30 protein-coding genes and 2 pseudogenes are annotated in these 40,864 nt (G+C 42.8%); 22 read left to right on the forward strand and 10 right to left on the reverse strand.

Annotated features, from left to right (window positions below; all coding sequences use genetic code 11):
- Positions 1–47: 47 nt before the first annotated feature.
- A pseudogene (locus tag AB6F11_RS17030) lies at positions 48–236 on the forward strand (IS3 family transposase); the annotation flags it as partial.
- A gap of 317 nt (positions 237–553) precedes the next feature.
- Here the strand turns inward: AB6F11_RS17030 and AB6F11_RS17035 are convergent.
- The 4 genes from AB6F11_RS17035 to AB6F11_RS17050 all read right to left on the reverse strand — a co-directional run bounded on the left by AB6F11_RS17035 (position 554) and on the right by AB6F11_RS17050 (position 6,958).
- Positions 554–1,054, reverse strand: a complete 501-nt coding sequence (locus AB6F11_RS17035) for a hypothetical protein (RefSeq protein WP_102394395.1) — start codon at positions 1,052–1,054, stop codon at positions 554–556.
- 274 nt (positions 1,055–1,328) lie between these two features.
- Positions 1,329–2,096 (reverse strand): reverse transcriptase domain-containing protein, encoded by a 768-nt coding sequence (locus tag AB6F11_RS17040; protein WP_240698626.1) that lies wholly within the window; start codon positions 2,094–2,096, stop codon positions 1,329–1,331.
- A 345-nt stretch (positions 2,097–2,441) separates the two neighbouring features.
- Positions 2,442–5,237 carry an Ig-like domain-containing protein gene (locus AB6F11_RS17045; RefSeq protein WP_102394393.1) on the reverse strand — a complete coding sequence of 932 codons (2,796 nt, stop codon included), beginning with the start codon at positions 5,235–5,237 and terminating at the stop codon, positions 2,442–2,444.
- A gap of 959 nt (positions 5,238–6,196) precedes the next feature.
- Positions 6,197–6,958, reverse strand: coding sequence for a winged helix-turn-helix domain-containing protein (locus AB6F11_RS17050; protein WP_017071813.1), 762 nt, complete (start codon positions 6,956–6,958; stop codon positions 6,197–6,199).
- Between the two features lie 654 nt (positions 6,959–7,612).
- On the opposite strand from AB6F11_RS17050, the pseudogene AB6F11_RS17055 reads away from it, so the two are divergent.
- The 12 genes and pseudogenes from AB6F11_RS17055 (at position 7,613) to AB6F11_RS17110 (ending at position 21,397) form a co-directional block, all read left to right on the forward strand.
- Positions 7,613–8,701 (forward strand): annotated as a pseudogene (locus AB6F11_RS17055) (ISAs1 family transposase).
- Positions 8,702–9,164: 463 nt separating this feature from the next.
- Positions 9,165–9,662: a hypothetical protein gene (locus tag AB6F11_RS17060; RefSeq protein WP_017071812.1), complete on the forward strand. Its 498-nt coding sequence runs from the start codon at positions 9,165–9,167 to the stop codon at positions 9,660–9,662.
- A gap of 23 nt (positions 9,663–9,685) precedes the next feature.
- The gene (locus AB6F11_RS17065) at positions 9,686–12,376 is read left to right on the forward strand and encodes a TcfC E-set like domain-containing protein (protein WP_017071811.1); all 2,691 of its coding nucleotides are present in this window, start codon (positions 9,686–9,688) and stop codon (positions 12,374–12,376) included.
- Entirely contained in the window at positions 12,363–13,067 is a 705-nt protein-coding gene (locus tag AB6F11_RS17070) for a hypothetical protein (protein ID WP_017071810.1), read from the forward strand. The genes AB6F11_RS17065 and AB6F11_RS17070 overlap by 14 nt, the downstream gene beginning before the upstream one ends.
- Positions 13,051–14,079, forward strand: a complete 1,029-nt coding sequence (locus AB6F11_RS17075; protein ID WP_240698625.1) for a hypothetical protein — start codon at positions 13,051–13,053, stop codon at positions 14,077–14,079. Before AB6F11_RS17070 ends, AB6F11_RS17075 begins: the two co-directional genes overlap by 17 nt.
- Before the next feature lie 378 nt (positions 14,080–14,457).
- Entirely contained in the window at positions 14,458–15,909 is a 1,452-nt protein-coding gene (gene gbpA / locus AB6F11_RS17080) for an N-acetylglucosamine-binding protein GbpA (protein ID WP_102394391.1), read from the forward strand.
- A gap of 33 nt (positions 15,910–15,942) precedes the next feature.
- On the forward strand, positions 15,943–16,395 hold the full coding sequence (locus AB6F11_RS17085) for a TlpA disulfide reductase family protein (protein WP_017071807.1): 453 nt from the start codon (positions 15,943–15,945) through the stop codon (positions 16,393–16,395).
- 102 nt (positions 16,396–16,497) lie between these two features.
- Positions 16,498–17,613 (forward strand): hypothetical protein, encoded by a 1,116-nt coding sequence (locus AB6F11_RS17090; protein WP_017068475.1) that lies wholly within the window; start codon positions 16,498–16,500, stop codon positions 17,611–17,613.
- Entirely contained in the window at positions 17,610–17,939 is a 330-nt protein-coding gene (locus AB6F11_RS17095; protein WP_017068476.1) for a hypothetical protein, read from the forward strand. The genes AB6F11_RS17090 and AB6F11_RS17095 overlap by 4 nt, the downstream gene beginning before the upstream one ends.
- Positions 17,902–19,035, forward strand: a complete 1,134-nt coding sequence (locus AB6F11_RS17100; RefSeq protein WP_240698623.1) for a cytochrome-c peroxidase — start codon at positions 17,902–17,904, stop codon at positions 19,033–19,035. The genes AB6F11_RS17095 and AB6F11_RS17100 overlap by 38 nt, the downstream gene beginning before the upstream one ends.
- Positions 19,001–20,023: a hypothetical protein gene (locus AB6F11_RS17105; RefSeq protein WP_017068478.1), complete on the forward strand. Its 1,023-nt coding sequence runs from the start codon at positions 19,001–19,003 to the stop codon at positions 20,021–20,023. Before AB6F11_RS17100 ends, AB6F11_RS17105 begins: the two co-directional genes overlap by 35 nt.
- Positions 20,024–20,620: 597 nt before the next feature.
- On the forward strand, positions 20,621–21,397 hold the full coding sequence (locus AB6F11_RS17110; protein WP_240698622.1) for a substrate-binding domain-containing protein: 777 nt from the start codon (positions 20,621–20,623) through the stop codon (positions 21,395–21,397).
- A gap of 63 nt (positions 21,398–21,460) precedes the next feature.
- Here the strand turns inward: AB6F11_RS17110 and AB6F11_RS17115 are convergent, their stop codons facing one another.
- From AB6F11_RS17115 to hemC, 5 genes are all read right to left on the reverse strand, one after another.
- Complete coding sequence (locus AB6F11_RS17115; protein ID WP_102394389.1) at positions 21,461–22,372, reverse strand: ketopantoate reductase family protein; 912 nt, start codon at positions 22,370–22,372, stop codon at positions 21,461–21,463.
- Positions 22,373–23,249: 877 nt separating this feature from the next.
- Entirely contained in the window at positions 23,250–24,431 is a 1,182-nt protein-coding gene (locus AB6F11_RS17120) for a heme biosynthesis protein HemY (RefSeq protein ID WP_017063752.1), read from the reverse strand.
- Positions 24,431–25,657 carry a uroporphyrinogen-III C-methyltransferase gene (locus AB6F11_RS17125; protein ID WP_017061006.1) on the reverse strand — a complete coding sequence of 409 codons (1,227 nt, stop codon included), beginning with the start codon at positions 25,655–25,657 and terminating at the stop codon, positions 24,431–24,433. The genes AB6F11_RS17120 and AB6F11_RS17125 overlap by 1 nt, the downstream gene beginning before the upstream one ends.
- A 19-nt stretch (positions 25,658–25,676) precedes the next feature.
- A complete protein-coding gene (locus AB6F11_RS17130) occupies positions 25,677–26,405 on the reverse strand; it encodes a uroporphyrinogen-III synthase (RefSeq protein ID WP_017061007.1) in 729 nt (242 codons plus the stop codon).
- Between the two features lie 2 nt (positions 26,406–26,407).
- A complete protein-coding gene (gene hemC / locus AB6F11_RS17135) occupies positions 26,408–27,346 on the reverse strand; it encodes a hydroxymethylbilane synthase (protein WP_017061008.1) in 939 nt (312 codons plus the stop codon).
- A 344-nt stretch (positions 27,347–27,690) separates the two neighbouring features.
- On the opposite strand from hemC, the gene AB6F11_RS17140 reads away from it, so the two are divergent.
- On the forward strand, positions 27,691–30,219 hold the full coding sequence (locus tag AB6F11_RS17140; protein WP_017066755.1) for a class I adenylate cyclase: 2,529 nt from the start codon (positions 27,691–27,693) through the stop codon (positions 30,217–30,219).
- 71 nt (positions 30,220–30,290) lie between these two features.
- On the opposite strand, the gene cyaY is transcribed toward AB6F11_RS17140, so the two are convergent.
- A complete protein-coding gene (gene cyaY / locus AB6F11_RS17145) occupies positions 30,291–30,605 on the reverse strand; it encodes an iron donor protein CyaY (protein WP_017061010.1) in 315 nt (104 codons plus the stop codon).
- Between the two features lie 75 nt (positions 30,606–30,680).
- Here cyaY and lptM point away from each other — a divergent pair, with 75 nt between their 5' ends.
- The 8 genes from lptM (at position 30,681) to AB6F11_RS17185 (ending at position 40,651) form a co-directional block, all read left to right on the forward strand.
- Positions 30,681–30,797: an LPS translocon maturation chaperone LptM gene (gene lptM, locus AB6F11_RS21700; protein WP_017068592.1), complete on the forward strand. Its 117-nt coding sequence runs from the start codon at positions 30,681–30,683 to the stop codon at positions 30,795–30,797.
- A 42-nt stretch (positions 30,798–30,839) separates the two neighbouring features.
- Positions 30,840–32,093 carry a diaminopimelate decarboxylase gene (gene lysA / locus AB6F11_RS17155; RefSeq protein ID WP_017066756.1) on the forward strand — a complete coding sequence of 418 codons (1,254 nt, stop codon included), beginning with the start codon at positions 30,840–30,842 and terminating at the stop codon, positions 32,091–32,093.
- Between the two features lie 11 nt (positions 32,094–32,104).
- Entirely contained in the window at positions 32,105–32,935 is an 831-nt protein-coding gene (gene dapF, locus AB6F11_RS17160; RefSeq protein WP_017061013.1) for a diaminopimelate epimerase, read from the forward strand.
- Between the two features lie 44 nt (positions 32,936–32,979).
- A complete protein-coding gene (locus AB6F11_RS17165) occupies positions 32,980–33,678 on the forward strand; it encodes a DUF484 family protein (RefSeq protein ID WP_017061014.1) in 699 nt (232 codons plus the stop codon).
- Positions 33,647–34,579: a tyrosine recombinase XerC gene (xerC, locus tag AB6F11_RS17170; protein WP_017061015.1), complete on the forward strand. Its 933-nt coding sequence runs from the start codon at positions 33,647–33,649 to the stop codon at positions 34,577–34,579. The genes AB6F11_RS17165 and xerC overlap by 32 nt, the downstream gene beginning before the upstream one ends.
- Positions 34,580–34,594: 15 nt before the next feature.
- Positions 34,595–35,311 carry a 5-amino-6-(5-phospho-D-ribitylamino)uracil phosphatase YigB gene (gene yigB, locus AB6F11_RS17175; protein ID WP_102394388.1) on the forward strand — a complete coding sequence of 239 codons (717 nt, stop codon included), beginning with the start codon at positions 34,595–34,597 and terminating at the stop codon, positions 35,309–35,311.
- 168 nt (positions 35,312–35,479) lie between these two features.
- A complete protein-coding gene (locus AB6F11_RS17180) occupies positions 35,480–37,978 on the forward strand; it encodes an EAL domain-containing protein (protein ID WP_102394387.1) in 2,499 nt (832 codons plus the stop codon).
- Between the two features lie 192 nt (positions 37,979–38,170).
- On the forward strand, positions 38,171–40,651 hold the full coding sequence (locus tag AB6F11_RS17185; protein ID WP_102394386.1) for an EAL domain-containing protein: 2,481 nt from the start codon (positions 38,171–38,173) through the stop codon (positions 40,649–40,651).
- Positions 40,652–40,864: the final 213 nt, after the last annotated feature.

Here is a 40,864-nt window from a genome sequence, read left to right on the forward strand (position 1 = left end):
GCGTCACAAAAATGTGTACAAGAGATTGGATTGACCTGATCAGTTAATTTTCCGGATTGGTATTAAATGAGTTCTACCAAGTGACATTCAGAAAGAAACTGTATGGTTCAATGGAAGAGTTACAGAAAGATCTGGACGAATGGATGGACTACTACAACAATCATCGTACTCATCAAGGAAAAGTGTGCTGTGGCCGAACGCCAATAGAGACATTAGTGGATGGGAAATCAATCTGAGCTGAAAAGAACCTAACCCAGATATAATCTGACAGACACCGAGTCTAAAAGTGGGTAACTGTCAGATCAGGTCTGAATTAGTACACGTTAGCCTAAGCTAGAGAACATGTTTAAATAAAAAAGTCATACAGTATATATACCGTATGACTTCTTATTGTAAAAGATGCTAGGTTAAGCTTACTGGCTCAGCTCTTTGCATATTTTACTTAATGTCTTTCGGCTTTATGAGCGACAGCATAGTGCTGGAAAGGCTGAGATAAGCGAGGGCAACTTATGAGTACTGTTTTTTGCCTTTTGCTTTTCTTACATTTTGTAGACTACGCTGCGTCCACTGTAAAAGTCAACTCGACTTGCCCTGCCAGTTGCTCTGTTACGCTTAATGGTGTTGTTACTTGCCATTCCGGACTAACGTTCAAAGTTTGTGCTGCGTCCATCACTGCGTCGAAACTGACTTTTGAGCCTACGCTTACATCACTATGTGTTGTCATCCCCATCACCAAATCAACGGTTGCCGTTGCTGTTAGATCATCTGTATTATCTACTGATATATCCGCTCTCGTTATTTCCACATTGATTTTGGTCGTATCCGTTTTGCTACTCTCCAGATCCACCGAACCTATCCTATCTGTCTCTACTAGATTCGTTGTAGCCTCGCCTGTAATAGTGCCATTGATGGAGTTTGTGACATTTAGGTCTGCCCCACTACCTCCGCCGAACACGAAACCTGAGAAAGACAGTAGTGCGTTTCCGTCTTGTGCATATGCATTGACACTTAATACCGCAATCGCTGCGGCAATGACGTTAGCTTTTTTGAACATATCGATATCCTTTTTTTTTAGTTTACTCTTACTTTACAAATAACTTCGGTTCCCCCGTTAGACATATTACTTCCTCAGGGGTACCTCTGTGATTTCATGACGCTGCTATAATATTGTTAAATTTCGTTTTTTCACCTCATTAAACTTTACTAACATTATTTTGTTTCTCGCTTACTTCCTGTATCCGTGCTTGCTCATATTACGTATCGTTATCTTGTTTTATCCGATGCAGTGTCGGTAATTTGTTAACGTCTTTATGCGTTTCAGTAGTTTTTTATCTATTTAATTTACTTACCCATTTCACCCATCTGGCTCTGCCCTGCTTGAATTTCTTGACCCTTTCCGAATCCACTCCATAAACACTGCTCAACAACCGCAGTTTTTCGTTTGATTTATCCAAGCTACGCTTACTTGGCCCAGACCATTGGTTGCCATCAAATTTAACACCCAGCCAGTCAAAGCCTTTATCTACCCTCCCAATGGCTGTTTTGTCTGGATGCAAAGTGAGTTCCCATCTAGCCATCTCAATTTTCAGCAATTTTATAGCCTTCTTTAACTTCCAACGACTCTCAGCCAAGATAAGAAAATCATCCATATAACGATAGTAAATAACGCCGGCTAGTCTGTTTAACGACTCGTCTAGTTCATAAAAGATAGCGGCAAGGATATAGCTTGATAAACCGCAAGACCTGGGGATTCCTCTTGGGTCGTTGATGTAAATTCCCCCGCTCTCGACTTGGTAGAACAAGAACTGAGTAATTAAACGTTTTATAGACTTAGTCAAGTCTTGCTTATGTAGCCATTCAACCAATTTAAATTTATTAAGATTCTGGTAACAACCTTGAATATCCGTTCGACAGAAAAAACTATGTTGCTGAGCTTGAGTTCCTATTTGTTCCATAACGTTCGTTAACCCTGTTGCTCCAAGTGGTAGGTGAATAACACTCTCGCTTATTGGTAAGAAGTTATGTGCCTTGAGCGCTTCCGTTAAAGCCCGCAGGACCCATGCATCCCGCGCACCCCAAACTGCAACATCACCCAACTTTGTCCGGCGCACTTGCATTGAACACAATGAGAATCTGCCACTAGTGAATATGTGGAGGAAATTTTGTTTGTTTTCATCATATCGATGAAGAAATGCCCATACATCTGAGTTGGCTGGATGGTGTTTGCGCGACGTTGCTAACCATTGCCTTGCCCTGTCTAGGTTGTTATCACTAAGGAAATACCGGACTACATTGTTCTCGTTCAATTGAGTTAAGCCATTTGATTAGGTTTAATGATTTCACAAAAAAGCCGGGCTTGGTAAGGTGACCAAACTCGGCTTTATGAGCAGCATATGTTTTTATGTGAGTACCTAAAAATATGACGTTTAGGTTTATGGGTTCTATTTCTTCAGGTCGATTGAGTGTCTTTTCTCTATCCTGTCCGCTGCGTAATTACCACGTATCCAGTCTTGCCACTTCTTCCCTGTTGCTTGTTGGTATATTCCTGTATTTGATTCGTTATAGATGTTGTAAAAATAAAATCCGTCGTAACTTTTGTGGTGTAAATCATCCACGTATAGATTACTGGCATTTGCATCTACTGGGCCGTATACACACAAGCTCGCGCTGCAATTCCATTTCGTATCATCAGGTTTTACCACGAGTTTCGTAAAGCTATGATATATGTATCCGCTGTTGTACCTTTTGGCTTTAGGTTCTATGAGTATGTTAGCCAGCTCTCCGTTGCTCCATCTCGTTTTCCATTCGTTGTATTCTTCGTCGTTCATAACTAGACGTACTGACACGTCAGTTTCTTCTTGGCCATATCCGGAATGGTATCCGAAAGCAGCTCTTACTCCATTAGAATTATAGTCCGCAACCCATGCCGTACCTTCCATGCTGACGGAGACGTCTATCTTAGTGTCTGGGTATGGCGCGACGTTTACGATGGTTGTTTCGCTTTGCTGCAATCCGGTCCATGTGACTGTATGTTGTCCTGTTGCGTTGTACGTGATTGTGTTGCCACTTACTACGCAAGTAGGAGTACAACTAAGCGTTCCTTTGTTCGTTACGTCGTACGTGAACCCGTCTTCGCCTATGGCTGTAACGCTAACGCTTTCCGGTATGCCGGGTGTTGCCTGTGCGTTTGTTGCAACGTCTATTATCCAATCATGCGTACCATTACATGTGACTGTGCTATAATTATCTCCATTTGTTTGGTCGTCGGAGTCTTTTCTCATTTCATGCGGGTATGCGTTACCATTCCACAAGAAGGTATGAAGGCTCATTCCGTATGTACCCAGTGTGTGTTGGGTTTTCTGTTTCCAACTCTCATAACTTGTGAGGTCGAGAATAGAAAGTCCAAGGCTGTTACAATACTTTTTCGCATCGGTGTCGGATAGTATTGCGTATTCGACACCGTTATCTGCTGTCTGCTTTCCGTTAGTTGCGTATCCTTTTTCTAATGCTTCATATGCGGTTAGCGTCGGGTGCAGGTATATATCTGTTGGAAATGCGTAGTCGTCTGGTCGGGTCAACGTGACGTCTTGCGTTACCCATGACGTATTATCGGCTTCGTCCGCCACTAGTATCATTATCTCATGATCGCCTGCTTCGTAACCTACTACGCCACTTACATCGTTACCAGACAATGCGCCTTCCTGGAACGACTTCGGGTATATAGCATCCACTACTTTCGAGGTTTGCCCGTTGTCGTTGTCTACGGTCAGTGAAATGTCGAACGGCTTGTAGATGTCTTCCGTTATTCTACTTGGTGTTGTGATATCTGGAGGTAAGTCGACATATCTCTTTACGCATAATGCTGGCCTGGGATTATAGTTGCTTGTTGTGGTGCTATCTGATACGTTCAAGTACAATGGCTTGTTTGTGCTGGTCTTAGAAACAGCGGCATAACTATCGGCCCATTCCCAACCGAGATGCTCGTGATCAAGATGTGAGTTTTGTATCTGCTCTTGGACTAATGCCATGTCGCCGTTATCTGCCGTCAACATTGTAGTGCCGGGGTAAATGGCTTCACAATAGGCGTATGCTTCGTCGGGTGTATATTCCACAAACGCGCCAAATATATAGTTGTCGTCCCCTAGGGTTTTTTCATTGTTATTAAATCCTGCCTCTATGTGTTGCGAAAGTAAAGGAGGAGGCATCAATATATAGTCCACGCCATTCTTGCTGAAAGAATAAGGTTTAACTTTAGATTGTGGGGCGATCGTAAGCGTTGCTGTATCATATCCACCTTGTCCATCCGTAACTGTATAGGTTATAACACCATGACTCGTGGGGTGGGTAACCTTGTAACTTATCTCCTGCATAGCACTTACAGACACTTCGGTATAAGGGTCGCTATTGACTTCAGAAATATACCAACTATCTCCATCGATTTCTGTGACTGTCGGTTTGTAAGTAAACTCCTGATAAACCTCAGCACCTATAGAGTCATCGCTGGCTGTTGGGGGGTTATTACTTCCTACAGAGATGGCCACGCGTATTTCCCCTGATATAACGATTTCGTTGTTGTTCTGAGATGACCCTCTAAGACTATAATGAACGATACCGACGCCTGAACTTGTTCCGGGTACAATAGTAATTTCATTCTCATCAATTCCCACACTAGCAATAGTGTTATTTTGGGTTACATCGGAAGCCATCTCCAACGACAGTATGCTCCCAAAAGTTCCATGTTTGCCAATTTCCTCTTCCAAATTTATGGTTATATCTTGACCGCCCAGGCTGCCATTAACGTGAATCGTTTCGAAAAAAGGCGGAACCCCGGCTATGCTTGAGCTGGCGTTAACTTGAATTGTATTACTACTTGTAATTTCCCCACTACTCACTGTGTATGCGTAGCTGCACCCAATAGCTTGACTAAAATCTGTGTAGATCAACAGCCCGTCGTATGAAGAAACGGCGGTGGCGCATTCATCTAAGTCAGTGAGTGGAGCAACGTCTAGGATAGTCGTGGGAGCTGATGAATCGACATATGCTGTTAAGTCAATTTCTGACGACTCTCCAATAGGAGTGGATAGATACGCAGCACTGGCGTTAACGTAAGCCTGCTCTTCAGGGAGTTGTTCATTGTTAGTGCTTTGCTCTCCGTCCCCAGAATTACAACCACCTAGAATTAACAAAGCAGCGGAAAGGAGCGCCTTTGTCGATTTTGGGACTGTACTTTTAGTCATAAAACTGTTTGCCTCTTTTTGCTTAGTAACATTTTCTCGACGCTGGAAAATACAATACAATGGGCAATATTGTTATTAATTAAATAATTATTAAGATAGTAATAAAGATAAATATAACAAATACAGTCAGTTAAAAATGTAGCAACAAGAATAAGCAGAATTAGACATGAGTAAATTTGAGTCACGCGACAACAACTCAGGGCCTACCCTCGTAAATTACCATCTTCTAAAGAGGGCGGGGTGTACCCTAAATTCTGTGTAACTGTTTAGACTTAATCCTTAAAGATGACCGTATGGATAGAAAGCACTGAAGCTTTTGATAGTGAAGCTGCTAAGTCAATTAAAACAGTATCTGACCTTGATGACATCTGGAAAAATCAAAGATGCATTTAGCATGAGTAATTTTACAGGCGATGGCGAAGCGTATGATAACCACCTACTGAAGTAGGTGGTTTTGGGCTGAAAATCACAAAAGCTAGGATGAGCGCCAGCTTTACGTAATATACAGTCAGTCTACGCGCTCATATAGATACGCGGCCCGCTGAGTAAAAAGTAAAAAGCCTCCATTCGATCTTTCAAGCGGAATCACAGTCATATTTTCTCTCCCCATGACACCTGGCCCGATGACGACTTCTTCCCAAAAAGGTAACTCACGATCACTTGGCTTGGTTGAGTGATGCTCTTTCTCATAAAAAGACAACTTACTATCTTCGAACTTAAAATCGCCTTTAGTAAAAGAACCACTCTTACATCGAGTAAATACATTTAGTTCGTATGTATCATTACTATATAGTTCTAGCTCAGTCCTTAATTTCAGTAACAAGCACTCGCGATCATTATTAATTGCTATGTGCGACATAGTGTTTGACTTGTAGCTCCCATTGATTTGCTCAGACTTGAAAGTATGTATAAGCCACCCTGTTACTAATGTAGATATCGAAATAACGCACACAATTAATCTATTCACAGAACCTCCCAACAATCTCCGAAGGAAAGCTAACAGACTCAAGGTTATCATTTATTGCGATGGAAAGTCCTCCGGTACTGATAACATGGGCGGAGCCAAGGTCAATTCTTACATCGCCTTTCTTGGTTTTATATACACAAGAGTCATAGATTCGATAAGAGTAATCTTCTGCGTTTTTTGGCCCTCTATATGCTTTAGCAGCAGCACTACCATAGTAACCTAACAAAAAACACAATATTCCACTAAATGCATATTTCATTATCCATTGACCGCTGAACAACGAAGAGACATCAAAATATTTTGAGTTTGAAATGGTTTTCTCAGTGTTTTCTTCCCTCAAGGGTTCAGGTTTAATATCACTCTCGTCTTTCTGCTCAGTTTCTTCTTTTAGTGTCTGCTCAGTGGAATAAGCGTCAACCACAGCTACAAAGCGATAGCCCTTACCTCGCTCCGTTTTGATGACGTCACCGCTTTTATCACCGAACGCCTTACGGCAACAAGAGAGCGCGTTCATCAAACTGCTCTCTTCGACTACAACTCCTCTCTTAGTCCAAATATTATCTATAATTTGCTGCTTGGAAAGGAGTTCGTTAGGATGAGCCAGAAAGTAGTTGAGTAACTCCGTTTCATTCAAGCCAATACTTGACACATGATTAGTGTGCAGGTCTTTTACTAGACTTTTGTTTAAATCGACTACAAAGCAACGATTTATCAAGATCATTGTATCGTTCCTAGGTTGATCAATCTTTTTCATAAATACTCATTACTAAAACTATAGATATAAATTAGCATATTTAAACCTCAGATTAATCAACTACCGGCTTAATCAGCCCCACCATATACGCGAAATACGCGAATTTAAAAACTCATTTAAAAAACTCATAATAAAGGCAACTACATTAAAAACATAATTAATCAATATGCAACCCATTAGATAAGCATAAAAGTTGATTTGATTTATTCGACTTAACATACACTTACCCATTAAAAGGGCAATAGTTTCTTCATTTAATTCTAATCGAAAATGCTATTTCCGCAAGTTTCTACCACATACCCTATCAACATCAAACACTTAATATTTAATGATAATAAAAAAACATAAACAACTGATAAATAAAACCTTTATTCAATCAAGCCCACAAAAGTAATACAAGGAACAACCCCAGTAAACCGTTCACACAATTAGTAAAAATATAAAGGTAAACAAAAAAAATCAGAATTTTAACATTTGTATACACCACGGTATTCAACAAACGGCTAATAACGCTAGGTACGGTAAAACGGTCACTCAAAGCGCACCATAAAGAAGCTTTTATCACTCTCTAGAGTATTTCCTTTATCAGGGCGGGATCGCACTTTGTGAGCAACTATGATCTAATAGGCTCAAACCCACAAATCGGTATCAACTTTGAGCCTCATAGAACACCTTTCGATTGTCGAAGATACGCAGTCATCCATCAACCAAAAGCATGATTTAGTTGACATTATTTTCCTTGTCATTAGCGACATAACTGCTGGCAGCGAGGGCTGGCAAGATATTGAAAGATATGGTGAACATAAACTGGAATGGCTTAGAAAATATCGAACATTTGCTCACGGTACCCCTCGTCGGCACACAGTCGCAAGAATATTACGTTCCGTTGTCGCCGAGTCTTTACTCGAAGCTCTCGCATTGTGGATTAATGAGCAAAGAGAAAATCAGAGTAAACCCGTTATCACTTTCGATGGAAAAGTGCTTCGCTGCTCTTATCGCTCTAACCCCAAAACGGCACTATGCCTACGATACAGAGCGTGGTCTTGTTCTCAGCCAGAAACCGACAGAAACAAATAATGACGAAATTAATATTGTAAGGCAGATGCTTGATATTATTAACGTTAAGGGCAGCATTATCACCATTGATGCATTACATTGTCAGTGTAAGACATTAGAAAAAATAGCTGCGAAAAACGCCCATGTTGTTATCCAAGTAAAGAAGAACCAACCTAAGTTGAGAGATGTCGTTGTCTCCCAATTTCAAACCGTTTTTGACGCGAAGAAAGAAAAAGTGGTGACGGAAGTAACGCAAACTCTGCATGGGAGAAAAGAAGAACAAATTGTGTTTCAACTCAAAGCAAAGCTTCCCCAGGAACTCGCGGAAAAGTGGACAACAATACGCAGTATTATTGCCGTAGAAAGTCACCGTACAATCAATGGAAAAGGCACTGTAGATACCTCGTATTATATCAGATCTCTTTCACCCAATCACAAGCTACTTGGTCATTATATCCGTCAACACTGGCGAATCGAAAACAGCCAACACTATGCTTTAGATGTTGTTTTTAAAGAAGACAGTTCACGAATCTGTTTAGAGGGTGCGGTGGAAAATATTGCTTTATTTAGACGTTTTGTGATGAACACGCTCAAACAATGTGAGTGCGGCGCTCCGAGCTAAAGACAAAAACTAAAAAATCGGGTTGGTGTGACGCTTACAGAGCACAAGTATTCTTTGGGTTATAAATCAATAAATAAATCAATCAATAAATCAAAGTATGCTAGAACCTTTATAAGCTTAGAATGAATGGTTTACGACTCACTTCTTTCAAAAAACTCTAACCGAGAGTTGGTAGAAACCCCCTCACTTGGCTCCAATGACTTCTTAATCAATAGCAAAACTGTTGCTAATTTTCATTCAAAATACCAGTAGATGAATTTACTTTTAATATGTGATTGGGTGCTTTCTTTTAATAACTGGTTTTCGCAGTAATTGAGCTTTTTCTGAAGAAGATAATCCATTTCTGTTAAATAGGTAAAAATCAGTCACTTGCATTGTTTTATTAATCATTAAAGTTTAATTATTTTTTATGGGGCGACAATATCTATATATTGGCGTCGTTCTATAAAAGACTGAAGCTTATCCCGCTTTACATGCGAGTAAAGCTAAATAATAGCTACAGCAACACTCCGTTAAAGGTGATTACAAATGAATGTCGGTAAAGTGGCCCTCTTTATGATTGTTTCGGCTGCGTGCTGCGCAGCCACGATTAATGCGAAAGCCTCTTCCTTCAGCAGGAGTTCGGAGGGGTTTCAGGTACAGGTGTCTTCAACGGTTAAACCTTCAACTTTTCCACCCATTATTACAGGTGAAGATGGAGCTCCAATTCCGGATTCGATTGAGGTTAAAGGCGATGCAGGAACTAATCAGATTAGGACACTTGAGGCAGTAGTTTTAGAGTCAATATCATCGATAAATAGCAATGAAGTCTCATCAGATTGGGACGTTAAGGTAAGTAGCTATTTACTCGATAGTACTAATCTCGATCCCAGCCACATTGATATCTATATAGATGGCGTCAAGCAGGATTCTATCGATAATGTATCAAAATTGTCACTAAGCGTTGAAGCCGAAAATCAAGTTTTGCGGGCAGCTCAAGTTATCAACATTAAAGTTGAAGTTACCGCATCTATTTATATTCCCTGAGTGGATTGTTAGCGTAGTTAAATATGAAGTATATATATATTGCCTCAGCAGCAGGACTATTATTTTCGTTCTCATCGTTTGCTGTTATACCAGAAGGTTTTAAGTCTTTTTATATTGAGAAACAAGTCAATACGGCTGTCAATTTTAACGGCTCTGAGACGACTGTTTCTGCTTTGATGAGTTTTGAACGATATAAAGTATCTCAAAAGGGGACTGGTCAATTACGTAAATTTCTAGGTGGTAAGGTCAAGCCAGAATACATTGATAAGCTAGTTGCTTACCTCAATGATGGCGTAACATACAGTGAATATTGCGTAGGCAAAAGCTACGAGCAATGCGCGTTTATGCCAGAAGATATTGCGTTGGTGTTCGATTATCCGACTAAACAGGCAAAGGTATTTGTACACCCCGATGGTTTAATTAAGGAAGTAACCCAACAAGAATATGATGATGGTATTTTAGATAACAATGCGTTGATTAATTCAGTTAGTCTGGATGCGTCATATGATTCTGAAAGTAACACTGACTCTTCACTATATGGTGATGCCACGTTAGGAGTTCACTATGGCTACTTTAATGCAAAATACGAGATTTCAGAGCAGTCAGAGTTTTCCAACTTAACCTACACTTTAGATAGACCGGGTTATGCTTTCGTCGCTGACTACGCCAAAGATGGCGCAAGAACGTACTCCTCTTTTGGGCTATTCCCCTCAAGCAACCCAAACGGTGAAGTATACTCCCTTGGGGTAGTGACGTCTGAGAACCTGAACATTGATAAAGGTGATAATGGCCAGGTGCTTAATGTATTTTCCCCTGTGAATGGAGTTATGCGGATGTATAAAGGTGATCGTCTGATCGCTTCCAAAAATGTCAGTTCAGGATTTACTAAAGTCCCTTATTCAGGTTTACCCAATGGTATCTATGAAGTAACCATTGAGATTAGTGAACGAAATGAAGTGGTTTCAACGTACAATACTCAAATTTATAACTTAAATACGAGTAGAACGCATTCGAATTATAGTCTGAGATACTCATTTATAGATAGGCAGGATAGGGCTCTTCCTAGTTATCTTGACAATGTCGTGTCGCCTGAAACTTTATCAGATTTTCAACAAGATACTGGCATACTCGAGTCCGAGTTCGTTCTTCCAGTACTGGATAGTGCTAGGCTCGGCTTTTACGCGCTACTAGCCGATAACCTTGACTATGGGTTAGGAATAGGGGGCGAAGTCATTAACGACATATTTAACGTCGTTGGGTCTGTTAAAGTGTATGACGATATGGCCTATCAATTGTCTTCAGGTGTAAGTTTTGGGCCATTTAACTTGAGCTATAGTGATATTAATCACACTGATGGGTTTTCTGGTCACTATCCATTATCCAGATTAATGAATGGTAGCCAAAGCGAGAGTCTATTATCCTTAGGCTACTTCACTCAACTTGGCGAGAGAACAACGTTTAATCTTTCTATAAACGAGGCTCGTAGCACCGACTATGAAACATTCAGTGCAGATAGCGAAATTGGCTACCGCTTTACTAATGGTTGGGAGGTCAATTTGGGGGCAGGCTACGATAAACAAAGTGTGACGACTTCAAAAGAAGATGAATATTCAGCATCTATTAGGTTATCGATTCCTTTAAGTCGAAACATAGAGTTCTACTCTTATAACAGCGGTAAAGCGGCGGACTTTATCAGCCGAAATGAGATTCAATACTCCGGTGAATCTATTGATAGTGCAGGGGTTCGCACTACAATAGAAAAAGACGCTAAAACAGAGAGTGAGCTTTTTGTCGTAGACTCATATAAGAATGATGTCTTCGATATAGATTATCGAGGTGAACTTGATTCTGAGAGACTTAATGCAAGTACGTTCATTAACAATACGCAAGTAATATCTACAGAAGGTATCTTTTTTACGGCGGATAGCAATAAAAGTTACCTTATTGAGACGCCTAAAGTGGTCAGTAGTGAGGCCATGCTATCCAATGATGTTCTTGGAACGGCTAGGGTAAGTACAGAAGATCGAAGTAATAACTATATCCGAATCGGTCAAAATGATTTTTTAGTTGGGCTTGAATCCTACAAGGGTTATTCACATCAATTTATGCCAAACAATACTAGTTATATACTTGCAGAGGAATCATTGCTTATGACCGACCATTTTTCATTACCAGGATCAGTCGTTCACGTGCAGCCGCATTTAGTGAGCGTTTCAAGCAATATGGTTAGGTTGTCTATAGAAGGAAATGAGGTAGTGGAGTCTGCCCAATGCTTGACTGATTCATGCTATGACGCAAACGAAATAGCACCCGGAATCTATAACGTCAAGTACGCAGGCAAGCATACACTGTTAAGCAATAACCATGTGCTTTGTTCAGTAGAAACAGACCTGTCTTCTGCCGTTGCAAGTAGCTCGTGCTTTCCTGAAGTTGAGCCACTATCCGAATTTGTATTGGGTAAGGGTGAATATATTATGCTATCCGTCATATTCGAGGATAATGTGGAAATAAAACGTAATATGGAGCGTACTTTCGGCAAGCATGTTTTGTTCCACAAAATGGGTGATAATGTCGAAGTTGCATATATTCCTAAAAGTTTAGCAGATCGATACAAAATTTCTCAATTTACAAAAAATAATGAAGAAATGATTATTTCTTTGAGGAATGTTTATAAAAGAATTAATGAAAAGGATGAAATCTATGCTCAAAACTAATATTTTTCGACTTGGAATTTGTCGTTATTTTATTACTGCAATAGTCACTCTAGTTTATTCTAACCCGTCTCATTCACTAGATATTGAATCTTTAGTTGAATACTCTGATAGAGGAGAAAAAATCGACTATGTTTTAACTAACAATAAAGATGAAGATCTATTTATATCAACGAAAATATTTGAAATACATGTTGATAAAACTGGTGAGAAAGTAGAGAAAGAGTACTCTTCTGAAAATTTTGATGATTGGGATCTTACGCTATCGGAAGCTAAGTTTATTCTTAGGCCAGGTGAGGTTAGGACCGTAACGGCTTATCGTATCCATCCTGACCGTGAACTTGCATCAGATAAAGTGTTTAAAGTTCGATTTTCTCCTACTTCTGTAAATACTATCCAGAATACTGTAGCTATTAACTATGGTTACGGCATCCTTTCGATCTTTGAAACAAGCAACGAGCCGCAAGGGTACCCGGAAGTAAGCAAAGTAAAAGACAAGATTGAGATATCTAATAAATCAAATAAGTTCTTAGAGGCTAAAATTTGTTCTAGTAAGGATGACTGTGGTGGTGTGGACTATATTCTTCCAGGTAGAAAAACGAATATTTCACTTCCAGAAGAAATGGATATCAATAACGTATATGTTGAATTTTCAAGTAATGATGGGTCATTTGAATATGAAGCTGAGTTATAAGTCAATTTCGCAATTAGTTATCCTTAGCTCTGTTATTGCTTGCAATGCAACAGCTGATACTATGATCGCCGGAACTATTGAAGGAAAAACTATCAAATGGACCGATGGTGAAGAAAAGAACGATTACGTGATTTCGGAAGGGAATGAGCCTATGGGGCACATAGAGTATGCGACGGAGTGGAAGGCTGGTGTAAAATCCTATCCAAGTCAGATAATACTGAAGCACACTGGCACAAGCGACTCTGTGTATTTAACAATAGACAAAGTCGGAGGCTCATTTACTTATTCATATTCGCCTGCTAGCGTTCAAAACAACCCTGATGCTCGTTCGTGTGCTTATAGTGATTCTAATGGTTTGGCTTACGAGGTAATCTCCAGCAACGGTGTCTCTCGATGTTATGGTGAGGATAAAATATCTCTTTCTAGCTCTATGCAGCCATTCAGTTATATTAAGCCAATTGTTAGTTTTTCCAACATAATAGGTGCATTTAATGATAAACCAGCTGGTGTGTATGTTGGCTATATTCCGATTTCTTATACATACGGTTTTAATAACAACAGTGATCCTACCGGATACCGAGATATAGCTATAATGCAAAAAGTTGTTATTTCTAACATGCCTAACTTTATTCAGAGTATTGACCTATCTGCTGCTACTTTGGATCTCACCCCCCAAACTGATGGCTCAGGATCTATCTTTGCAGAAGAAACTTTAACGGTGACGGCCAATGGGAATATGGGACCGAAATTGAGTCTATATGTCCCTCAAGTTATGTTTAATTTGGTAAGTGGTAAAAATCTCATCCCTTTGGATGTTGAACTCTCAAGTAATAATAAGACTCAAATCATAGCTTCGGATGCAGCAAGGCAAGCAAGAACTTTTGATATTGAAACCCAAGTTAACCATTCCTCACATAGCTTTGATCTGATATTCAGCTACTCCGAAGATAGTATAGAGGATGGAGTGTATAGTAACAGCTTCTACTTCTTGGTAGAGATGCCATTACAGTAAAGGTTGATATTTATAATATTTATCAACCTTTAAATTTTAAACAATAAATAAATCAATTTTAAGGCTCTCTGCTTTATATCGGGCAGAGGGCCTTTTTATTTCCTATTTCTGCTGTTTGTTTCTCTAATTTTGTCTATTTTAATCCCATTCGATTCGAGTTTTAGGTTATTGTCTTATTTAACATTAGGTAATTGATGTTTTTATTAATTTTTAAATAGTGTTCATTCTTATCTTTCGAAGCAATAGTGACGTTGCAGTCTTTGTGCACTGAAGCTAAGCACTAGGATTTTCACGGTTATAGCGATAAAGGAATGTCTTATTGTAAAAACCATTTGTAGTGCTTAAAACTTAAAACTTAAAACTTAAAACTTAAAACTTATGAAATTGGAATTTAAAAAAAGCGTAATTGCAGTTATGTTGTCCACCCTTAGTGGAGGAGCATTGGCACACGGTTATGTATCACTTTCTGAAGATGGCCTTATTGGCCGAGCTGCTCTATGTGGCTCCTCTCAATCGGAGGGTCTAACGATCAACACGAACTGTGATGGTGTTGAATGGGAGCCGCAAAGTGTAGAAGGACCAGATGGTTTTCCTGAAGTTGGCCCTGCTGATGGAAAAATCGCCAATGCTGGTATGGCAAGGTTTTTAAACTTAAATGAACAGACGGCCCAACGTTGGGTTAAGCAACCCATTCAATCTGGCAGTCAACAGTTTGAGTGGACTTACACTGCGCCACACCCAGCGGCAAGCTGGAAGTACTACATCACTAAGCAAGATTGGGATGTTAATAGCCCGTTAACACGCGACTCGTTCGATCTTATTCCGTTCTGTGAAGTACAAGGTAATGGCGAACTCCCAGCAGCAGGTGCATCTACCGCACACGAATGTTCTGTTCCAGATAGAGATGGCTATCAGGTAATTCTTGCTGTTTGGGATGTATCAGATACGCCAGCTTCATTCTATAACGTGATGGATGTTGAGTTTGAAGACAACGGTCCACAGCTACCCGATTGGGAAAGGGCTGGTCAAATTATACCAACTATGGATCTTAACGTTGGAGACGCAGTTTATACACGAGTTTTTGAAACAAATGGTGAAAATCCAGCATTGAGCACGCGCATCGAAATTACTAGCGAGCAAAACGGCAAGAAAAGTAATTGGGCTCACGAACTTGCTAAGAAAGTGAACCAAGAGCAAGACGGCAGTAAGAGATACATTAAAGCGGGTGCTCTAGTTGAAGGAGAGCTTGTTCCAGCTTATGGCGCTAACCCAGTGTATGTAAATAAAGACCAAGGCTTAGTTAGTGTTGAAATTGGTTACGACATTGATGTCCCAGAATCCGAAATTAAGACTGAGGTTTCAGGACTGGATAATGAATATTTGATTGACGATACACCAACGGTTCTTGATTTGGCATTGGCTTCTCAGGGTGATGCACAAGTCGAGATTACGGCGTACAACCACAACCGTGATACTTTAGCCCATTGGGAAGATGCAGTGAAAGATGGGGAGTCTGTAAATCCTCAGCTTGAACTTTCTAAGTCTGAGCCAGGTCATCATATGTTGGTAGTAAAAACCAGAAACAGTGAGGGTAAGCTAGTCGGCCAAGAAACGCTGGACTTCAATTTGGTTGAACCCGCGGGAGATGTTAACTACGTATACCCAGATGGCTTTGGTCGCTATGTTGCTGGTGATGTCGTTAAGTTTGAGAATGAAGGTGTGTACGAATGTTTCGGTGCTTGGGCTGCGCATTGTAACACTGATGGATTCCAGCCAGGTGTTGCTGCGGATCCTGCTTGGGTCGCTCAGCAGTGGAAAAAATTAGACTGATTAGTCTATAGCCATCTAATAAAAGCGGCTTAAATGGCCGCTTTCTTTTCTTCGCATTTGAAACTCAAAATTATGAAATATGCCCAGTATCTAACTCTTTTTTTGGTGCTATCACCAGTTATGGTAAAAGCCTCGCCTTTTATTAATAGTGAACATGATAATGAAATTAACGTCGTTTCCTATTTCGCTGAGTGGTGTAAACCTTGCCGTAAAGAAGCAAAAATTCTAAACAAACTTAGTCAACAAGGTGTGAGTGTAGCAGGTATAAACTTTGACCAAGATAGCGATCAGTACACGCAAAAAGTCATCAAAAATCTGGGCATTGAGTACCCAGTGTACAAACAAGGTAAGCACGATACACGACTACCTCCTGTATTGCCAACCACATACATAATGTCTCAGGGACAAGTCGTTCAGGCCCTTTACGGTGCACAGAGTTATACCGATATTATGCACGCGCTAAAATTTCGCGATAAGAGGCTCTAGACTATGAAGAAATTTCTACTTAGCCTTGCCTGTATATTACCTAATACCAGCTTTGCCACAGAGGTTAGTCTAGTTGCTACGCCAGCTGAAGAGGGAGCGGCTATGTCTCGTCTATACTCGAACGGCCAACAAACTGTGTTGTCTTGGGTCGAGGTTGAAGGTTCTGTCGCGACTTTAAAATACTCTCTACTTGAAGGAAATGAATGGAATGTGCCGACAACGGTTTTGAGTGGCAGTAACTGGTTCAATAATTGGGCGGATTACCCAAGTGTACTTGTTGATGGGGATAAAGTTCGCGCTCACTGGTTGGAGAAAACCAACTCAGGTAAATACGATTATCGAGTTCGTGTCACTTATTCAGAAGATAGTGGGGAAAGCTGGGCCCAGCCTTTTACCCCGCACCGTGACGGTGTAGATGCCGAACATGGCTTCGTTTCTATGCAGCAAAGCGGCTTAGAGACGTTCATTACGTGGTTAGACGGTCGTAACACCAAATCACCAACTGAACATGGCGATGATCAGCGTAACCATCATGGACATAGCGGAGCAATGACACTGAGAGCTGCTATGTTCAAAGGTGGAAAAATAAACCAAGAATGGTTGGTGGATGAACGCGTTTGCGATTGTTGTACTACAGCTGCGGCGACAACGGAAGAAGGGATCATTGTCGCTTATCGAGATCGCAGTGATGACGAAATCCGAGATATCCGTGTTCAACGCCTAGTCGGCGGGAAGTGGTTGCACTCAGAAAGTGTCCCTAAAGATAGTTGGAGCATAGCCGGGTGTCCTGTCAATGGACCCTCGCTCGCAGCATCGGGCAAGAATGTAGCATTGGTGTGGTTTACTGCGCCTAATGAACAGCCGCAAGTTAAGCTCGCGGTGTCTCTGGACAATGGCAAAACGTTTGGAAAAAGTATCACAGTATCTGAACAAACGATTGGCCGTGTCGATACCGTACTACATGATGGTCATGTGATTGTTAGTTACTTAGCGGTAAACGGTGGTAAAGCTGAACTTAAAGTAGACCGATACCATTTGGATGGCAATCGCATAGATTCCGACACCCTTGATATACTCAGTCTAGATCGGAAAACAGGTTTTCCTAGCCTTGGTATTCACGATGGCCAAGTCATAGTGTCGTGGAACAAAGATACTGTCTATACCGCGCAATTGGATTACTCTCGCGGAGCTCAAAATAGGGTGAGACTGAAACCATGAATATGCTTGTTATCGTGCTGTCTATAGGGGCTATGTGCTTGTTTTACTCTTTTGACGTGTTTGCTAAAAACGAAGCACAAAGTATGGCTACCAATACTATATACGCCTTTAAATTTGAAAAGCCCGATACCGACTGTGAGAACCTAAAAGTTTCTGGTTATATGTTGGGTCACAATCACGGTCTACCCACTAACCCAGTGGTTAGTGGCACGGGCGAACAGCAATGTGTAGTGAAGGGTTTAATGTTTAATATGCCAGGGAAATGGAAAATACAGATTAGTCGAGACAATGAAACGGTTCGTATTCTGTCTTTTGATGTTCGTTAGTTCCGCACTTGTTATTGGTACATGGTTGAGCTCCTCTCCTGAAGTCATTTCAGAGCCTATTACACCCTACGAGGAAACGTTGCTAAAGCGAACGATGCTAGATGTTCATTATCGTGCCGAGAGGAAAGAGGGGCTTTCATTGCAAGCCAAACTTGGTGAACGGTTGTTTCATGACCTAGGTCTGAGCAGGGGTAAAGATATAAGTTGTGCATCTTGTCATGTGCCTGAACACAATTTTCAGGATGTGGATAACCTATCAGAACAAGTTAACGGGTCGCCAATCCGTGCATTGAGCCTTCGCGGAGTTGCTGAGCAAGACTGGTATTTTTGGGATGGAAGAGCTGATTCGTTATGGGCTCAGGCTTTAGAAGCAATAACAAAAGACCATGATTTATCCACTCTAGAGGCGGTTAAATATGTTTGTGATACATACGGGCAACAATACGCCTCAGTGCTAACTCAATGTGGGCAAAGTGAATACTCAGAGCAACAAGCAGTTGAAGTGGGGAAAGTAATTGAATCCTATGTCTCTACAATAAATCACTATTGGACTCGTTTTGATGAGTATGTTTATAGACATTTGATTAAGGTGGAACAAAATAGTGATGTGCTTACGAGTGACGAACTTGCTGGAATGCGCTTGTTTTTCGATTCTGAAAAAACGGGGTGTATTGACTGCCATAGCGGGCCGCGATTCACTAATGGAGGCTTTTTCGCCATCGGAACTGGGCGAGACGAACAACATGATCGCATTGCCGGTGGAAAGAAGTATCAGGATTCCATCTACCAGTGTCAAAATTGGCAGGATCCAGAACATTGTGGTCACGCTCAATACGCGAGGTTTGAAGGCTCAGATTTAAAAGGAGCATTTAAGGTTCCATCACTTCGAAATTTAGCAGGTAGTCCATCTTTTATGCACGATGGTCGATTCAAAAGTTTGGAAGAGGTTATCGATTTTTACATTAACCCTTACGAATATCCTTTAGTGCATACAGATGTGACGCCGCTGAGGCTATTGCCTCATCAAAGAAAACAATTAATTTTATTTTTGCAGGCCCTAAATGATGAATATATCCCCCCATCGAATCCCAAATAAATATAAATGGTTTACGTTACTACTTTTAATACTGCCTTCGACATCATTCGCGCATGTCCAATGGTTTGTTGCCCCTGAGGAGATGAAACAGGTCTCCTTTGCATGGGATTGGGTGTATTACAGTATTACTTTATTGGTGTGCAGTTGTGCATTACTTGGTGTTCTTGTCTCCCATAACAGTGACAGATTAGGTGCTGTTAACTGGCTTATTGCAAAACCAGTCAATGGCAGTAGAGCTCTATATTCAGGGGTATTCTCTGGCCTGACTGTGCTGTTTTTTTTATTACTGGTTATCAGAGGGGGCTTCATAGCACCTAATATTAATTTACCAAGTGAATGGATAACAGCTGGAGTGATTTTACAAGGTTTAATAGTGCTATCTGCTTGTATTAGTATTTCGCTTTCGGGATTTTTTATTCTCCTGACAACGGTTTTTATGGGTGTAAATATTCCCGCAGTTATTACTGTCAACTACCTGTTTGAGTTTATCGCTGTAGGTATGTTTATGTTGTTAACTGGACACTACATCTCGAAGAACGACCAAAGGCTGGTTGAAGCTTTGAATTTGGATAGTGAGAACATGTGGAAAATCGCACTGATCATACTACGAATTGGAATTGGTTTGCAGTTGGCTATTTTGGCATACACAGAGAAGCTAGCTTATCCAGGTTTGGCTCTTGTATTTATTGAAATGTTCCCATTTTATAATTTCTTCCCAAGCATTGGTTTGAGCGTGATTTCGGATCTCCACTTTGTGTACTTTATCGGTTTATGTGAGTTGCTGCTTGGGCTGCTGCTAGCTTTTGGCTTTGCTAACCGTCTCGTGATGGTGATGTTAGCGTTTGCATTCATAACTACATCATTTATCCATGGTGCCCATGAAATTGAAGGGCATTTACCCATTTTCGCTGCTGCATTTGTATTGCTGCTTGAGTTATACAACCGACCAAAAGCGTTAGTGGAAAAAGTAACGGTAAGTCATGCCTGACAGAATACTGAGCATGGATGCTTGGTGACTGCACCGTAATTTGATTCAATGTTCAAAAGAATTTCAAACTCATGCCTATAACCAAAGATACTAAAGAAAAGTTCATCCAGAAAGCTATTCAACGCTGGGGAGAACGCTATGATTACTCCTTGGTAGAATATGTGAACAGCAGGACAGCAGTAACCATTATTTGTCCTGTCCACCAGTACCGGTTTACCCAGACTCCTAAAGCTCATTTTGCAGCCAAGCATCATTGTTGTCCGATATGTTACAAGGAGGTTCGAGGAAGTTATCAGAACAGGTGGCGTTTATCCTCTGAATCAAAATCTCCTTTGCGCATGAAATTACCTAGTCAAATTAATCAAGTTTTTCGTTTTTAGCCTTTAACTTCTGGTTGGTGTGTTAAAGATTAATTAGTTTTAAAGACTGGTTAACTTATATGAAAAAATATACGGTATTCATAATTTAGAAGAACTTTTCACTCACTTTATTATGATAAAAAAATTAAAGCGAATTTTCAAAAGTAGTATTCCTCAACAAAAAGTAAACTTGTTAGTTCACTCGCCTTGGGTAGGAGATTCGTCTAAGGCAATACTTGTGAAAAAGCTAGCATTTTTATCCCAAGACTACGGTTGGAATATGAAAGTGACTCGACACCCCATAGAGTTTGGTGAACTCCTAATGTCAAAATTAATACCAACTGCGATTGTCGTCATGAATGACATTAGACCAATTGAAATATATTTGGATATGGCTAGTGACCAAGGCATTCCTATTATTGGTATGGACTCTATGGATTGTCCTTATCTTACTGCAAGCGTAAGTAGTAATAATGCATCAATGGCTCGAGAAAGTGCCGCTTATTTGGCAGCTGAAACTAAAGGTGAGATAGTAATAATAGGTTCGAATGCGCACCCTATGATTTACGAGCGTGAATTAGTAGCAAAATTTGAGTTTGCAACTCACAGTCACATCGAGGTGTCCCAGACACTAGATTATGATAGTAGTTTAGGCCATCAAATCTTAAAAAAGAAGTTAGCTGACGTTATAAAATCTGATAAAGGTGAACAGATCTCTGGTGTTTGGTCAGCTTGGGATAGACCTACTCTGGTTATCACTAAAATGATAGACAAGCTAGGCTATTCCGAAAGAATTAAAGTGGCCGGAGTCGATGGAACTAAAGGCACACTTGCATTACTAAAATCTTCACGCTCACTTATTGCTACATCAGCTCAAGATTTAGATGGCATCGCTCAGCGAGTTGCACATTTAGTTTCCATAAAAACTGAACGTTTATCTCCTGACTTACCTCACATTCAACTGCCAGCTAGATTACACACTAAATCAGATTTGCTTGAAGATCTCAGCATCTAGAGACCTCTTCAAAATGATCAATGTAAGCGCTACGCACCTATTGCGATAGCGATTCACGTCATTCTACTTTCTCAGCAAGTTCTCCAGCGTGTGACAAACTTGATTACCACGAGTGAACGGCACGTGGTGAAGGGCGGCTAAGCTTCGTGTAGCTTGGAAAATGGCTTCAAACTCAACTTGTTTTTCACTGTCGAAGTCCTCTTTCATACTAAAGTAAGCCCCTTCGTAACTTGGTGCGTCCAGTAAAGAGAGCAGCTCAGAAATGGTGAGTTTGGGATGCGGAATAGACAAAGCATCAAACAGAGCTAAGAACTCTTGTTCAATTTCTAGCATTAACTCGCGACACTTGGCGTTATTGGCTCGGTCATACATGTCTGAATCAAAGATAAACGACGCAGCGTTAGCAGCGAAGCTAATCATAAGTTTTGGCAGCCTCGCATGATAAGTGCTTGTTTCGCGTTTTACCTCATTAAAGGCGTGACTCAATATTGAGTCTAGATACGGGTTAGCGTGGCCTTGATGAACGGCGTAAACACAGTCCAGTAACTGATTGTGCAAAGTGACCTGATAAGGGGCGGTGGTGTAACTGGCTTTTAAATGAGTGATTGCGCTGATGATAGCGTTACTTGAATCGAGTGCTTGAGCGAGTTTTTCATCTTCCCCAATGCCATTTTGGAGTAAAACGATCGTTTTGTTTGTCCAGGCTTTGGCTTGCTCGAATAAGGCCCTGTTATCGTGCGCCTTGGTTGCGATAAACACGACATCACCTGTCACCTGTTCTAACCCGTAGCTGGTGGCGTGTGCTTGACCGATTAGTGGCTCATCGGTTTCCGGATAGGTGAGTAACACCTGTTCGTCTTGCCTGATGGAACTCTTTCTATAGACCCATTGGATTTGAATATCGGGAAAAGAAGACAGTTGAGCGGCGAGAAATCCTCCAAGACTGCCTAAACCAACAATACTCACTTTCATCATTCCACGCTCCTTGCTTGAATCGATAGCAGCATTCTACATTGCTTAAGAGTCTTTGCTAACAGCTTGGTTTTAATAAAGTAAGTATCAATAACCACATGAAATGATTACGTTCTTGGATGTTTTGTTCTCTTATATATTTGGCGTATTTTTCGATCAAATATTTTGGGTTTCTTTTATGAGATCTTAACTCGTTAATGAAGGCAAATTAACGTCTGATTGACAAATGTTAATAGGTGTTTCTTAAACTTGTGCGCCGCTGAATTTTAACAACACAATTAGGATACGTAATGCTAGTGGCTATTGGTTCGTTGATTAACTTTTCCTGAGCGTCTTGAGAGCTCTATCTCCTACTAATTTGAACTGGCTGATAAAGATGCCTCGTTTCTAATAACAAGGTTTTGTTGGTCGGTAACTCTTGCTATCTCCCTCTACTTAATAGATTAATCTACAGGCAGTTACGTGAACTCCCCGGTTATAACGGTTTATAGTTGGAACGTTGATGGCTATTTAATTGTTAATTCAGCGTGATTTAAAGTGGGTATCTGTCTGCGGGTAAATATCTTTAAACGCCTTCTTTCAAGGTGAGACTCATTTAATCTTGGGCTTAAAGGTGTCACTTTTCTCTATGACTTCTCTCGAACCTCTTATAAGGACTTGTTTATAAGAATGGTAAAACTACGTACAGACACAACTAAAGTCGTTCTCCGTGTGTTTGAGAAGCCCAGTTGAGCAATTTCATGGTTAGTTGGTTTGTTAGCATTGGGAAGGTAAGGGTTCGATGAGTTTGGTTTATAGCTATTGTAGAAGTTATCTATGGATAAGTAACAGATACAAAAAAGCCGATGCTAGGCATCGGCTTAGTTTGAGACACTTTAAATTAAGCTGGTTGAACTAGAGCGAGCGCTTTACGAGAAACCTCGTGAGCTGCTTTCGTTAAGTTTTGCTTTTCTAGTGCGTCAGATAGGTATCCGTAATCTGAAACATTTGAACGAAGTGCTAGGGCTTTCTCAAAGTGGCTTTGTGCTTCCGCCCACTTCTGTTCTCTTAGGTAGAACTGAGCCAGCGCGCTGTGTGCTTCGGCATTACCACTGTCTTTACTGATTGCACGTTCTAGCATGACCACTACTGGGTGGTGATCGGCTAGGTTCAGCTCTGGAAGCAACATGTAGAGCTCATTTGAACCACTCTTTGCAATGTTCTCTTTGATCACAGTGAAGGCTTCTGAGTCAGCTTTGCGAGCGATCAGTTGCTTCACAAAGCAGGATACAAGGTGCGAACTTTGTTTCTGTTTTCTTGAAAGCTTGTTCCAATGGCTGATTAAACCTTCGCTACCTTGCTGTTGTGCCACATCATGAAGTAGCCCACATTGTGCTTTCTGTTCTAATTCACGTTGCTCATCAGCTGTTAGAAGTTTGTTCTTAACTAATTTAGGAGTTAACTCTAGCAATGGCTGCCATAACTTCAGTTGCAAGTAAGTGGCTTTTAACAGGCCAAGTACAGCAGTGTTATTAGGGTATGTGCCTTTTAGGGTCGAAAGTGTATCGAATGCAGCTTCGTAGTTTGACTCGCTGATTTGCTGTTTAGCTTTAGTTAGCTCAACCGCCAGTAGAGAGTCGTCCTGTTGGCTAGCAAGCTCGATGTACTTATCTCGCTCACTTGTATTACCTTGTTCGTGTGCCGCTTGAGAAGCGACTAAATAACAAAGTAGAGGCATGTCGTGATGGTTAGCCCAACGAGTTACTTTCTTCTCAGCGCCTTTCCAGTCACCTTCAAGTAGCTTGATAATGCCTTCATTGGTATAACGACGAGAACGTTTCAGCTTACGAACACTGAACCAGTTCCAAGTTGTCGAGCTTGCGTACATAAGCTTTTTAAATAGGTACTCTAAGCCGAATAGAGCCGCTAGAAGAGCAATGACAAAGATAACCAGTGTTGTCACGCTCATCTCAATAGTCTTATTCGCAATTGAGATCAGAACGTAGCCTTGTTGACCAGAGAACTGAGTACCAACAATTAACCCAGCACCTAGAACGAGAAAAAGAAAAATCCAACGAATCATTATTTTTCCTCCGTGGTCATAACGGTGACTTCACGACGTAGGCGCTCACGTATCACATCTGACAACTCATTTTGAGATTCAAGCTTTACAGGGTATTTCACAGAGATGTTCTGTTCACTTAGCTGTTTAATCGCTTTCTCAAATTCAATCACTGAGTTGTTATCTTGGTTTAGATACGCTTTCGACCACTCGCTAGCGGTATTAAGAGCTGCGCTATAGAGTTCACCTTGTTCTTTGTAGACGGCGCGAATCGCGGTTTCTAATTTACCTTTGATGTTTTCACGCAGGTAGAAGTGTTGTTCAGGAGAGAGTAGAGGGATAACTTCGCCATCACGACTACGGAAGGTAATGAAGTTTTCTGAGAAGTCTTTCATCGACGTCATCAGGTTGTTCTGCCAATCATTAATATCTTGCGATACCGCTTTTTTCTCAACAACCGCAGCTTCCGGAAGAATCGCATTGGCAAGCGGCAGTGTATCGACTTGCTGTTGCAAGCTTGTGATACGCAGAACTAAGCCGTCACGGTCGATCAGAGGAATAGTGCGAAGCTTGGTAATGTCATTGGTCATTGATTGACGCAGTGACACTAAGCTCGGGTCATTCAGTGCTGCGATACGTTGATCGGCGCTTTCCATTAACTTGGTTGCGCTAACGGCATCATGCTCGAGGAACAGTTTACGTCCTGCTAGTTTCACAAGGTAATCGGCTTCGGCAAGTAACCAGTCATTCGGGCGGCGACCTTTCACGTCAGCCACTGCTAACTGCAGGCTTTGAATGCTCTTCTGCTGTTGAGATTGCACGACCTGAGTTTTCTCCACCGCGTGTGAGGCTTCTTGGATAGTCTCTTGCTTGATGGTTTGTAGGTCTTTATTTACCGCAGATTGGGTATTTTGAAGTTGTGCTTGAAGAGCGGCTATTTGAGCCGAGTATTCAGCGCTCTTTTGCTGCATTTGAAATGCGATACCGCCACTGAAGATAATTGAAATAGCGATCGCAATAGCGCCTAGTTTGACACCGCGCTTACCTTGCTTTTCTGCTTTCTCTATTTGCTCTTTATGCTCAGCTTGAGGCTGCTCATTTTTAGCGGTATTTGAAGCAGAGGCATCAAGCTTCTGTTCAGGTTGTTTTGTCTCTGTAGAGTCAGCTTTTTCGTTTTCAACAACTACTGGCTGAGTATCTTGTTTCTTTTCAGGTTCAATATGCTCATTATTTTTTTTGCTTGTCATGCTTATTTCCTGTTTCTAGCTAGGGCCGGAGAGCAGCCAGTAATATTTGGTTCGTAGCACTGTGAGTATTGGTCACATTCGAGAAGCCGAGTTGTTGTGCTCGTTCTACAATGCGCTGGCTTGGGACAAATAGATGTCTTGTTGAAAGCCAAGCCAAATACTCATCAGGGGTAATTGAGCAGAGATACTCCAATTGTTCCTGACTAGTGATGACAACTTTGGACGTTTTTTTGTTTATCCATGTTTGATAGGTATTGTGGTCGCTAATAGGAATATATTCTCTACGGTAGGTCTCACAATAAGAGACTTGTGCACCTCGATTGAGTAGAGAATCTCTAATGAGCTCACGCCCACCATTACCACGTAGTATCAAAATGGACTTATTTTCTACGCCATTAAGTTCAGTAAGTTTAAGAAGATGTTCACTATCACTAACTTGAGGATAGTTTACTTTTTGTTTACAGACTTTGCTTAAAACGTGCGCAGTTTTTTGACCAACGCCAAGATAAAGCGGCGAAGTAGGCCAAATGGATGAGGTTTTTGAAAGGATGCTTTGGGCAGCCGCCACGGCGTGGTGACTGACTGCAATAATGATATCGCTGTTATTAAGCTGGGTGCTTAAATCCGCAGAGTTGGGATTATCCACGATACGAATCAGCGGATGATGGATTGCTTGAACCCCTTCATCCGCTAGTTGTTGGCAAAGCGATTGTCCCTCTGAACCGGGACGAGTCACCAACACTGTCATGATTATTCTTGGTCAACGTAGAGCTTGGTTAAGATCTCTCTCGCGCCATCATCCAGCAATTGATTTGCCAGAGTCACGCCAAGTGCTTCTGCATCTTTGCGAGGGCCAGAGATCTCACCACGAACCATCTTAGAACCGTCCGGTTCACCAACTAATGCACGTAGCCAGATGTTTTCGCCATCTAATAATGAGTAGCTGCCGATAGGAACCTGACAGCCACCTTCTAGGGTAAGGTTCATTGCACGTTCGCACAGTACACGATCAGCCGTGTCTTTATGATTCAGTGGTTCAAGGAGTTTAATCAGACGCTCGTCATCAAGGCGACACTCAATACCAACAGCGCCTTGGCCAACAGCAGGGAGAGACTGTTCTGGTTCGATGAAGCTACGAATACGCTCTTCTAGCTCTAGACGTTTAAGACCTGCAGCAGCCAGTACGATCGCATCGTATTGACCATCATCGAGTTTACCTAGACGAGTTCCAACGTTGCCGCGTAGCTCTTTGATGATGAGGTCAGGGCGGTATTCTAACAGTTGGCATTGGCGACGCAGGCTACATGTACCTACGACAGCACCTTGTGGGAGTTCGTCGATGTTGTTGTAAGTGTTTGATACGAAAGCGTCACGCGGATCTTCGCGCTCACAAATCGTTACCAGACCTAGACCTTCAGGGAAGTCGACAGGTACATCTTTCATTGAGTGAACGGCTAGGTCAGCACGACCTTCTAGCATTGCTACTTCAAGTTCTTTAACGAACAGTCCTTTACCACCCACTTTAGCAAGCGGAGTGTCGAGGATGATGTCACCTTTGGTCACCATAGTTACCAACTCAACCTCTAAACCAGGGTGAGCAGCTTGCAGTGCATCCCTTACAAAGTATGCCTGCCAAAGGGCAAGAGGGCTTTTTCTGGTCGCGATACGGATTGGTGCTGAATTTGTCATGGTGTTTCCGATATAGGTTCTGTAATAGCCTAATCCTACCATTATGAGGCGAGAATTCTTACTGTTTGATCATTCCATACTTTGATAGCTGAGAGATTTTCATGAGTTCACCAAAATAGTGTGATTAGTATCTCATTTGAAACATGGGCTATTATTAGAAATAGTCAATAAAGAGGACACTACGGCGCCGTGAGTTTAACTTTCTGTCATCAAGGAATTGACCAGTATGACGGGTTCCTTTGCTTTACCATTAAGGGTAAAAGTGTTAAATTGATCACGTTTTGTTGCTCCTTTCGTTCAGTAACTAAACAGAACTGCACTTAACCTCAAACCAAGGACTTACCTTGCAGGCTTACACTCAAACTTTGATTCAACGATTAGACAATCTAAATCAGCAGCGCATTGATCGTGCGTTGGCGTTGATGAATGTGCAAGGCCAGCGAGTATTCAACCTTATTCCCGCACTGCTTCACTTCAATCACCCGATGATGCCTGGTTATTATGACCAACAAGTTCCTTTTGGAATTCGTAGCTTCACGCTTAATGAATTCCAAAAGCAATTTGTCTCTGATACCGAATTAACGCTGGGTGGCAAACTCACCGAGACGGATGAACCAGCAATCCTTGGCTTGTACACCATGGGTAGTACTTCTTCTATTGGTCAAAGCACTTCAAGTGATCTTGATATCTGGGTGTGTGTTTCCCCGGATATGGATGGCGCCTCTCGCGATAGCCTAACCAACAAGTGTCTCTTGATTACCGATTGGGCTGAAACCTTGGGAGTAGAAGCGAACTTCTTCTTGATGGATGAAGAGCGTTTCCGTTCGAACCATTCAGAAGAGATGACCGGCGATAACTGTGGTTCTTCACAGCACTTATTATTGCTTGATGAGTTTTATCGCTCTGCGGTTCGTTTGGCTGGTCAGCGTTTGTTGTGGCAAATCATTCCGCCAGAAATGGAAGAGTGTTACGACGAGTATGTTCAAGGTTTGTGTCAGGATGGCTATCTTGATTGCTCGCAGTGGATCGATTTCGGCAAGCTGAATCGCATTCCCGCTGAAGAGTACTTTGGTTCAAACCTGTGGCAGCTCTATAAGAGTATCGACTCACCGTATAAATCGGTTTTGAAGGCGATCCTGTTAGAAGCCTATTCATGGGAATACCCAAACACCCAACTGCTGAGTATTGATACCAAGCGTCGCTTCTTCGCGGATGAACCGGATCTGTATGGCATGGATAGTTACTATCTGATGCTTGAGAAGGTAACGCGCTACCTAGAGCGTATTAACGACCATACTCGATTGGACTTGGTGAGGCGCTGTTTTTATCTTAAGACCCACGAGAAGTTGTCACGAGATGCGGGCATTGGCTCCGTTGCGTGGCGTCGTGAAGCCTTAACCGAGATGACTAAATCTTGGAATTGGGGACATGAAACCATTGCTGAGCTCGATAACCGCCGTAACTGGAAGGTTGAGCAGGTTAAAGTGGTGCACCATGCACTGCTTGATGCCTTGATGCTGAGCTATCGTAATCTGATTCAATTTGCGCGTCGTAACGACATCACTTCGGCAATCAGTCCACAAGATATCAGCATCTTGGCACGTAAGCTTTACGCTGCGTTTGAGGTATTGCCAGGTAAAGTGACACTGCTGAACCCACAAATCTCTCCGGATCTGCATGAACCCGACTTGAGCTTCATCGAAGTTCGTCAGGGTCAGTCGAATAAAGCAGGTTGGTACTTGTATAAGCAGCCACTGGTTGCACACCGCATTCTTGGTCAGCCTTCTCTAGAGCACCATGAGTACTTGAGTAAGTTGGTAGCATGGTCGTTTTTTAATGGCTTGATTACCGAGTCGACACGTTTGCACTCTGTGGTACGTGACGCTCACATCGATATCGATAAGTTCTATCAAATGGTGAGCGACCTGCGTAATACGTTTTCTTTGCGTAAGCGTCGCCCAAGTATGCAAGCACTGGCGAGCCCGTGTGAGATAAGCCAGCTAGCGATGTTCATCAACTTTGAAAATGACCCGACGTCTGAATTAAGTGGTCGTGCATTAAAAGTGGACCTCAAGAACGCCGATATCTTCAGCTTTGGTGAGGAAGGTAAGAGCTTAGTCGGCAGTGTCGACTTAGTTTATCGTAACTCTTGGCATGAAGTACGTACGCTGCATTTTCAAGGTGATACGGCAATGCTGGATGCGCTGAAGACGGTGCTTGGCAAAATGCACCAAGATGCTTTACCGCCAGAATCGGTTGATGTGTTCTGTTACAGCAAAAACCTGCGTGGTGTGATGCGTAACATGGTGTATCAACTGCTTGCTGAGTGTATCGATTTACGATTGAAACCGATTGAACCCGAGAAGCGCCGCCGCTTTAAGGCTATTCGTTTAGCTAATAAGATGTTTGGTCTGTTCTTCGAACGTCGTGGTGTGTCGGTACAGATGTTGGAAAACTCGGTCGATTTCTACCGTAGCATCTCAACCAATAAGCTCAAAGGCTCACCTTTACTGATGCTCGATAAAGAGCAAGAGTATCAGCTACCAGAAGTGGTGGATGGTTTTGCGAGTGAGGGCTTGATTCAGTTCTTTTTCGAAGATACCGACAAAGGCTTCAATATTTATGTATTGGACGAGTCGAACCAAGTTGAGGTCTACCACCAGTACAGCGGTGAAAAAGATGAGATGATCGCGAGCGTGAATTCTTTCTACACATCGGTAAAAGATGAGTCGAAGATGTCGTCTAAGTTGATTAACTTTAACCTACCTCAGTACTACCAAATCGTTCATCCTGAAGAAGGCAATTCTTACGTTGTGCCTTATCGTAACGATGCAACTTTAGCTTCTCGGAGCTCAAAGATAGTCAACATCTAGTCTTACTAAGCCCGATTGATATTGAAAAAGGAGTGATTGATTCACTCCTTTTTAGTTTTGCTTACAAATGATTAGACCCAATCGATCGCTTCACCTGCGTGCTTCACGCATTCTTCTTTAACCATCTCAAACAGCTCCATGCCCGTCTTTGAACATGTCCACTTGTCGTCAACTAGCTTGAAGTGAAAGCCACCAGATTTAGACGCTAACCAGATTTCTTTCATTGGTTCTTGGCGGTTAATGATGATTTGGCTGCGGTTCTCAAACTCCAGCGTCATCACGTTACCAGTCACTTCGTAATCAATATCTGCCTCTGATTCATCGATAGCTTCTTCGATGTTTTGCATCTGTATATCGACCAGCTGATGAAATTCAGTCTCGTTCATCCTTTCTATCCTATTGCTTTTCCTGAGTGTGGTGCGATTATAGGGGGCATTGAGTTAATAATCACGATATGCAAAATGAAAAAATTAATTACTGCTCTATTTATGATGTCCGTTATTGGACTTTCTGGTTGTGGTCAAACGGGTCCTTTGTACGATCCTGATGAAGTTCAGCAAACCGAACAATCACAATAAGTGAAAACACGCAGAAATCGTTATTTATAAGGGATAAGAACTTTGGATTACTTCAACTATCAGGAAGATGGCCAGCTTTGGGCTGAGGACGTCGCACTTTCACAACTAGCAGAGCAATATGGTACACCGCTGTATGTATATTCTCGTGCAACATTAGAACGCCACTGGAATGCGTTTGATTCATCGGTTGGTGAGCATCCGCACTTGGTGTGTTATGCCGTTAAAGCTAACTCAAACCTTGGCGTGTTGAATACTTTGGCTCGTTTGGGCTCTGGCTTCGATATCGTTTCTGGCGGTGAGCTAGAGCGTGTGGTTGCTGCCGGTGGCGATCCAGCAAAAGTTGTATTCTCTGGTGTCGGTAAAACAGCCGCTGAAATGAAGCGTGCGCTTGAGTTGAACATTAAGTGTTTCAACGTAGAGTCTGAACCAGAACTAGAGCGACTGAATAAAGTAGCTGGTGAGCTTGGTGTTAAAGCGCCGATTTCACTGCGTATCAACCCAGACGTTGATGCGAACACTCACCCTTATATCTCTACTGGTCTGCGTGATAACAAGTTTGGTATCGCTTTCGACCGTGCTCCTGCTGTCTATGAGTTTGCAAAAACACTCGATAACTTGTCTATCCATGGTATTGATTGCCACATTGGTTCTCAGTTAACGGATATCGAACCTTTCATCGATGCAACCGATCGCCTGCTTGCGCTGATCGACCAGCTACGTGCTAACGGTATCAACATCAAACACCTTGATGTCGGTGGCGGCTTGGGTGTGGTTTATCGTGATGAATTACCACCACAGCCTTCTGACTACGCGAAAGCTTTATTGGCTCGCTTAGACAATCATTCTGATCTAGAGCTGATTTTCGAGCCTGGAAGAGCGATTGCTGCTAACGCTGGTGTATTATTAACGAAAGTCGAGTTCCTCAAGCCAACAGAGCACAAGAACTTTGCCATCATCGATGCAGCAATGAACGATCTAATGCGCCCAGCACTTTACCAAGCTTGGCAGGATATTGTTCCTGTGAGCCCTCGTCAGGGTGAAACTGTGACTTACGATTTGGTTGGCCCAATCTGTGAGACAGGCGATTTCCTAGGTAAAGATCGTGACCTTGTTCTTGAAGAAGGTGATCTGCTAGCAGTTCGTTCAGCGGGTGCTTATGGCTTCGCGATGTCATCTAACTACAACACTCGTTCGCGTGCGGCTGAAGTGATGGTGGATGGCGATAAAACTCACTTGGTTCGTCAGCGTGAAGAGCTTACGAGTCTGTGGGAACTTGAAAACATTCTTCCGGAGTAATTTTAAGCGTTATGCACTTCCACTTTTCTAAAATGCATGGTTTGGGCAATGATTTCATGGTCGTGGACTGCATTACTCAAAATATTTTCTTTTCTCCAGATTTGATCCGTCGCTTGGCGGATCGTCACACTGGCGTGGGCTTTGATCAGCTACTTGTGGTTGAGGCTCCCTATGATCCAGAAACTGATTTCCATTACCGCATATTCAATGCGGATGGCAGTGAAGTGGAGCAGTGTGGCAATGGTGCACGTTGTTTTGCACGATTCGTTCGCATGAAAGGCTTAACGAATAAGTACAGCATCAACGTGAGTACCAAGAAAGGTAAAATGGTTCTCAAGATTGAAGAGAATGACCTGATCACGGTGAACATGGGCATTCCTGAGTTCGAACCCGGCAAGATTCCATTCAAGGCCAAGCAGCCAGAGAAGACGTATATCCTAAGAACGGATGTACACACCTTATTCTGTGGTGCGGTAAGCATGGGTAACCCACATGTGGTTACCGTGGTTGATGACGTCGACACGGCTGATGTGGACACCTTAGGCCCACTACTTGAATCACATGAACGTTTCCCTGAGCGTGTTAATGCTGGCTTTATGCAGGTCGTTAACCGTGAAGAAGTTCGTCTACGTGTTTACGAACGCGGCGCGGGTGAAACTCAGGCATGTGGCAGCGGAGCGTGTGGCGCAGTTGCAGTGGGTATCACTCAAGGCTTACTGGCTGAGAATGTGAAGGTTCGTCTACCAGGCGGTGACTTACACATTAGCTGGCAAGGCCCGGGTAAACCTCTGTTTATGACCGGCCCTGCAACGCATGTGTTTGATGGTCAACTTTCTTGCTAATAACGACCCAAAACAAATATATTCATAAAAATAAAGGATAGGTTTTGTCTTACGTTGAAGCCGACGCACTCACCGCAGAAGTGGTCGCGGAATATTTACGTGATAACCCAGATTTTTTCCAAGACCGAAAAGATTTGGTTGATCGCCTTGCTATCAATAACGTTGAGCAGGGCGCTGTTTCTCTGGTTGAGGTTCAGCTTAAACGCCAACGTCATCGAATCGAAGAGCTTGAAGAAGAGATCACTGGCTTGATGTCGTTGGCAGCAAATAACGATAAAACCTTCTATGAGTTTATGGATCTGCAAGCGCAAGTGCTGAAATGCAGTGACTTCATGCAGGTGATAAAAGCCGTTGAACAAAAAGCGTTAGATCTTGGGCTTAAGGCTCATGTTCGTATTCTTTCGCAATCTGGCTTTTATCAGTTGAGTGCTGAGGGTTACTCTAAGTTTTCGCTTAACCATTTCAATGGCAAAGATGCTTATCTTGGACGCTTGAGAAAAGCCGACAGACACGATTTGTTTGGTGATTATCCAGTTCCAGAGCTAGGCTCTTATGTAGTACTACCGCTTGCTAAGCAGTCTCCATTGGGTTTGCTCGCCTTTTCTAGTGAAGATGGCGGACATTTCCAACCCCATATGGATACGCTCTTTTTACGCCATTTAGCACTTGTTGTCGCTCATTTGGCGGACACCTTACCTTGGCAGATAAATAATGAGCCTAGAGCCCAAAATACCTCTTCCTAACAGCCTTCAAAAGCCACTTTCTCGCTTCTATGAGTATCTCCGAAGCGAGAAGGGACTCAGCCTACACACCCAACGTAATTACAAACAACAACTTGAAACCATGGCCGGTCATTTAGTCACTCTAGGGCTAAAGGATTGGGGGCAAGTCGATGCGGCGTGGGTCAGACAACTGGCCAGTAAAGGCATGCGTGAGGGAATGAAAGCGAGCAGCATTGCAACGCGCTTATCGTCACTGCGCAGCTTCTTTGATTTCCTTGTGTTGCGTGGCGAAATGACCGCCAATCCAGCTAAAGGTGTCTCTGCACCTCGCAAACAACGCCCTTTGCCTAAAAACCTCGATGTTGATGAAGTGGGTCAACTGCTTGATGTGAATGAGGACGATCCATTGTCGATTCGTGATCGAGCGATGATGGAGGTGATGTATGGTGCTGGATTACGACTGGCAGAACTGGTCGGCATCAATCTTAAAGATGTGTTAGGTCGACAAGGCGAAATTCGAGTGATTGGTAAAGGCGACAAAGAACGCAAAGCGCCTTTTTCTGGTTTAGCTAAAGAGTGGGTCGATAAATGGCTCAAAGTTCGTGGTGAATTGGCTTCACCGGGTGAAACTGCGCTGTTTGTCTCTAAGCTTGGGACTCGTATCTCTCACCGCAGTGTGCAAAAGCGCATGGAAGAGTGGGGCAAGAAGCAATCTGTCGCGAGTCATATTAGCCCGCATAAACTGCGTCACTCCTTTGCAACGCATGTGCTTGAATCGAGCCAGAATCTTCGTGCTGTTCAAGAGTTGCTTGGCCATGAAAACATCTCGACGACTCAAGTGTATACCCACTTAGATTTCCAACACTTAGCACAGGCTTATGATCAGGCTCACCCGAGAGCTCGTAAGAAGAATAAAGATTAGATTTAAGGGTTTACTATGCGAATTTATCGAGGGTTAAAGCCCATTAAAGCCATGACCTTTGACTTGGATGACACCCTGTATGACAACTGGCCTGTGATCATGAAGGTTGAGAAAGAGATGGCACAGTGGCTTTATCAAAAGCACCCAGTGTCGGCTTCTTTATCGCTTGAAGAGTGGCAGGGCATTAAGCAGCAAGTCGCATCTGAAAACCCAGCTTTGAAACATGATGTCACCGTGTGGCGTGAAACTCAGATTAAGAGTGGTTTGCTGCAATTGGGTTACTCCCTGCCGCAAGCAAAGCAAGCGGCTCGAGAAGGCATTGAGCATGCCTTGTGGTTGCGTAATCAAGTCGATGTCCCTCAAGAAACGCATCGAGTGATGTCTGAACTTAGCCAACGTATTCCTCTGGTTGCGATTACCAATGGCAATGTCGACCCTCACAAAATTGCCTTAGGGCAGTACTTTCAATTAATCCTTAAAGCCGGCCCTGATGGCAGAGCAAAACCCTATCCAGATATGTTTGAAAAAGCTCAGCAACACCTAGATTGCGACGCTGAGAATATTCTTCATGTTGGTGATCACCTTAAAACGGATGTCTATGGAGCCAAGCAAAATGGCTTCCAGGCGTGCTGGTTTAATGACACTGGTTCCAATTTATACCGCTCCCCTAAGGCGAGTGTGCTCCCTGATGTTGAAATAGACCAACTTAGCGATCTTATGCGACTAATTTAATGGCTTGGTAAGCTTATTGTGTCGCATTTACGATAGTGAATTGTTACATTAGTCGCCTATAAAAGCCTGATTAGGCTAGGATAATTGGCGACTACTTTTTATCGATTCATTTCAGTCATAGCAGTGGTTGCGGGTTATTACTTCACTCGATTTTGAACAAGGGTTGGCATGCAAACATTTACATTTCTCGCAAATACTGAGGCGTTATTTAGAGCTCAATTTGATCAGCGAGAATGGTGTGACAGCAAACAGTACCTTATTCAAATTTTCTCAGCACAATCTTCAGATCTAGCTCGTCAAATCGCGGGTGTTGCCCTCAATCGTTTAAACAATGCGACGCTAATTGGTCAGAGTGCTCGTCATGTTATCTGTGATAATTGTCTTGAAAGTGCATGCACCTTAGTTATCATCAGTGAGTTCAACGAAACCCATCTAACTTCTGCGGTCCAGCCTTTTTCCGGCAATCCAAATCAAGACAGCCAAGACTTAGCTTTTCAATTGCGCCTTACAGAAGACACCAAAACGGTCATCAGCTTGTGTGATCAGGTTGAAGGGCGTGATTATCCTATTTATAGCGCTTTTGAAAATTTACCTTACGCCTTGCCGATAGCTGGTGGACTGTGCCATGAGAATGAATTTGGCCGTTGGGTTATGTATAACGAGCAAACCTACCAGCACGCCTGTGTTGCTGTGGCTCTGACTAACCCAAGATTGAAGGTTTGGTCGGACGCGTACTCTGAGTGGAACCCGATTGGGATGAAGCTACGAGTCACACACGCAATCGGAAATCGCTTATACGCATTGAACGACAAGCCGGCTATTGAAGTATTTAAACATTACCTTGCGGATGGCAAAGACCTTCCTTTTAGCCAGCTGATGAGCTTTCCGCTTTATCGAGAACTTGGCAGAAAGAAGGGTATCTCGACGCCGCTACGTATTAATGATGATGGCAGTATCGAGTTTGATAGCCCTTGGCATGTCGGTGAAGAGGCGCAGTTTTGTTATAACCACCCATCTCTCACTGCAGAAAAGGTACGCCACGGGGCCGAGATGCTAGCCATGCATCAGCCTGAATCGGTGATCATTTATAACTGTGTATCTCGACTTGAGTTTATCGACAGTAAACTTGAGCTCAAGCCATTTGAAGGGATAGTGAATACATGTGGTGCCTACTGCATGGGGGAGCTATACCGTAATGAAGACCGCCAAGAGATACTGCACCATAGCCTGACTTATATCGCTATGCGCGAGTCTGACGAGATTAAAGAGTTTCATTGCGAAGACTTTCAGTGTGGCTCAACCGTGTCGCCATTGCTTAACCTTGTCAGAAATGCAGTCGCTGATCTTGACAGTATGAATACTCAGATGGAAAAGAAACTCCATCAACAAGCGCGTCGCTTAACCGAAAGCTATCGTATTGACTCGCGTACTGGTTTGCCGAACCGTATCGTATTGAAAGAACGCCTCAATACTATTCTGTTTAGTGAACACTTACTCACGTTAAAGCTCACGAATTTCCATCAAGTTAACGAAAAATACGGCTATCAAGTGGGTGACCAGTTACTGCTTGATCTGTCTAATCACTTCATCGAGCGATTGCAGCTTCGTGTCGTCAAAGAGCCTCGCGTGAAAGTAGAGCTGTTCAGTATTGGTGTCGGAGAGTGGGCGATTATCTTTAATGCCAGTGTTGGTAGTGCGAAAATAAAAGAAGGTTTCGTTGAGTTCGCCGATGACATCGAACACATAAATTTTGAGCCGTATGGTTTGGCTGATATTGATTACTTGTCAGTTTCTCTGTGTGGCGGCTTTGCTAGTCGTTGTGACTTCTTAACCGACAGTGGTGACGAGATCTTATTGAAAGCGATCGAAGCTCGACGCTATGGAGTGCGTAATAATACCCATATCACCAATGCCAAAGACATTCAGGTGAGCGAAGAGGACCGAAAAGAGCAACTTGGTTGGTTGAGCTGTGTGAGCCGTGCAATTTTAGATCAGAACATCATCACTTACTCACAGCCGATTGTGGAATCGGGTACGCACGAAATGATTGGCCAAGAGTGTTTGGTCAGAATCATGGAGTCGGATGGTACTATTGTGCCACCAGGAAAGTTCTTACCTATCATTGCTGACACCCACCTATACACGCGCCTTAGTCGACACATGATTAAGAGCACTATTGGCTACATGGCAGATAAGCAGAGTTCGTTTTCTATCAATCTATCCCCACAAGATTTGTTGAGCGACAAGACGCTTGAGGTGCTTGAGGCTGCGATCAGTGGTATGAACGATCCTACTCGACTTGGTTTAGAGGTTTTAGAATCAGAACAGATTAAAGATTATGGCCGCATGATTGAGGTGTGTGATCACTTCCGTGCTCTCGGGGCGAGAATTATTGTTGATGATTTTGGCTCTGGTTACTCCAACATCGATGAAATTATCAAGCTAGAGCCGCAGATCATTAAGCTCGATGGTAGCTTGATTCGTAATATCGACAAAGACCAAAAACAAAGAAACATCGCTTCTCAGTTGGTTCGTTTGTGCCAAGTGTTCAACGCCAAAACGGTCGCTGAATTTGTCCATAACCAACAGGTTTGTGAGATAGCAGAGCAAATGGGTGTCGATTATCTGCAGGGGTACTACTTTGGTGAGCCTAAGCGACTGTTTTAGCAGTTAAAGCTTCTAGCATTGTGTAACTACTGACGATAAAAGTACTGCGCCGCCATTAATGACTGCTTTTTGGTGGAGTGGATGATGTCTAACTAAGGTCACATTATTCATAACACGATCGTAAGTATTCCGTGCAAGCCTTATCTATAATAAGCACAATAACAAATCATTAACGTAACGATTAATGTGAATATGCAGTCGACTTCTCTCCTGATACAAGACATTGAGCAAACCCAACGTGAATTGGAAAAGATAGATTTTCATCAACATGAAAGCCTACTGATTCAGGTGTTTTCGTCTTTCGAGAAAGGTTCTGTTTTGGCTGCCTGCCAAGTGATTCAATCGACTTTTCCCAATGCCAAACTGATTGGTTGCAGTGCTAACCACTACATCAGCCAAGGTGTCATCCTGCACCAAGGTCTTTATCTGATTGTTAGCCGCTTTGACGCGACGTCTTACTCTTGTGGTGTTGTCGAATATAGCGAACAACCATTACTCGATAGCCACGCTATGTGGCAACAGCTTGAGTGCAATGATAATACTCAAAGCATCATCTGTTTCGCAGACCGCTTGCAGATAAATAGCCGAGATCTATTTTCAGCGTTTGAGCAGTCGAGGTATTCATTACCTATCTGCGGCGGAGCATCGACCATCACAGATAATGGACGTTGGGTGATGTTAGATGGCATTTGCTATGAAAATGCCTATGTGATGTTGGCGTTGCACAGTGTCGAGCTCTCCATCGCTAAGGGTTATTACACTGAATGGAATCCGATTGGTCGAACTTTTCGAGTGACCGGTGCTCAAGAGAACCGGTTGTTGGAACTGGATGGGATGCCTGTTCGCGAACTCTACAATCGTTACCTCGCTGATGGCTTCGAAGTGCCTTTTGAGCAACTGCATAACTTTCCCTTGATGGTCGGTGACCCGAAAGAGCAAAACATTCACTTACCGCTCAAGGTAACGGAAAGTGGGGAGATAGAATTCAGCGGCCAGTTCCAAGTGGGTGATGAGGTCCGGTTTTGTTATGACCATCCATCTTTGACCCTAGAGCAAATACGACTGGGCGTGCAGCAGCTCGCCTCTCATAGGCCAGAACAGTTCTTCATTTACAACTGCACTTCTCGTATCGACTTTATCGATGGGAACCAAGAGGTTGAGGTTTTCCAAAAATTGGCCGATAGCTATGGCGTTTACTGCATGGGAGAACTTTATCAAGAGAATAGCCAACAGCGAATCTTGCACCATAGCCTCACTTACCTTGCGCTTAGAGAAGGCGAGGGTAAGGCGGTATTGCCATTAGAGACACAACCCGCGACCAACATATCCCCTCTGTTTTCATTGATCCGAAATGCACTGCTTGATGTCGATGACATGAACAACAGCATGGCGAGTAAGATTCAGCAGCAAGCCACCGCATTGACGGCAAGCTATCGAATTGATCACCGTACAGGTTTACCCAATCGCAGTGTGTTGCGTGAGAAGCTGTCGAAGATGAGCAGTGACAGCCACTTGTTAGCTTTGAAGGTCACGACCTTTGGTCAGATCAATGAGAAGTATGGTTATCGAGTGGGTGACAAGCTTCTGCATGATTTGAGTGAGTACTTTCAAAAGGCGCTGTGGCAGTTCTTTGATGAGGGCTGTCAGCTCTACAGTATCGGTATTGGTGAGTGGGCGGTGGTGTTTGATAGTTGGGCGAGCCAAGAACATATTCATCAGCGATTCTCGGAATTTGCTGATCAAACCGAGCATGTGAATTTTGAGCCTACCGGTTTACCCGATATTGATTACTTGTCGGTGTCTATCTGTGCGGGTATCGCCAGCCGTCGAGATTTCCCGACTACCTCTATTGATGACTTATTGTTGAAGGCGATTGATGCGAGGCGCAGCGCTGTCAGCCAGAACAAGCACCTAGTGAGCGCCAAGGCACTCATTCAATTGGAGAAGCATCGCCAAGAGCAACTTGGTTGGCTGTCGTGCGTGAGTCGCGCCGTGCTTAATCAGAATATTGTGGCGTGCTCTCAGCCCATAGTTTCAGCACACAGTCATCAGGTAGAGAGCTACGAGTGTTTGGTTCGAATTGAAGAGGACGGTCAGTTAATTGCACCGGGTAAGTTCTTGCCAATCATTGAAGGAACCCATCTCTATACACGCCTCAGTCGTCAGATGATAACGCGCACCTTCGATTTTATGAGTCAGCGAACCGATTCGTTCTCAATTAATTTAGCGCCACAAGATTTCAGCAATGAGAAAACCATTCTTCACCTTGAACAAGCGATCAAGAAAATCAGTCACCCACAGCGTATTGGCTTGGAGGTGTTAGAAACGGAACAAATTCAGGATTACGGTCGCTTGATTGAGGTGTGTAATCACTTCCGCGATCTTGGTGTGAATATTATTGTTGATGACTTTGGTTCGGGCTATTCGAACATTGATGAGATATTGAAGCTAGAACCACAGGTGATCAAGCTTGATGGCAGTTTGATTCGCAATATTGATAAAGATAAAAAGCAGCGCAAGATCGCTCAGCAGTTGGTGAGCTTATGCCAGATTCTGAATGCTAAGACGGTGGCGGAGTTCGTTCATAATGAGCAGGTGTGCCGTATTGCTGAAGACATGGGGGTCGATTACTTGCAAGGGTATTACTTTGGTCAACCTCAGCGTTTGTTTTGATGGAGCGAGCGTTTCACGTGAAACACTGGTTGGCTCAATAACGAAAATACGATGTAAAAAGGGTGAGCTTATGGCTCACCCTTTTTGTTTCAGTTTTACGTTACTTACCGCAAGCCTCTACGTGGCTTCCTCTATTTGAGTGAATGACCACATTTATCGTATCCGCCCCATGAACCCACGGGGCGACTTGTCAGTGTTTGAAGTTCCAAGGCA

The organism is Vibrio sp. 10N.247.311.14 (genome assembly GCF_041467715.1).
Taxonomy (GTDB): domain Bacteria; phylum Pseudomonadota; class Gammaproteobacteria; order Enterobacterales; family Vibrionaceae; genus Vibrio; species Vibrio crassostreae_C.

What these genes read in the sequence shown, in the direction of transcription:
- AB6F11_RS17035 (WP_102394395.1), bottom strand. Translation starts at nt 1,054, where the DNA reads ATGTTCAAAAAAGCTAACGTCATTGCCGCAGCGATTGCGGTATTAAGT.
- AB6F11_RS17045 (WP_102394393.1), bottom strand. Translation starts at nt 5,237, where the DNA reads ATGACTAAAAGTACAGTCCCAAAATCGACAAAGGCGCTCCTTTCCGCT.
- AB6F11_RS17050 (WP_017071813.1), bottom strand. Translation starts at nt 6,958, where the DNA reads ATGAAAAAGATTGATCAACCTAGGAACGATACAATGATCTTGATAAAT.
- AB6F11_RS17060 (WP_017071812.1), top strand. Translation starts at nt 9,165, where the DNA reads ATGAATGTCGGTAAAGTGGCCCTCTTTATGATTGTTTCGGCTGCGTGC.
- AB6F11_RS17065 (WP_017071811.1), top strand. Translation starts at nt 9,686, where the DNA reads ATGAAGTATATATATATTGCCTCAGCAGCAGGACTATTATTTTCGTTC.
- AB6F11_RS17070 (WP_017071810.1), top strand. Translation starts at nt 12,363, where the DNA reads ATGCTCAAAACTAATATTTTTCGACTTGGAATTTGTCGTTATTTTATT.
- AB6F11_RS17075 (WP_240698625.1), top strand. Translation starts at nt 13,051, where the DNA reads ATGAAGCTGAGTTATAAGTCAATTTCGCAATTAGTTATCCTTAGCTCT.
- gbpA (WP_102394391.1), top strand. Translation starts at nt 14,458, where the DNA reads ATGAAATTGGAATTTAAAAAAAGCGTAATTGCAGTTATGTTGTCCACC.
- AB6F11_RS17085 (WP_017071807.1), top strand. Translation starts at nt 15,943, where the DNA reads ATGGCCGCTTTCTTTTCTTCGCATTTGAAACTCAAAATTATGAAATAT.
- AB6F11_RS17090 (WP_017068475.1), top strand. Translation starts at nt 16,498, where the DNA reads ATGTCTCGTCTATACTCGAACGGCCAACAAACTGTGTTGTCTTGGGTC.
- AB6F11_RS17095 (WP_017068476.1), top strand. Translation starts at nt 17,610, where the DNA reads ATGAATATGCTTGTTATCGTGCTGTCTATAGGGGCTATGTGCTTGTTT.
- AB6F11_RS17100 (WP_240698623.1), top strand. Translation starts at nt 17,902, where the DNA reads ATGAAACGGTTCGTATTCTGTCTTTTGATGTTCGTTAGTTCCGCACTT.
- AB6F11_RS17105 (WP_017068478.1), top strand. Translation starts at nt 19,001, where the DNA reads ATGATGAATATATCCCCCCATCGAATCCCAAATAAATATAAATGGTTT.
- AB6F11_RS17115 (WP_102394389.1), bottom strand. Translation starts at nt 22,372, where the DNA reads ATGATGAAAGTGAGTATTGTTGGTTTAGGCAGTCTTGGAGGATTTCTC.
- AB6F11_RS17120 (WP_017063752.1), bottom strand. Translation starts at nt 24,431, where the DNA reads ATGATTCGTTGGATTTTTCTTTTTCTCGTTCTAGGTGCTGGGTTAATT.
- AB6F11_RS17125 (WP_017061006.1), bottom strand. Translation starts at nt 25,657, where the DNA reads ATGACAAGCAAAAAAAATAATGAGCATATTGAACCTGAAAAGAAACAA.
- AB6F11_RS17130 (WP_017061007.1), bottom strand. Translation starts at nt 26,405, where the DNA reads ATGACAGTGTTGGTGACTCGTCCCGGTTCAGAGGGACAATCGCTTTGC.
- hemC (WP_017061008.1), bottom strand. Translation starts at nt 27,346, where the DNA reads ATGACAAATTCAGCACCAATCCGTATCGCGACCAGAAAAAGCCCTCTT.
- cyaY (WP_017061010.1), bottom strand. Translation starts at nt 30,605, where the DNA reads ATGAACGAGACTGAATTTCATCAGCTGGTCGATATACAGATGCAAAAC.
- lptM (WP_017068592.1), top strand. Translation starts at nt 30,681, where the DNA reads ATGAAAAAATTAATTACTGCTCTATTTATGATGTCCGTTATTGGACTT.
- dapF (WP_017061013.1), top strand. Translation starts at nt 32,105, where the DNA reads ATGCACTTCCACTTTTCTAAAATGCATGGTTTGGGCAATGATTTCATG.
- xerC (WP_017061015.1), top strand. Translation starts at nt 33,647, where the DNA reads ATGAGCCTAGAGCCCAAAATACCTCTTCCTAACAGCCTTCAAAAGCCA.
- yigB (WP_102394388.1), top strand. Translation starts at nt 34,595, where the DNA reads ATGCGAATTTATCGAGGGTTAAAGCCCATTAAAGCCATGACCTTTGAC.
- AB6F11_RS17180 (WP_102394387.1), top strand. Translation starts at nt 35,480, where the DNA reads ATGCAAACATTTACATTTCTCGCAAATACTGAGGCGTTATTTAGAGCT.
- AB6F11_RS17185 (WP_102394386.1), top strand. Translation starts at nt 38,171, where the DNA reads ATGCAGTCGACTTCTCTCCTGATACAAGACATTGAGCAAACCCAACGT.